This window comes from Novosphingobium sp. UBA6272, from assembly GCF_002440635.1.
Lineage (GTDB): Bacteria > Pseudomonadota > Alphaproteobacteria > Sphingomonadales > Sphingomonadaceae > Novosphingobium.
The window spans coordinates 563-56,718 of sequence record NZ_DJUW01000004.1; the positions used below are offsets into that span (position 1 = coordinate 563).

Here is a 56,156-nt window from a genome sequence, read left to right on the forward strand (position 1 = left end):
ATCATCCTCTCAGACCAGCTAAGGATCGTCGCCTTGGTAGGCCTTTACCCCACCAACTAGCTAATCCTACGCGGGCTCATCTTTTGCCGATAAATCTTTGGTCTTGCGACATTATCCGGTATTAGCAGTCATTTCTAACTGTTATTCCGAAGCAAAAGGCAGATTCCCACGTGTTACGCACCCGTGCGCCACTAACCCCGAAGGGTTCGTTCGACTTGCATGTGTTAGGCATGCCGCCAGCGTTCGTTCTGAGCCAGGATCAAACTCTCAAGTTTGTGTCCAATCTCACAACAGCACAGGCCGAAGCCTGCCATCTGACGTAAAATTAATTCAGGGGTCAATTACCCTGCACATATCTAAACGTATGGTTACGTTAGGACATATGTAATGGTAACGACTATTTTAAACTGCCACCCCGAGCCCTGAAGCCCCGGGAGCAGGCGCCGTCGCCCACATGTCCCTTCATCTAAAACCGACAATGTCAAAGAGCCGTCAACCTCGCCGCCGAAGCGACAAAATCAGGCGGACAACCATCGTACCCCGATTTTTATACCGGGGGACTGTTGTCCGTCTATGTTGGCGACCGGGGCGTTTCTGCCGTTTTTGAAGCGGCGTTCCCGTCCGGTGAACGGGCCTCTAAGCCTGACCTTTGATTCGGTCAACGCCTTTTTTGCAATTTTATTTCGCAGCTGCGGAAAGCCGCAGAAATCTGAGGATTTTGAGTTCGATCCTGTGCCTCGGAGGATCGAATCGTTCCCGAATCCAGCAATTTTCCTCCGAATCTCGCCGCGTAAGGCGATGATTAACGCCCCTTAGCTATACCGCGCGGCATGTCAGAGGTCGCCCTCCCCCCCGTGATTCCCGCCGCACCGCGCGTTGCGGTGATTGTTCCTGCCTATGGAGTCGCCCACCTGGTCGGCGAAGCGCTCGATTCGCTGCTCGCCCAATCCATGCCCGACTGGGAGTGCGTGGTGATCGACGATGGCGCGCCCGACGATGTCGCGGGTGCGGTCGCACCTTATCTGCACGATCCACGGATCCGCTTCCTCGCTACCGACAATCACGGCGTATCCGGAGCGCGCAACACCGCGATCGCGGCGACCAGTGCACCGTATATTGCATTGCTTGATGGCGATGACCGGTTCCGGCCGGATTATCTCGCCCGCACCACCGCCCGGCTCGACGCCGATCCCAGCCTGTGCCTGGTCACCGTGAATGCCCACATCTTCGGAGCGGTCCCGCGCGAACGGCTGTGCTTCGAAGGCAAGCAGGGGGCTGGAGACGGTCTGCATGGCACGCTGGCGGAAGTGCTCGACCGCAGCTTTGGCGTCTATATCGGCACAACCTTTCGTCGCAGCGAGTTCGAACGGACCAAAGGGTTCGATACCACCTTCACCCATTGCGAAGACTTCGACATGTGGGTCCAGTTAATGCAGCTCGGCGGCCTCGCCGGCTATATCGACGAGGTGCTGGGCGAATACCGGGTACGGGTCGATTCGGCCTCGGCCAGCCGCGAGAAGATGCTGCGCGGCAACCTGAGGGTCTATGACAAGGCGATCGCCACCCTGCCTTCGGACGCGCCCGAACTTGCCCTGGCCCGGCGCCTCGCCCACGATACCCAGCAGGCGATCGATTTCGAACACGCGATGGACCGGGTGATCGATGGCGATACCGCCGGCGGTCTGGCCGCTCTCCGTGCCGTCAAGGAGCAGGTCACCGGGCCGGTTTGGACACTCTCCTTCGCGCTTTGGACGCTGTTTCCTTCACTCGCCCGCCCGATGCTGGCCTGGCGTCGCCGCAAGCACAGTCGCGGCGGATCGGAAAGCGGGCTCAAGGCCGTGCTACAAAGCGCTGTATCATGACCACCGCCAGCGAGGCGCCTGCAGAAGGCGGCGCGCTGCGCAGCCAGGTTCGCAGCGCGGTGATCTGGCGTTCGGGCACGCAAATCTTCAGCCAGCTGGTCGCCTGGGTCTCAACCTTCCTGGTGATGCGGCTGCTGCCGCTGTCCGATTACGGCCTGTTCGCGATGACTTCGACCATGCTGGTCCTGCTCAGCCTGTTCAACGGTTCGGGCTTTTCCAGCGCGGCAATTCAGGATCGCGATTTCAACCGGCAGAATCTGCGCCAGTTGTTCGGCCTGCTGATCGCGATCAATGGCACACTGGCTCTGGCGCAGGTGCTGCTGGCTCCACTGGTCGCGAGTTATTTCGCCGAGCCGCGCGTGGCCGACCTACTGCGGGTCCAGGCACTGATCTATCTGACCAACCCGTTCCTCGGGGTCGGCTATGCAGTGCTGGCGCGCGAGATGGATTTCCGCCGGCAGGCCCAGGTCAATATGGGATCGGCGCTGCTGGGCGCGGTCGTAGCACTGATCGGAGCCTTTTCCGGCTGGGGGGTGTGGACGCTGGTTGCCGCGCCGCTGGCCACCTTTGTCAGCCGCGCGATCGGGATGATGGTCGCCGCAAAGGCCTGGATATTGCCGAGCTTCGACTTTCGCGGTGCGCGGGCGCTGGCCGACTATGGCGGGATCGTGATGGGCGGGCAGATCTTCTGGTTCCTGCAGACCCAGGCCGACATCGTCATCGCCGGCCGCCTGCTCGGCAAGGACGATCTGGGACTTTATACGATCAGCCTGTTCCTGGCCCACATCTTCGTGACCAAGGTGGTGCCGCCGCTCAACGAAGTGGCATTCAGCGCCTATGCGCGGATCCAGCACGACCTGCGCGAGGTTTCCGCCGGCTTCCTCAAGTCGGTCCGCACGATCATGTTGCTGGCGATGCCGTTCTGCCTTGGCATGGCCGCCACAGCCGAGCCGCTGGTGCGGACGATGCTGGGCGACGACAAGGCTGCCACCGCTCCGGTGGTCGCCCTGCTTGCGCTGGCCATGCCGTTCATGACGCTGCACGTCCTGTTCGCGCCGGCAACCAACGCCTGCGGCCGTCCGGGCATCGCCACCCGCACATCGATCCTCGGTGCGCTGCTGATGCCGCCGGCCTTTTACGTCGGCGTGCGCTATGGCGTAGTCGGGCTGGCTGTGGCCTGGGCGCTGACCTACCCTGTACTGACTGTGGTCTCGGCGATGCTGTCGCTGCCGGTGATCGGGGTCAGGCCGCGCGAATTGATCGCTGCGCTGCAGGCGCCGGTGCTGGCCGGGATCGCCATGGCTGCCAGCGTCGTCCTGCTGGATCGGGCACTGCCCGTAATGCCGCATCCGGCCAGGCTGGCGCTGTTGGTCAGCGTTGGCGGCGCGATCTACGGCGGCTGGCTACTGACCTTCGCCCGCGAACGGATCGACGAGATGCTGAAACTGGTGCTGAAGCGCTAGGCCGCAGCGCGGATCGCACCGAGCCCGGCCATCGCCTGCCGCGAAGCCCGGGCATAGGCCCCGCGATGATAGCGATAAGTCCCGACGAAGTGGACCAGCGCCGCATCATCGCCATAGGGCTCGTTCCAGAAGTTGAGATAGCGATCATAGGGCAGCAACACCGGCTCGCCCTCGTTGGCGACGATAACATTGCTCATAACCTGTTCGCTACCCCATTCCGACCAGACCTGCTTGCCGAGCAGCGCAATTGCCTCGCGGCTGAAGGCATCGGCAATCTCGCGGCCCATCCCGCCCGGAGCAAAGCCGGCAAAGCCTGCGCAACCCCGGACATAGTGCGAAAGCTGCGGCTGCCGCCTGGCGACTTCGGCCAGCAACGCCTCGATTTTGGGCTGTACATGGGCATCAGCCGGAACCGACGAAAGGTGAGCGGCGATCGCCTCGACTGGAACTAGTTCCGCGTCGATTCCGCCCAACAGCGTGAAACCGCGTCCCGCATCGATCGCGGCGAGCACTTCGGGCACCGGGCCAAGTGTAACCGTGTCCGAATCGAGCTGGATCACGTAATTGTCGCGGCGCAGCGCCAGGAGCGTCAGCAGGCGTTCCCAGCACCCGCCGCGCGGGCAATCGCCCAGTTCGACATCGCCGATCGCCAAGATCTCTGGCCGGTCGAGATGGGCGGCCAGGACGGCGCGGTCCTCAACGGTCAGCGTGCCATCATCGAGGATCACAAAACGCCCCTTGCCCAGCTGGGCGTGCAGGCTTTTCGCCGCGATCAGGTAAGGCAGCACGACCCGCGTGCCGATCATCGAGAACAGCACCACGCCATCGTCGGCCGCGCGAACGGGCGACGTCGCCAGAATGGCCCGCGCGTCGCGGTTGAATTGCAGCTCGCGCAGCTTGCGCAGCGCCCGGTCAGCCAGATCGATCATGCCATGGCCATAGCAGCAGCCCCTTAAGCTTTGGCAAATGCGCCAACCGCTTCGACCGGCGACATGGCGCAGTGTAGAGCAGCGTGGTATCCTGCCGTCATAAGAGAGAGGAGAACCGCCATGTCGGTTAGCCAATTCATTGCCCCATTCGTCTCACTGGTGCTGGCCATGCCGGTGATGGTCGGACAGAACGGCGCCCAGCAAGCCAGCGAAGTCGATGTTATCCAGACCCAGGATGACCGGCACGAGCGCCTGACCGTTCCGGTCCGGATCGGAACCCACGGGCCGTTCCAGTTCATGATCGATACCGGATCGCAGAACACCGTGGTCTCGACCGGGGTGGCCACCACGCTGGGTATTCCGATCGGGGCCAAGGCCAAGCTTACCGGGGTGGCCGGAAGCGAAATGGTCGATACGGTCGAAATCGACGAGATTGGCCTCGGCAAGCGCTCTTATTACAGCGTGCTCGCCCCGCTGCTCGAGCGGGCCGACATTGGCGCGGACGGGATCGTCGGGCTCGACAGCCTGCAGGGGCAGCGGGTCCAGATCGATTTCAAGCGCGGACTGATGGCGGTGGCCGATGCCCGCAGCCTGGGCGGAAACCGCGGTTACGAGATCGTGGTGACCGCTCGGCGCCGTTCGGGCCAGCTGATCATGGCCGATGCCGTGATCGACGGGATCAAGGTTCAGGTGGTGATCGATACCGGGTCGGACACCTCGATCGGCAACCGGGCATTGCAGTACAAGCTGTCCAAACGCGGGCTCAACGGCCAGGTCGAGCTCCGCTCGGTCACCGGGCAGACCATTATTGCTGACATCGGGCTCGGCCGGAACCTCAAGATCGATCAGGTCAACTTCGGCAACGTGATGATCGCTTACGCCGATTCGCCGCATTTCAAGGCCCTCGGCCTGGCTGACAAGCCGGCCTTGTTCCTGGGTATGCGCGACCTGCGCCAGCTGGACCGCGTCGCAATCGATTTCGCCACCCGCAAGATCTATTTCGACGTGCCGGACAGTTCGATGGATTATACCGGACGCTTTTCGGACCACGTGAACTCGCGGCTGAACTGATCTTTGGCCGCGGCGCGCGGCCCCTTCCCTTTCGCGGGCTTGCCCCTACATGGGGGCGATGCCCCCCGACGCCCCATCCTCCGATAGCGCCGCCCGCCATGACGGCTGGGGCAGCCTGCGCCGGTTCCTGCCCTATCTGTGGCCCAAGGATCGCCCGGCCCTGAAGCGCAAGATCGTGCTGGCCGTGCTGCTGGTACTGCTCAGCAAGGCGATCACGCTGGCCCTGCCCTATGCCTACAAGCGTGCGGTCGATGCGATGGGCACCAGTGGCAGCGCGGCGTTCCAGATCGCCTTCGCCTTCGTCCTGGCCTATGCGCTGGGGCGATTCACCGGGGTTCTGTTCGACAACCTGCGCAACATCGTATTCGAGCGGGTCGGCCAGGAGGCGACCCGGCAGCTGGCAGTCGATACCTTCAACCGCCTGCACCAGCTGTCGCTGCGTTTCCACCTCGCCCGCCGCACCGGCGAGGTAACCAAGACGATCGACCGCGGGACCAAGAGCATCGACGTGATGCTCTATTTCATGCTGTTCAACATCGCCCCGACCGTGATCGAGCTGACTGCGGTGGCGGTGATCTTCTACTTCAGCTTCGGCTGGGGGCTGGTCGCGGCAACGGCGCTGGCGGTGGTCGCCTATGGCGCGGTGACCCGCTGGATCACCGACTGGCGCAACGCCCTGCGCGAACAGATGAACCGGCTCGACGGGCAGGCGCTGGCCCGTTCGGTCGATTCGCTGCTCAACTACGAGACGGTGAAGTACTTCAACGCCGAAGTCCGCGAGGCGCAGCGCTATGAGGAATCGGCGCAGGCCTTTGCCAATGCGGCGGTCAAAAGCGAGAACAGCCTGGGCCTGCTCAACATAGCCCAGGCGCTGATCACCAACCTGCTGATGGCCGGGGCCATGGCCTACACCGTGTGGGAGTGGTCCAAAGGCCGCCACAGCGTGGGCGATCTGGTCTTCGTCCAGACCTATCTGACCCAGCTGTTCCGCCCGCTCGACCTGCTCGGCATGGTCTATCGCACGATCCGCCAGGGGCTGATCGACATGGCCCAGATGTTCGACCTGATCGACACGCCGGTCGAAGTGGCTGACGCGCCCGGTGCCCCGGCGCTGGTGGTCAGCCGCCCGACCCTGACCTTCGACAACGTGGTGTTCGGCTATGAACCCGACCGCACGATCCTGAAGGGATTGAGCTTCGAAGTGCCGGCCGGGCATCAGGTGGCTGTGGTCGGCCCATCGGGTGCTGGCAAGAGCACGATCGCGCGGCTGGTGTTCCGCTTCTACGATCCCTGGTCGGGCCGGATCCTGATCGACGGGCAGGATATCAAGGACGTTACGCAGGAATCGCTGCGCAAGGTGTTGGGCATCGTCCCGCAGGATTCGGTGCTGTTCAACGACACGATCGGCTACAACATTGCCTATGGCCGTGACGGTGCCGGCCTGCCCGAGGTTGAGGCGGCGGCGCGCGGCGCGGCGCTGATGGACCTGATCGGGCGGCTGCCGCAGGGTTTCGACACTGAAGTGGGCGAGCGCGGGCTCAAGCTCTCGGGCGGGGAGAAGCAGCGGGTGGCGATCGCCCGCACCCTGGTCAAGAACCCGCCGATCCTGCTGCTCGACGAGGCGACCTCGGCGCTCGACACCCGGACCGAGCAGGACATCCTGGCGACGCTGCACTCGGTCGCCGAAGGCCGCACCTCGCTGACCATCGCTCACCGGCTTTCGACGATTGCCGATGCCGATACGATTCTGGTGCTGAACGACGGCCTGCTGGCCGAACAGGGCACCCATGGCGAACTGCTGCGCCGCGGCGGACTCTATGCCGAAATGTGGGCGCGCCAGGCCGAAGCGATCGAGGAACTGGGCGAAGCGGCGGAGTAACCGCACTGGTTGACCCCGACAGGGGACAAACCTACGCTACATTTCATGGACTTGCTCGGCCCCGATTTCGCCAAGGCGCGCTATTGGACCGAATTCGACGAACAGGGCGAGCGGCTGGTCATGCCGATCCGGCGCAGCTGGAAAGTGGTCGGCGGCACCCTGGCCGGGTTCGGCTTCATGATCGTTAAGATGCACGCCCTGTTCGAACACGAACCTGGCTGGTTTGAATACACCGCCTTTGCCGGGCTGATCGGCGGCGCGCTCTATCTTGTGCTGATCATCCTCACCAGCCTGCTGACCCGCGAGACAATCCAGATCCGCAATGGCGAACTGGTCCATGGCTGGCGCCTGTTCGGCCTCAAGCGGGAAAAGCGTTATCGGCTGGCCGAAGTGTTCGATCTTGGCATCAGCAACGATGAACAGGCCGCGAGTCTCGAAAAGCTGGTTTCGCCGCTCAAGGACTTCGGCAAGGCCGGGGTGGTCAGTTTCGATTTCCGCGGCGAGACCGTGGGTATGGGCGCGGGACTTGACGAGGCGCATGGCCAGCAGGTGATCGAATGGATCGCCCGCCGGGCACCGCGCGGGGTTCTGACCCGCTAAACGGCTACTTCACCACGTCGGCTTCATGCCAGACCACGGCCTGCGCACACTTCATGCAGCCGCCCTCCTCATCCCAGGCGAGCGACGGCGAACCATAGAGCCGCCAGCCCTGCTCCAGCGCCTCGGACACCCGCTCGCAAAAGGCGTGGTCGTCCTTACCGGTGAGCAGGCGATAGATCGGACGGTCGTCAGGGGTTTGCATCGCGCGACTATAGCAGCAGCAGACTTCGCTGAAAGCCCCTCCCCGGCGGGGAGGGGTTGGGGTGGGGGTTCGACGCTGGCGTGGTCCTCCCACCCCGCTGCGACTAGGCAGCAAGCTGCCAAGTCTCGCTGCCCCTCCCCGGCGGGGAGGGGACCATGACTTGACCTAGTCTTCTGGCATGCCCGGATAGCGCTTGAATGCGGGAAGGTCATGCGCGTCCTTCATCCAGCCGATCCGCTCTGCCACCTGGATCTGCGCATCGGGCGGCAGTGCGTCAGGATCGTCGAGCGTCGCGATCTGAATGTCGACGATCCCCGGAAGGGTTTCGGCATTGCGGAAATAGAGACCGGTACCGCAGGTCGGGCAGAAGCTGCGCATCGAGGCACCGGATGAGTTGAACGTCGCAGCCTGGCCTTGCTCAACCGCAAAGTCGCTTTCGGCAAAGGCGGCCCAGCCGACCACCGGCGCGCCCGCACTCTTACGGCAATCCACGCAGTGGCACAGCGCCCTGTGCTGCGGTTCACCTGTTACGCGATAGCGCACCGCGCCGCACTGGCATCCGCCGGTCAGTTCCATGGCCTGTCTCCTTCAAGCTCGCGCAGGAACATTAAAGGAACATTGAAGCCGCTACAAGATATACTTCGACAAGTCCGTGTCCCGCGCCAGACCGGCCAGCCGCTCGGTCACATAGGCTTCATCCACGGTCACGCTCTCACCCTCGCGATCTTCGGCTTCGAAGCTCAGATCCTCTAGCAGCTTTTCCATCACGGTTTGGAGCCGCCGCGCACCGATGTTCTCGACCGCTTCGTTGACCTGGCATGCGATCCTGGCGACTTCGCGGACCGCACCGGGGGTGAAGTCGAGCGTGACCTTCTCGGTCCCCAGCAGCGCCTTGTACTGCTCGACCAGGTTGGCCCGGGTTTCGGAGAGAATCCGGACGAAATCGTCCTCGCTCAGCGCCGACAGCTCGACCCGGATCGGCAAGCGGCCCTGCAATTCGGGCAGCATGTCGCTGGGCTTGGCGACGTGGAACGCGCCAGAAGCGATGAACAGCACGTGGTCGGTCTTCATCGGCCCATACTTGGTGGCCACCGTGGTGCCTTCGATCAGCGGCAGCAGATCGCGCTGCACGCCTTCGCGGCTGACCGAGCCGCCGCGCACGTCGCTGACCGCAATCTTGTCAATCTCGTCGATGAAGACGATGCCGTTGGTTTCGGCATTGAGCAGCGCGACCCGGGCGACGTCGTCCTGATCCATCCGCTTTTCGGCTTCCTCGTCGACCAGCTTGGCCCAGGCATCGGGCACCTTGAGCTTGCGCCGTTTGAGGTTCTGCTTGCCCATCGCCTTGTTCATCATGTCGGACAGGTTGATCATGCCGATCCCGCCGGGCATGCCGGGGATCTCCATCCCGCCGGCCGGGCTGTCCTCCACTTCGATCTCAACCTCGACGTCGTCCATCGCCTTTTCGACGATCCGCTGGCGGAACGATTCGCGGGTCGCCTCAGAAGCGCCATCGCCGACCAGCGCTTTGAGCAGCCGGTCCATCGCGCCCTTTTCGGCCGCATCGCGCACCGCATCACGGCGGCGGTCCTTCTCGAGCCGGATCGCTTCCTCGACCAGGTCGCGGGCAATCTGTTCGACATCGCGGCCGACATAGCCGACCTCGGTGAACTTGGTCGCCTCGACCTTGACGAACGGCGCTTCGGCCAGCTTGGCCAGCCGCCGGCTGATCTCGGTCTTGCCGCAGCCCGTCGGGCCGATCATCAGGATGTTCTTGGGCGTCACCTCATCGCGCAGCTCGGGCCCGAGCCGCTGACGCCGCCAGCGGTTGCGCAGGGCAACGGCCACGGCCTTCTTGGCATCGGCCTGGCCGATAATGTGTTCGTCCAGCGCGCGGACAATGGCTTTGGGGGTGAGGTTTTCGATCATTCTCTTGCTCCCCCCTCCCGCTTGCGGGAGGGGTCAGGGGTGGGCCTGCGGGGAGTGAATGGGACCGGCCCACCCCTAACCCCTCCCGCAGGCGGCAGGGGGACTAGACGGTTTCCACCGTCACGCGGTCATTGGTGAAGACGCAGACCTCAGCGGCAACGGCCATGGCGCGGCGGGCGATCTTTTCGGGATCGTCCTCGTAATCGGTCAGCGCCTTGGCGGCGGAGAGCGCATAGTTGCCGCCCGATCCGATCGCGGCGATGCCTTCCTCGGGTTCGAGCACATCGCCATTTCCGGTAAGGATCAGCAGCACGTCCTTGTCGGCCACGATCATCAGCGCTTCCAGGTTGCGCAAGTACTTGTCGGTGCGCCAGTCCTTGGCCAGTTCCACCGCCGCGCGCATCAGCTGGCCGCGGTGCTGCTCAAGCTTCTTTTCCAGCCGTTCGAACAGCGTGAAGGCATCGGCGGTCGCCCCGGCGAACCCGGCGATCACGCTGCCGTCACCCAGCCGCCGGACCTTCTTGGCGTTGGGCTTTATCACGGTGTTGCCCATGGAAACTTGGCCATCGCCGGCGATGACGGTCTTGCCGCCCTTCTTGACGCCGATGATGGTGGTGCCGTGCCACTGGATCAGACCGTGGCTGTCGTTGGAATGGTTCATGCCTGCGGATATATGACTTATCCGGCGGGCTTCAACCTAGCTGCCGTTCGGACCGCCACCTGCGCCACCGCCGGTACCGGCGGCGCCGACCTGCCCAATGTTGCCGAACAGGTCTTCGAGGAAGGTCCGTTCGCGGCCCAGGGTCGGTGTCTTGTCACCATCCGGGTTGAACTGAACGACCTTCTCGATGCCCGAGCGTTCGACCCCGGCGACGTTGCCTTTCTCATCGAAGGTGATTTTGACCATCAACTGCTCTTTGGCCTTGGGCCGGGTGAAGGCGGCCTGGCGGGTGTTGGTCGAAATATAGTACCAGTCCTTGCGGCCGTATTGGCTGATGTAGCTGGGGCGGCCAAGCATGCGTTCGACCGACATCTGGTTGTCGATCCCCGGTTGAACCGAATCGAGCAGGGCATTGTCAACGAGGTAACCGCGACGGTCCTTGATCGAAGCGCAGGCCGAAAGCGCCAGTACCGCCACTGCCACGCCGAGGAAACGAACCTTGCCTTGCATCGTCAAATTGCTCCGTCCGGGCGGCCTTGCGGGATTGCCCGCTCCGCCCCATCTGATCTATCGCGGCCAGCCTTAGGCCGCCTTGCCCTTGCGCGCAATGCCGCCGCATGGGTCGTAACGGTTTAATGCCCGCTGAATGGAAGGAATACCCGCGATGTCGCTGCTCAAGCGCCTGTTTGCCTCTGGCGCGAAAGATCAGGCTCGGGTCCGCCGGTTGTGGCACCGCGTGGTCGAAATCGCGCGCGAGCCGGGTTGGTATACCAAGGGCGGGATTGCCGACACTGTCGAGGGCCGGTTCGATGCGATCACGTTGGTGCTGGTAGCGGCGATGCTGCGGATGGAGCGGACCGAACATCTGCGCGGCATGTCGGCCCGGCTGACCGAACTGTTCGTCGACGATATGGACGGCCAGCTGCGCCAGGCCGGGGTTGGCGATCTGGTGATGGGCAAGCGGATGGGCAAGCTGATGAGCGTGCTCGGCGGCCGGCTTGATGCCTTGCGTGCCGCGCTGGCCGAGTCCGATGACGCGGCTCTGATCGCGGCGATCGAACGCAATGTCACCCTGACCGACAAGGCCAGCCCTCCCGCCATCGCCGCTGAGCTGCGCGTGCTGGCCGCTACACTGGCCGCAATCGACGACGATTCGCTGCTCGACGGGAGGATTGCGCGATGAGCGAGCTGGAACGGATCTTCGACGCGGCCCGGTTGCCGGCCGATCCGCAGCGAATTACGGCGAACGAAGGCGAATGCCGCGCCCTCGCGCGGCGTTTTGGCTTGGTATCGGTAGGTTCGCTTGAAGCGACAATTACGCTGGTCGCCGATGGTCCCGCAGTCCGCGCCCATGGTCGGTTAGCGGCAGAGGTGGTGCAAAGCTGCGCAATATCGGGGGAGGATCTGGCGGTCCGCATCGACGAACCCGTCGCCCTGCGCTTCATCCCCGCAATCCCGCCCACCGCTGCCGACGAAGAAATCGAACTGACCGCCGACGATCTCGACGAAATCGAGATGGACGGCACTCGGTTTGACCTGGGTGAGGCCGTGGCGCAGACCATGGCGCTGGCAATCGATCCCTATCTCGAAGGGCCGAATGCCGAGGAATTCCGCCGCAAGGCCGGGATCCTCAGCGCCGGCGAAGGCGGGGCCTTTGCCGCGCTGAAGGGGTTGCTGAAGGAATAGCCCTCAGAACGGGATATCGTCGTCGAGATCGTCGGCGAAGCCGCCGCCAGCGCCGCCCGACTGACCGCCACCGAAGCCGCCGCCGCCAGAGCGCTGTCCGCCGCCGAAGTCTCCGCCGCCACTACGCTGGCCGCCACCATAGCTGCCGCCACCGCCGCCGGCTCCACCACCCTGGCCGCCGCCCGGGGCGCCATCGAGCATGGTCAGCACGCCGCCCATGCCGCCGACCGACACTTCGGTGCTGTAACGGTCATTGCCTTGGGCATCCTGCCACTTGCGGGTCCGCAGCTGGCCTTCGATGTAAACCTTGCTGCCCTTGCGCAGATAGCGCTCGGCCACGCCGACCAGGCCGTCCGAATTGAGCACCACGGTGTGCCATTCGGTCCGCTCCTTCTTCTCGCCGGTGTTCTTGTCTTTCCAGTTTTCGCTGGTGGCGATCCGCAGATTGGCGATCCGCCCGCCGTTCTGGAACGACTTCACCTCGGGATCGGCTCCAAGGTTGCCGATCAGAATAACCTTGTTGACGCTGCCTGCCATCGAATCGAGTCCCTTTGATTTGCTTGGCGATGGCCTAGCGCCTTGATGGGACGAGTTCCAGATTGGCGGCCCCGGATTTTCCCACAGGCACTCTCATGGACTCTCGCAAAGGCGCGAAGGCGCAAAGGACCGTCGAATTCGGCGTAGCCGTTTATCGATCCTAGGTTTGATCAAGGCTTTGCGTAGACGTCCAAAAACATGGCCTACGGCGCATTGTCTAACTCTTCGCGCCTTTGCGCCTTTGCGAGAGAAATCGCTATCCCAGCCCCAACCACACCGCCGTCCAATAGGTCAGACCGGCGAAAACATAGGCCAGCGCGAACAGGTAGATCAGCATGAAGATTGGCCAGCGCCACCCGTTCGTCTCGCGCCGCGTCACCGCGATCGTGCTCATGCATTGCGGGGCGAAGACGAACCAGGCGAGGAAGGCCAGTGCAGTTGGCAGCGACCAGCTGGCCTTGAGGCGGTCACCCAGCTGCTGGGCCTGGGCTGCCTCATCATCGCCGGCGCTGACGGCGTAGGAGGTGGCGAGCGAGCTGACCGCAACCTCGCGCGCGGCCATTGCCGGGATCAGCGACAAGGCGATGTCGCGGTTGAACCCGATCGGCTCGACCACCACTGCAAGGCCGTTGGCAAGGTGCCCGGCGATCGAGGCGTCGACCTGATCTTCGCCTGGGGCGGCACGCGGGAAGTTGAGCAGCAGCCACAGCACAACCGTGACCATGAAGATGATCGTCCCGGCACGGCGCAGAAAAATCCAGGCGCGCTGCCACAGTCCGATCAGGAGGTCCTTCGGGTGCGGCATCTGATACTTGGGCAGCTCCATGATGAAGCCCGATGCCGCGCCCTTGGTGACCGAGCGGCGCAGCACCAGCGCCACCACCATCGCCGCGATGATCCCGAAGACATAGAGCCCCAGCAGGACCAGCCCTTGCAGGCCGACCGGCCCGAGCACCGAGCGATTGGGAATGAAGGCCGCGATGATCACCGCATAGACCGGCAGCCGGGCCGAACAGGTCATCAGCGGGGCGATCAGGATCGTGGTCAGGCGGTCCTTCGGGTCGGTGATGCTGCGCGTCGCCATGATCCCGGGGATCGCGCAGGCAAAGCTGGAGAGCAGCGGGATGAAGCTGCGGCCCGACAGGCCCACACCCGCCATCATCCGGTCCATCAGGAAGGCGGCGCGGGCCATATAGCCCGAAGCTTCCATCGCCAGGATGAAGAAGAACAGGATCACGATCTGCGGCAGGAACACCACCACCGCACCGACCCCCGACAGCACACCATCGGTGATCAGATCGCGCAGCAGACTTTCAGGCATCAGCGCGCGGACCTGTGCGGTCAGCCAGCCAATTCCGCCTTCCAGCGCGTCGGCAAACGGGGTGGCCCAGGTGAACACCGCCTGGAACACGACGAACAGCAGCGCGAACAGGATCAGCGGCCCGGCCCAAGGGTGCAGGAACAACCGGTCAAGCTTCGCGTGAAGCCGGTGGCGCGCGGTTTCCGAAACGATCGCCGCCTCGGCAATGGCATGGGCGGTAACCCGCCGCTCGGTCAGCGTGGTATGAGGGCGGTGATGCTCGGCCGCGCGTTCTTCAGCGGCGGCAATTGCGGCGGCCAGTTCGGTCAGTCCGCGGCGGCGGACCGCGACGGTGGCGATCACCGGCACGCCCAGCGCCTCCTGCAACGCGGCGGGATCGATCGTCAGCCCGTCGCGCTCGGCGAGGTCCACCATGTTGAGCGCGATCACACAGGGCCGGCCCAGCGCGATCACCTCCTGCGCGAAGACCAGGTGCTGTTCGAGGTTGGAGGCGTCGAGAACGATGACCAGCACTTGCGGCGCCGGCTCACCCGGAAACTCGCCCATGATGACCTTGCGGGTCACTTCCTCGTCGGGACTGGTGGCGTGGAGGCCGTAGGAGCCGGGCAGATCGGTCAGCTCGATCGCTTCGCCGCCCGGGAGGACCAGCCGTCCGGCCTTCCGCTCAACGGTGACGCCAGGGTAGTTGGCGATCTTCTGGCGCGCGCCGGTCAGCGCGTTGAACAGCGCGCTTTTTCCGGCATTGGGATTGCCGACCAGGGCCGCACTGCGCAGGCTCACAGCCATTCCACCTCGATCGCTTCGGCATGGGCGCGGCGCAGGGCCACCGCCATCCGCCCGACCGAGAGCGCGATCGGATCGCGCCCGGAAAACACCCCGCGATGCGCGACGCTGACCTTCGCGCCGAGATCGATCCCCAGCGCCTGCAAGCGCTGCGCCTCTTCCGGCACCAGCCGTGCCCAGTCGACCGCGACGATGCGGGCGCTCATTCCAATAGGGAGATGGTCGATCGTCATGCCCGAACGCCGCTGCCACAGCGCGGCGCTAGTTGCAAGTCATTCGCAATAATATTGATCGAGGTCAAATTCCTCCCCCGCATGAGGAAGAACGAGCGGACCGGATACCATGGCCGCCCCAGCAACCGCAGCGACCATAGCGCGTTGGCCAATTTGGAGGCGGGTCGAGCGTTGCGCCGGCCCGGACTCCAAAAACCCTGGCTCATTGCATGTCATTCGAATTGGTCGCCGGATATCACTTTCCCGGTGCGTTAAAGGTGATGGCGTAGGCGGTGTTTGGGGCCAGCCCTGCTGGGACGTTGAACGTGAACCCGGCCGGAGTGGCCTCAACAAACCCGTTTCGCACCGCAGTCACGCTCGGCGCGTTGGCTGCCGCGATCACTGGATAGCTAGCCGTGGGATAGGGGTGAGCATAGGTCACAATTAGTTGACCTCCCCCTGCCGGAGCGTTGCCGGTGGTTAGGGTAATGATACCTGAATTGCCCTGTGCGTCGATGTACACGCTCGCTCCGGTGCCGGCTGCGGCCAGCGGCTTGACCGTCGGTGCAGCGGTGTCGTTCAGAACAAAGCTGCGCCTCACCCCGTCTGCCTTCGTAAAATAGGGCATGGCACCTGCGTCGACCTCGAATGCTCCCGGTTCGGGTACGGCAAGCAGTTGCGCGTTCGACGAGAGAAACTTGAGCGGACCGAACCCGGGCGAACTCGCGCCCGCAGAGATCACAACCCAGCCGCCAAAGTTCGAACCCGGGGGCGGCAGCGGGCCACCAAGTCCGCCGGGAAAAAGCACCTGTTGAAAGCTGTTCGCGGCGATTGCGGTGATTGGGCCGAACCGGTTGGGGTATTGCCGCGAAGCCTGGCTGTTATGAACGCCGGAGCCGGTGATCAGCAGCCAGCGCCCCGCAACTTCGCCGGCATTGGCCGGATTCTGGTCGATGATAACGCGAGTCCCGCCGACATGCCCAGTCTGGCTGCCGGTTCCAGCCTGCCACAAGTCGGAAACCACCCGGTCCCCTGCCCGAACTGCGTCGAAGGTGTTCATCTTCGTGCCACGGGTCTTGACCCACATGTTGATCACGCCCTTACCGTCGGCGCCGTATTTGAACCCGAGGTAGCCCGCGACGTTTGGATCTGTCGCGTTTACCTGAACCAACATGTTACCGACGCTCCCGGTGGGGTCTGCCGCGGCCGGTGTCCCGGGGATGTCGGTGACGACAATGGTGGCCTTGGTGATCTTCGGCGCATTTGCCGCGGCGAGTGCTTGCGCCGCTTCGGCGCGCGCGACCGGGTCGACCGCTTGCGCTTGGGAGAAAGCGGGTTCGGCGCAGCCTAATGCGGCAACCACAAGGGCTGTTCGAATAATACTGTTCATGGAAATCTCCCCCTCCTGGATCGCTCCAGTCGAACATCTGTCAACGCGCCAAGTAATGCCGCTCGTGCTCGAAGTCGCAAGGGAAATTCGCGCTCAACGCGCCGGGTACCGCAACCTTCCCAGCAGCCGTGCCGGGCTGAACATTTCCTCGCGCGGGCGCAACAACTGGGCCTTGGCCTTTTCGAATTTCATGATCCCTTCGATCCGGCGATCGAGGAAGGCCCGGGTCTCGGCATGGTCTTCGCTGGTGTCGTTCACATAGACCGCGAGCGTCGCAGCGTAAATCGAACCCAGTGTCATGCGCTTGGTGTAGTGGTTGTAATCGGTCGCCGTATCACCGGCGAGCCGCCACATCGCATCGGCGCTGCGCCAGCCGAGCCGCACGGTCCGCGCCACGTTCTGCGGCATGGCCATGATCGCCTGCGCGCGGCGCAGAGCTTCCTTCTGGCCGACAATCGCGTCGAGCCGGAACTGAACGAGGGTGCGGATCCGTTCGCGGATCTTGAGATTTCCGATCCGCTCGGCCGGCAGCGCCTGCGCCATCGCCGCGTCGACGCTGGAAACCCAGGCTTCGATCATCTGCATCGGCCCGCCGGAAAAGGCGAACAGCGCCGCAGCCGGATCGATCCCGGCCGACTGGGCCGCATCGCGCACCGCCGCTTCGCTCCAGCCATCGAACGCCGCAGCCTGGGCGATGCCGGGAGCCAGCGCGATTCGCAGTTCATCGAGGCTCTGCGCTTCGCCCATGGTCAGAACTTCGGGCCGAAGATCTGCGGACCCTGCCCCGGCTTGCCCTTGGGCTTGGCATCGCTGACGATCACACCTAGCAGCGCCGGATTGCCGGTCAGCTTGGCATAGTCGCGCGCGGTGCGGCCCGAATTGTCGGCCCGGTCTGGATCGGCCCCGGCCTTGAGCAGGACCCGCATCAAGGGAATGTTGCGATTGTGCGTGGCAGTGATCAGCGGGGTTTCGCCCGAATTGTTGCTTTCGTCGATCCGCGCGCCCTGCCCGACCAGCAATTCGACCCCTTCGAGGAAGTTGAGATTGCTGGCGATCACCAGCGGCGTCACGCCTTTGGCATCGCGGGCATTCACGTTGGCGCCCTTGCCGATCAGAAAGGACATCCAGGTCAGGTCACGGCGCTGGGTAACCAGGTGCAGCGCGGTTTCCCCGCTGGTCAGGTCCTTGGTGTTGATCAGGTTGGGATTGCCCTCGGCCAGCATTTCGGTGACCTTGTCACCTTCCTTCTTCTTGACCGCTTCAAGGAACTTGTAGCTTTCCGATAACTGGGCGGCTGCGGGCGCGGGCAAGGCCAGCACACCGAGCGGGGTAGCCAGGGCCAGAATCAGCGACAACTTGCGAAACTTCGGCACGGAAACAATTCCTCCTGTTGGCGCGGAGCGGGAATCACGACCCTGCCCCGAAAGCCTCCTTGCGCGGCGCGGTTTAGCAGAGCATGAACCGCCGCGCCATGACCAAGCCGATTTTCACGCTCGCCTTCGCCGCCCTCGCCCTTTCCGCCTGTTCGCAAGCCGAACGCAAGGAAGAACCCAAGGTGACCGGCGCCCTGATCGACGGCGCGGCGATCGGCGGGCCCTTCACGCTTACCGACAAGGACGGCAAGCGGGTCAGCTGGGATGATTTCAAGGGCAAGTACCGGATCGTCTACTTCGGCTATACCTTTTGCCCCGATGCCTGCCCGATGGACCTTTCGATACTGATCCGCGGCTTTACCGAGTTCGCCAAGGACCATCCGCAGCAAGCGGCAGAGGTCCAGCCGATCTTCATCACGATCGACCCGGCGCGCGACACCCCGACCCGCGTCGGCGAATTTACTGCCGCCTTCTCCCCCAGGCTGATCGGGCTGACCGGCTCGCAAGCTGAGGTCGACGTGGCGGTAAAGGCGTTCAAGGCGGTGGCCGCACGCGGTGCGGATACGCCCGGCGGATACCTGATGGATCACAGCCGGATGGCCTACCTGATGGGCAAGAACGGCGAGCCGATCGCTGCATTACCGGTCGACAAGGACCCGGCCACGGTCGCGGCGGACCTTGCCGCGCTGGTCAAGTGAGGGACCGCTTCTGGGAATTGCCGATTGCGGCCCTCGACAAGGCCGAATGGGAAGCGCTGTGCGACGGCTGCGGCCAGTGCTGCCTGCACAAGGCCGAGGATGAAGACACCGGCGACATCTATATGACCAACGTCGCCTGCCGCCTGCTCGATATCCCGTCGGCCCGCTGCAGCGACTACAAGCATCGCAAGGCCGAGGTCCCCGATTGCGTTCGCCTGACGCCAAAGCTGGCAGCGACCCTGCCGTGGCTGCCCGAAACTTGTGCCTATCGCTTGCGCGCTGACGGTGAGCCCTTGCCGGAGTGGCACTATCTGCGCTGCGGCGATCCGGAGGCGGTTCACCGCGCCGGGGCCTCGGTGCGTGGCAAGGCGATTCCCGAAGCGCTGGCTGGCCCGTTGGAACAGCATGTCATTCTTCCCCCGGGGGTGGAGCTGGCCGATGATTGACTGGCTTCGCAGGAACAGCAGGGAGGACCCCAAGGTCGAAGTGGCCGGGCAGCTGATCCCGGTCGTGCTGCGGCGCAGCGCCCAGGCCAAGCGGATGACGATGCGGCTGGCCCCCGATGGCAGCGAGGTGCGGATCACCCTGCCGCGCTGGGGCCGCAGCGAGGAAGCGCTCGATTTCGCGCGCAAGCGGGCCGGCTGGCTGGCCGGGCAACTGGCCGCCGTGCCGCCGAAGGTTGAACTGGGCGACGGGGCGATGCTCCCCTATCTGGGCCTTCCCCGCACGATAGTGCACGATCCCCGCGCGCCGCGCCGGATCGTGCTGAGTGACGAGGCGATTCAGCTTGGCGGGCCCGCCGAATCGCTCAGCACTCGTCTGACCCGCTGGTTGGAGGGCGAAGCCCTGCGGCTGCTGACGGAAGACCTGGCCCATTACTGCGAGGTCGCCGCGCAGCCGGTGCCCAAGCTGGGGCTCAGCCGGGCACGGCGGCGCTGGGGGTCCTGCGCCCATGACGGTACGATCCGGATCAATTGGCGGCTGGTGATGGCGCCGGGGTTCGTGCGCCGCTCGGTCGTCGCTCACGAGGTCGCGCATCTGGTCCATTTCGACCACAGCCCCGAATTTCACGCCTTCCTCGACCGGATTTTCGAGCACGATATCCGCGCCGCGAATCGCTGGCTGAAGCGCGAAGGACGGCAACTCTATGTCCCGCTTGGGTAATTTCCCGTAACCGCGAATTAACCATAGTCGGCCACTCTGCAAGCATGGCACGAAGCCTTGCCTTGCTGCTGACCGTGGCCCTGCTGATGCCGGTCCCGCCCGCCAAGGGGCAGGACAGCTGCCGGCTGTGCTATGCCGATCCATCGGCCAAGCCGGGCGAACGGCCACTCAGTATCGAAATCTGGGCTGACCTCAGCTTTGCCAAGCTGGCGCTGACCAGCCGCAGCGGCGGCAGCGCGGCAGTCGATGCCCAAACCGGCAGCAAGAGCACCCAGGGCGACATGATCGATCTGGGCGGCGCCCCGGTTAACGGGCGCGGCAAGATCACCGGTGCGCCCTTGCGCGAAGTCCGGGTCGACCTGCCGGCCCGGGTGCCGATGACCACGCCCGACGGGGCCAGCGCCGAATTGACCGACTTCACCAGCAACTTGCCGCCTCACCCCCGGCTCGATGCCAATGGCGAGCTGGAGTTTACCTTTGGGGCCCGGCTGGTGGTCAAGAGCGGACGCGGCGGCAACTATCGCGGCCGCATCCCGATTTCGGTCGATTACAACTGAACGCTGGCGCTGGGCGCGCCGCGCCCCTATCTTGCGCGCATGTCCTATTGGCAAAAGATCAATCCTACAGGAGCGGTCGGCGATTTCGTCGATGTATTCCGCAACGCCGGATCCAAACGCTGGCCGATCGCGCTGATCTCGCTGGCGATCACTACCGGCGTGTTCTCCTCGCTCGCGTGGGAAAGCTGGAAGAAGCCCCGCCCGCTGCCCGAGGTGACCTACATCAATTCCTGGCCGCTGGACCGGACCGAGGCTGAAACCCAGGAATTCATCAAGGCCAAGCAGAAGGAAAAGGAACAGCGCGAGGCCGCGATCGAAGCCTACGAAAAGGAAGGCCGCGATCTGTGGGCCACGGTCGGCAAGGCCTCGGGCATGGATGTCGACAAGATGAAGAAGCAGGCCGAAGCTGATCGCGCGCGCGAAAAGGCCGCCGAGAAAGCCAAGGCCGACGCGATCCTCAAACAGGCCGGGGTCGAACCGGTTGCCGAATAGCGAGGATGTCCGCTGGCTGGGTGCCGCCGCCCGGCTGGCGGCGCGCGGGCAGCCGCTGTCCCGCCCCAATCCATCGGTCGGCGCGATTCTGGTCAAGCATGGCAAGGTTGTTGCGCGCGGCTGGACCCAGCCCGGCGGGCGGCCGCATGCCGAAGCAGTGGCACTCGAAGCTGCGGGTGCTGCGGCCCAAGGCGCAACGCTCTACGTCTCGCTTGAACCCTGCGCCCACGCCAGTGCGCGCGGCCCGGACTGCGCCGGGCTGGTCGCCGCCAGCGGGGTCGCGCGGGTGGTGATTGGTTGTGCTGACCCCGACCTGCGCACTGCCGGAGCCGGCGCTGCCCGGATTCGCGCGGCAGGGATAGCGGTGACTGAGTTCGAGCATCCGGAATGCACCGCCAGCCTGGCCGGATATCTGACCCAGCGCCGCTTGGGCCGTCCGCACGTTACGTTGAAGCTGGCGCTGTCCGAAGACGGGTACCTCGCCCCGCCGCCGGGCGAAGGCCAGTGGCTGACCGGTGAAGTGGCCCGCGCCCATGTTCACGCCAGGCGCGCGCGGATGGACGCGATCCTGGTCGGGCGCGGCACGCTGGAGGCGGACCGGCCCCGGCTCGACGTGCGGCTGCCCGGAATCGAACAGCGCAGCCCGGCGCGCTGGCTGCTGACCAGCGGCGCGGCTCCCGCAGGCTGGCACGCCCTGTCCGAGCCGGCCCGGATTGCCGCCATGGCCGATGTCCAGAACCTGATGGTCGAAGGCGGCGCGGTCACCGCCCGTGCCTTGCTGGCGGCGGGGCTGGTCGACCGCCTGTTGCTCTACCGCGCCCCGCGCACCATCGGCGGCAGCGGCCCGTGCCTGCCCGAACTGACCGAGACCGCACTCGCCGCCGATCCGGCCTGGCGGCTGATCGATACGCGCGCGCTTGGCAACGACACGCTGCAAGTCTACGAGCAGAGCTGATGTTTACCGGGATCGTCACCGCCATTGGCACCATCCGCGAGATCCGCGACCAGGGCGACCTGCGCGCGGTGATTTCCTGCCCCTATGATCCTGCCGGGATCGCGATCGGGGCTTCGATTGCCTGTTCGGGGGTCTGCCTGACCGTGGTCGATCGTGGCGGTCAGCCGGGCGATGCCTGGTTCGCGGTCGATGTCTCGGGCGAAACGGTCAGCAAGACCGCGCAACAGCAATGGAGTGCCGGACGCCGGCTCAATCTGGAACAGGCGCTGAAATTGGGCGACGAGCTCGGCGGGCATATCGTCACCGGCCATGTCGATGCGGTCGGGCGGATCGCGCTGCGCGAGGAAGTCGGCGGATCGCTGCACCTGGCGGTTACCACCCCGACCGAAATCTCGCCGTTCATCGCCCCCAAGGGCTCGGTCACGGTCGACGGCGTCTCGCTTACGGTCAACGCGGTTGACGATCATGCCGACGGTACCTGCACCTTCCACCTCAACATCATCCCGCATACCGCGGAAGTCACCACGCTGGGGGGGCTGCAGGCGGGCGATGCGGTGAACCTGGAGATCGACGTGCTGGCACGCTATCTCCAGCGGATGGAAAAGCTGCGGCGGGATTGATCCGCCATGCTGGCGCTCAGGCAGCTGTCCGTGGCCGATGCGGAACTGACCGCGGCGCTGCACCGGGCCAGCGGCGCGTTGATCCCGGGCTATGACACCAGCCTGCACAGTCTGACCGAGGATCTGGACTTTCACCGCACCAAGGTGCTGGTCGAAAACGAAGTCTGGGGCGCTTTCGAGGGCAGTGAATTGCTGGGCTTCATCGCCTGGCAGCCGGGCTGGATCGATCACCTCTATGTCCGGCCCGACCGGCTGCGGCTGGGCATCGGCAGCGTGCTGATCACCCTGCCCCAGCAGTATCAGGATGAACTGCGGCTCTATACCTTCCAGTCGAATATGCGCGGCCGCGCCTTTTATGAGCGCCACGGTTTCGAAATCGAGGAAATGACCGACGGCGAGCGCAACGAAGAGAAGATGCCCGACATCACTTATCTGTGGTACGCCGACTAGCGCTGGCGCAACGGCCCTTCGGCAAAGCTCTGCCGGGTAATCTCGTAAATCACATGCCGGGCCGGACCACTGACGGTCTCGACAATTCCGCCTTCGCGGTCAGTCAACCGGCCGCCGATCTTCTCCATCGCCCGCCGCGAGCGCAGGTTGTGCTCGCCCACCCGGAAATCGACCCGCTCGACGAACCGCAGAGCGTGAGCCAGCATCAGCCGCTTCATCTCGCGATTGAATTGCCCGCCCCAGTGGCTGCGGGAAAGGAAGGTCCAGCCGATCTCGACCGAGCCACCGTTCGCCGGGTCATGCGCCTGCATCCGCGATGAGCCGACGATCGCGCCGCTGGCCCGGTCGATCACTGCCAGCGCGCCGCCTTGCGCCAGGGCATCGGCAAAATAGGCGCGGAATACCTCTTCCTTCCAGCGGTCGCTGGCGGGATGCAGTTCCCAGACCATGGGATCGCTGGCGACGGCATAGAGCGCTTGCCAATCGGATTCGCTCAGGGGACGCAGCAATAGCGTCGGACCTTCGAGGGTCGGTTGTCTGTCCATGTCCCGGCCTTAGCAGATGCACGGGGCACTTTCCTACATTGCGGAAACATGCCCTAAGCTGGTCAATGACCTGCCGCTCGAAACCAACTGCCCCCAGGCAACCCCTAAATTCAAACCTTGTGAAGCAGACAAATCGGAAGTTTACAGCCACAGCGAGCCCGGCACACGCCTGCGCATTGACTAAAACGTTTGTATATCAGCTATTTACCCAAACGTTTCAGCAATCCGAACCTGTTCCGGATCGCCAGGTTTCAACCGTGCCCGGCTGTGATGTTGGCTCAGCTGCTCACCGCGGCGACATCGGCGATGAACTTGTCGATGTTGCCCATGGTCAGGCCCGCCACGTTGATCCGGCCCGATCCGGCCATGTAGATACCGTGATCGGTCCGCAGCCGAAGGATCTGCTCGGGGCTGAGCGGCAGCATCGAAAACAGCCCGCTCTGCCCGCCCAGCACCTTGAAATCGACCGCGCCCTGCTGACCCGCTTCGGCCAGCCGCGCGCGAACCTGGTTCATCCGGGTCCGCATCGTTTCCAGCTCGTCGAGCCACATTGCGGTAAGATCGGGATCTTCCAGAATCAGCCGTACCGCTGCACCGCCGTGATCGGGCGGCATCGACCAGGCTGCACGGGCCAGCGCGTGGCCGTTCGACAGCACCCGGTTCAACACCTCGGCATCCTCGGCCATCACATAGACCGCGCCAACCCGGTCGCGGTACATTCCGAAGTTCTTGTCGCAGGAATAGGCGATCAGCGCCTCGGGCACCTCGGCCAGAACGCGGCGTACGCCATAGGCGTCTTCATCCATCCCCTTGCCAAGGCCCTGATAGGCGAGGTCGAGGATCGGCAACAGCTTCTTCTCGGCGAGCAGCGGGGCGATCTCGTCCCATTGTTCGTTACTGTAATCGATCCCGGTGGGATTGTGGCAGCAGCCGTGGAGCAGCACGGCATCGCCCGGCTGGGCCAGATTCAGCGCGGTGCGCAGCGCGTCCATATCGACCAGACCGGACTTGGTGGAATGCACGAAGGTCTTCAGCTCAACCCCCAGATCACCCAGGATCTGCGCGTGGTTGGGCCAGCTCGGCACACCCATCCAGATCCGCTGGACTCCGGCCTTCTTGGCCAGCGCCACGGCAAGGCGGACCGCACCGGTTCCACCAGGGGCCTGCATGCCATCGATTCGCCCGGACATGGTCGGGTCTTCGCTGCCGAAAATGTAGGGCATCAGCGCGTGAACGAAGCCCATGTCGCCTTCGGGGCCAAGGTAGGCCTTCGAATCCTGAGACTCGACCAGCTTGCGCTCGGCCGCCTTGACCGCACCAAAAACCGGAGTCGCACCCTGTCCGGTGCGATAGACCCCGACCCCGAGATCGATCTTGTCGGTCCGCGGATCGGCATTGTGGAGCTTGATCAGCGCGAGCAGCGCATCGGCGGGCTGTTGTTCAAGGTTGCTGAGCATGATGGCGCGGCCCTTAACCCTGCGGCACACGCCGGGGCAAGCAGAGAATGGCGGAAATTTGCGCTTGCCCTTGGCCGTGAGTGCGCTAGTGCAGGTTCGGGGAATGGCGCAATGCAACTGCGCCAAAGGTCTGTAAAAAGTGAACATTCAACCGGACTGGAAGGGTAATCTGGCCCTCGCCGCAGGTATATTCGTAACTGTGGCGATCATTGGACTGACGATCTGGCGTCTGCTGCTCTGATTCGATCAGGGCTTGAATGGCAAGCGTCATCGGCCCAAGTGGGAAATCATGCTGGCTCCGCTCACCCGTCCCGATTTGCCCACCAAGCTCACCGCCGCGATTCTGCGCGGGATCAAGGGCGAATGTCCGCGCTGCAGCAAGGGCAGGCTGTTCGGCAAATTCCTCAAGCCCGTCAGCCATTGCTCCGCCTGCCATCAGGACTGGAGCCTGCATCAGGCGGACGACTTTCCGCCCTATATCTCGATATTCCTGACCGGCCACCTGATTGCTCCTGTCCTGATCGCGATCGGGATGAGCAAGGCGCTTTCGATGGGCGCGATGATAGCCATTGCCATGACCCTCGCCGCTGTGGTGATGCTGGCTTTGCTGCAGCCCGCCAAAGGTGCAACGATTGCCCTGCAATGGTGGCTGGGCATGCACGGGTTCAAGCCCGGTGGCCGCAATGAAGCCCATGCCCCGCCAAAAGGAGTGCCGGGCAGTCCCTGGGGTTAAAACGGCAGCCAGTTCTGCTTCTTGGAAAACTTCATGTAACCGGCATTGACTCCCAGCCGCAGCCCTACACCCATCCGGATCGGGATCATCACCACATCGCCTTTGCGCAAGTAGGATACGTTGAATCCGCCGACCAGGTAGGCCTGGCCTTCACCTGCCGGAAAGCGCTTGTAGATGTCCTCGCTGTTGTAAAGGTTGTAGACCAGCACAAAGGTGCTGCCGGCATTGGCCCCGGCATCGAACCCGATCGACGGGCCGGTCCAGTAGACCGGACGTTGTCCTTCGACCTTGTGGTGCAAGGTGCCCGAACCATAGCGTACGCCGATAACCAGCGCCCCGCCGCCTTCGCGCCCGGTGATATACGCATTGGGCTCACCCTGCTTGCGCAGCAGATCCTCGATCAGTCCGGCGAGTCCCGCCGCACCCTTGCCGAACACGCCTTCGGCGGCGCCGATCAGGTCGTCCTTCTGGTAGGTTCCCGGATTGGCCGCAGGAACCGCTGCGGGCGCAGCGGGATCGACAGGGGCGGGACTGGCCGGAACGCCATCGACCGGCAGCGGCTCGGCAGGAATCCCCTGCTGGTTAGCCGGAGCGCCGGGCGTGGCCGGTGGTGTGCCTTTGGGCGCGGACAGATCGCCGTCGATCGCCCGGTCGGGATCGACCGGCTGGACCTGGGCCGGAGCCGCGACCGAGCCGATCAGGGCGACCGCACCCAGCACTGAAACCAGCGCCGCACGCGCCGAACGGTTCATGCCTTGGATCATTGCAGCCATCCTTCCAAACTTGTTGGCGCCTAGAGAATCCAAGGGGCCTTGCCCGGCAATGAACGGGCGGCGAGGCGAGTCGGTTTTGCGGCAGGGCGAGTCCCGCCTGGGCCAGGCGGTGGTTCAGAATCTTTGCCAGGTCCCCTTGCCGCCTCTCGAACCCCTCGCTATAGGCGCGCTTCGCCGCTGCGATCCGGAGACGTGGGTGAGTGGCTGAAACCAACGGTTTGCTAAACCGTCGTACTGGTAAATCCGGTACCGAGGGTTCGAATCCCTCCGTCTCCGCCATCTATATCATCCCAGGAAAGCCCGATTGGCCCCGAGAACCCCGGATTTCAGGGGATTTTCCGGCTGAGTTGCGCTTCTTTTGAGCTCGTCGAGTTTGTAGAGATCACTCCCGAACCGCGTCGGTGCGGGGAGAGCTGCGTGGAGCCAGCTTGCGCACATACAGAATCGAAAGCTTGATCGGCTCAGGGGTTACCAAGGTAGCGACGGGTTTCTCCTCTAGTTGGCGGCGCCAGGCGATGGCATTTGGTTCCTTCACGCTGCCGCCTGCCGGAGGCGGCGTGAAATTTGGCGACTATCCTGGCTAACAGCTACTCGGCGCATCGGCGCTGCCAGCCAGTTCGCGTGGCGACTTGCCGAAGCTTTGCCGGCAAGCACGGGAGAAAACCGGCTGCGAGGAAAAGCCTGCGGCCAGCGCGGCCTCATGCACCGGCATCCGGGCATTGCGCATCAATTCGAGCGCATGGCGGATCCGGACTTCACGGAAATAGCGGCCCGGTGTCGTGCCCAGCCGCGCGGTGAACAAGCGTTCTGCCTGGCGGCGGCTGATCCCCACTTCGGCCAGTATCGCCTCAAGCGTGCCTTGCAGCGCCACTGACCGCTCCATCGCCGCGATCACCCGCTGGACAACCGGCCCGGCGCTGCCCGCCTGCTCGGCCAGCGTCACCCGTTGCGGCGCTCCGGGCGGCCGGATGCGATCATGGATCAGTTGGTCGGAAACCGCAGTGGCCAGGGCCATGCCGTGGCTAAGCGCGATCCCGTCCAGCATCATGTCCATCGCCGCGGTTCCGCCAGCGCAAGTGAACAGTCGGGCATGACGCTCATAGAGTTCACCCGAGACCGGGATGCGCGGGTAACGGCGGCGGAACTGGTCGGCGGCTTCCCAGTGCAGCGTGATTGTCTCGCTGCCCAGGATCCCCGCCTCGGCCAGCACAAAGGCCCCGGTATCGACCGCACCGACCTGGTGTCCGGCCCGCCATAGCCGCCGAACCTGTCCGAGCAGCGCCTTGCTGGCATTGGCCAGCGGCTCAAACCCGGCGCAGACGATCAATGCATCCGAGCTATCTGGAACCGGGCCATCGGTCCTTAGTTGCATGGCATTGGACGCCTCCGCATGATCGCCGCGCGGTGCGTGGATCGTCCAGCGGTAAAGCTCCTTCCCGGACAGCCGGTTGGCGATCCGCAAAGGCTCCAGGGCGGCAAAGAACGCGATTGCCGAGAAGCCGGGCATGAGCAGGAAGGCGGGGCGTTGCATGAGCCACGGACCTTGCAGCGTCATGACGCATTTTGCAATCTAATGCCGGATATTGTGATTTTTTTCATTCGATTTCCGCCTAAGCTGCCGGGCGGGAGAGCGCCATGAACTTCGAACCATTCATCACTTGTGCCGTCACCGGATCGGGCAATACCCAGGGCATTCACCCTGATCTGCCGATCACCCCCGAACAGATCGCCAATGCCGCGATCGAAGCGGCCAAAGCCGGAGCCGCGATTGCCCACATCCACGTGCGCGATCCCGAAAGTGGCAAAGGTTGCCGCGACGTGGCGCTCTACCGCGAGGTAAAGGAACGGATCCGCGACAGCGACACCGACGTCATCATCAACTTCACCGCAGGGATGGGCGGCGACATCGTGTTCGGTCCGGGCGAAAGCCCCCTGCCCCTCGATCCTGCTGGAACCGATATGGTCGGGCCAATGGAGCGGCTGATCCACGTGCAGGAACTGCTCCCCGAAATCTGCACGCTCGATTGCGGGACGATGAATTTCGCCGAAGCCGACTATGTCATGACCAACACTCCGGGCATGCTGCGGACCATGGCCGCCGAAGTGCAGCGCCTGGGCGTGCGGCCCGAATTGGAAGTGTTCGACACCGGGCATCTAGTCTTCGTCAAAGAGATGATCCGCGATGGTCTGCTCAATGATCCGGTGATGATCCAGCTGTGCCTGGGCATCCCCTATGGCGCGCCCGACGATCCGCTGACCACTATGGCGATGGTCCACCAGTTGCCGCCGGGTTCAACCTTCAGCGGCTTTTCGATCAGCCGCAACCAGTTGCCCTTCGTGGCCATGGCGGCGCTGGCCGGCGGCAATGTGCGGGTCGGGCTGGAGGACAACCTCTACCTGGGCAAAGGCCAGTTCGCTTCGAATGGACAGCTGGTCGAACGTGCGGTGCAGATCCTGACCGGGATGGGCGCGAAGATCATGGGCCCCGATGCGGTCCGCGCGAAGCTCAAGCTGCAGAAGCGCTGACATGGGACGCGAGATCCGCAAGGTAGCGATTGTCGGCGGCGGGGTGATCGGCGCGGCCTGGGCGGCGCGGTTCCTGCTGAACGGGATCGACGTGGCCGTGTTCGACCTTGATCCCGAAGTTGAGCGCAAGACCTTGGAGGTAGTCGCCAATGCCCGCCGCGCACAGACCCGCCTGCACGGCGCAGCACTGCCCGCCGAGGGCAAGCTGACTTTCGCAGGCTCTGTCGCCGAAGCAGTCGCGGATGCGGACTTCATCCAGGAAAGCCTGCCCGAACGCGAAGACCTCAAGCAACGCGTGCTCGCCGAAGTCGATGCCGCAATGCCCGCCCATGCGGTGATCGGATCCTCCACGTCGGGGCTGCTCCCAACCAAACTGCAAAACGGAATGCAGCGGCCCGACCGGCTGGTCGTGGGCCACCCTTTCAACCCGGTGTACCTGCTCCCTCTGGTAGAGGTCTGCGGCGGCGATCAGACCAGTCTGGAAACCATCGACGTGGCCAGCGCGCTTTACACCCGCGTTGGCATGAAAGTGCTCCACGTCCGGCATGAGATTGACGGATTCATCGCCGACCGCTTGCTCGAAGCAGTCTGGCGCGAGGCGCTGTGGCTGATCAACGACGGGATCGCCACCGCCGCCGAAATCGACGATGCGATCCGGTTCGGCGCAGGTCTGCGCTGGTCGTTCATGGGCACTTTCCTGACCTATCGCCTGGCCGGCGGCGAAGCGGGCATGCGGCACTTCCTGCACCAGTTCGGCCCCTCGATGGAATGGCCCTGGACCAAGCTGGTCGGCCCCAAGTTGACCGACGAGCTGATCGATACCGTCGCCGCGCAAAGCGACGACCAGGCGGCAGGCATCGGCCTGCGCGAATACGAGGCGCTGCGCGACAGCTGCCTGGTCGACATCATGCACGCGCTGGAACGCAACGACTTCGCCTCGGGCGCGGTGGCCAAGGCCTATCGGACAAGCCTGCAGGGCAAGGAAGCGGTCACGCTAGGCAGCGACTGCGGTGACGGGCACCTGCTGACCCAGCACACCCCGGTCATGCCCGAATGGATCGACTACAACGATCACCTGACCGAATGGGCCTACCTCAAGCTGTTCGGCGATGCGACCGATGTGGTGCTGGCACGGATCGGTGCCGGGCCGGACTATGTCGCCACGGGCTTCAGTTTCTACACGGTTGAAACCCACATCCGCCACCTGGGCCAGGCCCGGCTCGGCCAGAAGGTCGAAGTGCGCACCCGGGTTCTGGGTAGCGACGGCAAGCGGCTGCACCTGTCCCACGAAATGACCAACCTCGATAGTGCCACGCTGATCGCCACGGCCGAGCATATGCTGGTCCATGTCGATGCCAAGGCCGAAAAGTCAGCCCCTGCCCCGCAGCATATCGCCCAGGCGATGCAAGGGCTTGCTGCGGCCCAGCAACATCTGGCACCACCCGATGGTGCCGGTCGCTCGATCAAGATGCCGGGATAGGCACAGCAGAACCAAACCAGGGGGAGAATTCCGGTGGCACTGATCGAACAGAGGTCAATCGACTACGTTCCCCTGAAGGAGCGCCACGGCAAGGTCTGGCACCTCTGGCCAATCTGGTTCACCGGCGATGCCCACATGGCCACGCTAGCGACTGGCGCGATCAGCGTCGCGGCCGGGCTCAGCCTGTTCTGGTCGGCGCTTGCGGTGATAGGCGGGTGCGTGCTGGGCACCGTCCTGATGGCATTTCACTGCACCCAGGGGCCGCACCTGGGGCTGCCGCAGATGATCCAGTCGCGACCGCAGTTCGGGTACCTTGGCGCGCTTCTGGTCTGGATCGTCGCGCTGTTCACCTACATCGGCTACAATGCCCTCAACCAGACGCTGGCGGCCGATACACTCAAGGAACTGGCTGGTTTTCCCCACGGGCCGACGGTGATCATCTTCTCGATCGCGGCCGTGGCTGTGGCGGTGATCGGCTATGACCTGATCCACAAGGCCCAGCGCCTGTTGGCCTATGCCATGCTGGCAGTGCTGGCGGTCTACACCCTTGGCGCTGCCCGCATCGTGGACTTTGGTACCTTGCTGGCGCCGGGCGAGTTCAAGCCCACCCCGTTCCTGGTCCAGTTCTTCGCGGCTGCAGCCTACCAGCTCAGCTGGTCGATCTATGTCTCGGACTATTCGCGCTACCTGCCCAAGGAAGTGGGTATCCGCGACGCCTTTTTCTGGACCTTCTGGGGCGCTTTCATCGGCGGGGCCTGGATGATGCTGGTCGGCACTTTTGCTGCCGCTGCTTTCGCCAGCCCGGACGGGATTGTCGCCGCGCTGCGCGACAGTTCGGACGCCATCTACCCCGGCTTCGGCGTGATCATGCTGGTCACCAGCTTCCTGGGGCTGATCACGATCACCTCGCTCAATTTCTATGGCGCTTCGCTGACCTTGCTCAGTGTGGTCGACAGCCTGACCAGCATCAAACTCGGCGTGAAATCGCGGATCGCATCACTGCTGACGGTATTCACCGTGGCCTTGGCGCTGTCGCTGATTGTCAGCGGTGACGTGCTGCACGGCTTCGAGGCGTTCCTGGGTGTGCTGGCCTATCTGTTCACCCCGTGGACTGCGATCAACCTGGTCGACTTCTTTATCGTCAGGAAGGGGCAATACTCGATCCGGGCGATGTTCATGGCTGACGGGCTCTACGGAAAGTGGAACTGGCGGGGCCTGATGTCCTACTTCATCGGCTTTGCCTCGATGATCCCGTTCTTCAAGACCTCGCTCTACACCGGGCCGGTGGCCGAAGCGCTGGGCAAGGCGGATGTATCGATGCTGGTGGGATTGCCGGTTTCGGCCGCAGCCTACTTGTTATTGTGCCGCAATCTGGACCTTGCCGCCGAGTTGAAGCAGATCGAAGTGCTCGATCGCAACCTGGAAACGGAGCCGGTACGATGAAGCGACTGATCGCATTGGCCGTGTTGGCCACCTTGGCTGCGCCGCTCCAGGCCAAGCCCACGCCAGCCCAGCCGATCGTGTTCCCGGACCAGTTTGATTCGATCGGTACGCCGGTCCAGAAACTGACCACCAAGGAAGGCCGCACCGTCCATTTCACCGATACCGGGGAGAAAGGCTGGCGGCCGATCCTGTTCATCGGCGGGGTCGGCACCAGCGGCCGCGCGCCGGAACTGGTCGCTTTCCTCGATACCATGCGCAAGCGGCTGAAACTGCGGATCGTGGCGGTGGAACGCAACGGACTGGGCGATACCGCGTTCGATCCTGCATGGACCTTTGCCGACTACAACAGCGAGGTCGCGCAAGTGCTGGGCCAGCTGGGGATCGACAAGTTCGCGCTGGTCGCGATTTCGGGCGGCGGGGCCTATGCCGGGCATGTGGTTCAGGCCATGCCGCAGCGGATCGCTTCGTGGCACATGCTGGCAGCCGTCTCGACTGCAGCCGGCAACGCCGAACGCTGCCAGCAGGATGAGGCCGCGTTCGCCGCAGCGCTTGGCCCGCAAGTGGCCGCACCGCGGGTCTGGTGGGAGATGCCCAAGGACGGCGTCTCCGCCCATGTTCGCGGCTTCACCGATCGCACAGCCGACGAAGGCGCGCGCGCGTTCTTCATTGCCGGGCAGAAAGGCGATCCGCGCGGAGTGGCGCGCGAGTACAAGCGGTTCTGCGGTCCGCCCGCCGATGTCTCGGCACTGACCGCCCCGGCGTTCTTCTATTATGGCGAGGCCGATCCGGCCGTACCGCCCAGCCATGGCCACTATTGGGCCAGCAAGGTCAAGGGCGCGGCCACTTTCCGCTCCTACCCCGGCGAAGGCCACGATGTGCAGTATCGCCATTGGGATCAGGTCATGCTCGATGTGGCGGGATACGGCGCCAGTACGCTGGTCTGCGACAACGGCAAGGCGCATCTGGTGAAAGGCAAGGTCGATCCTGGCAAGTTGCCCAAGGGCCGCACGCTTGGCGTCTGCGCCTGGCAGAAAGCTGGCTAAGCCCGCTCCCCCAGCGCCAGCTTGAGCGGGCCCAGCCAGGGCTCATAGGCCTTCCACACTTCGGTCCCGTCGCGGTTGATCGGGCGGCGCACCTGTTCGCTGCTCGGCGTGCGCACCGCACGTTCGGTCTTGTGAAAATCGAGGCAGCTCTGCTCAAACGGCAAGCCGCAATAGTCGAGGATCCGGCGGACCTGACCTTCCAGATCCTCGATCACATCCTCGTGCTGGACCTTGAGCACACGGCCCTCGGGCAGCACCGCATCCCAGTGCTCCATCAGGCGCAGATAGTCGACGTAATAGCGCCCGATATGGTCCAGATCGTAAGAGAAATCCTGCCCTTGGGCGAACAGCTGCTTGAACACCGAAAACCCGCAAGCCATCGGCTCGCGCCGGGCATCGATGATCCGGGCATTGGGCAGGATCAGGTGGATCAGCCCGATATGGCGGAAATTATTGGGCATCTTGTCGATGAAGCGGGGCTTGCCCTCGGTCCGGTGAACCCGGGTGGATTCAAGATAGCTTTGCCCCAGTTCGGCCAGCCGGTCGCGCGATAGCTCGCCAAGGTTAGCAGGATAGCGATCTTGCTCCTCCTGCCCCAGCCGCCCGTTGAGGCGCGAGGCAATCGCCATGATATCCGGCAGTTCGGTCGTCCCTTCGACCTGACTGTGCGAAGCAAGGACCTGCTCGAGCAAGGTCGAGCCCGCGCGCGGCAGGCCGACGATGAAGATCGGATCGTCTGCCGGGCACCCGGCCCCGGCGGCGGCGGAAAACAGTGCGGCGTTGCAATGTTCGATCTGACGGTCGAACTCGGCTGTGATGGCCTGGGGCCGGTACTTGACCACCCCCTGCCGCAGCTGGTTGCCGCGCTGATAGTACTCAAAACTGCGGGCATGGTCGCCTGCGTCTTCCAGCGCCTTGCCGAGCGCGAAGCAGAGGTGGATCCGGTCGTCCACGGCGATCCCCTCACCCGCTTCCTCAGCCACCATCGCCGCTATTTCGCGCTCGGTGAAACGGTAGGTCTTGAGGTTGGCCAGGCTCCAATAGGCATCGCCAAAGTCGCGCCGCACGCCATAGGCCTGGCGGTAGGCGGCCACCGCTTCATCGATCCGGCCCAGTGTTTTGAGGGCATGGCCGTAAGTCAGGCTGACGGTCGGGTTGTCCGGGCTGTCGCGGTGCAGCCGCGCATACTCATCGGCGGCGTCTTCGGTTCGCCCGACATTGAGCATCAGGTTTGCGCGCTGCATCAGGAACTGCGGATTGGCCGGTTCCAGCGCAACCAGTTCCTCAGCCTCGCGCAGCGCAGCGTCGTATTTGAAGCGCTTGCCCAGCACCTCGGCATAGTCGAACCGGGCGTGAAGGTAGTCGGGGTTGAACTCCTTGCACTTGGCCAGAACCAGCTCCGCGTCCTCATACTCACCCAGCCTGGTGCCTAATTCGGCCAGAAGCCGCATCGCCACCGGCTCGTCGGGGACCTTGAGCAGGAACGCACGAACCCGGCTCTCGGCCAGCGTGTAATCCTGATCGTAATAGGCCGCCAGCGCGCCCAGCACTTCGGGCGGGTGGCTTTCGACGTCCGCCAGCCGCCCCTGCAGTTCCGCAGCCCGCGCCGGATTGGCCTGCTGGTAATGCGCCACCAGCAGCTTGATCGATGCGGTCAGCAGCGGATTACATTCGATCGCTCTTTCGTATGCTGCGATTGCCGCATCGCGCTGGCCTTGCTGGCGATAGCAATGGCCACGTTCCTGGTGCGCGCGGCCCAATTCCGGCTGCAATCCGACCAGCTTGTCAAGCAGGCCGTGCGCCGCGCCCAGATCGCCGCGAGCCCGCGCAATCACGGCGGCAAAGTAGAGCACTTCGGGATCGTCGCCGCGCGTCGCCATCAGCCCGGCCAGCAGCCCCCTGGCCTGCGCCATATCGCCGCGCGCAAGCGCCATTTTGGCTTCAATCAGGGGATCGGTTTGCACGTTTTGAATGGTCCGGATTGTCAGTCAGCTTTGTAGCATGGCCGCAAGATCACAGCGCGACAAGGGCGCTGAAAACAAGATCCCGGCGGTTCGACATGTTCGACCCGCCGGGACCTGATTTATCACTTCAGAAGGATCCGGGACCAGCCCGGCCCTTTCATCAGTAGTTGTAGCCCAACCGCAGCCCGATCGTCCGCGGGCGGATCGTCGAGTTGAGATTGATGTTATCGCTGTTCGACGTGTAGGTGATCGCCCGCTTGTCGGTCAGGTTGCTGACGAACAATTCAGCGTTCCAGTTTTCACGCTTGAACCCAGCCGACGCATCGAACTGGGCATAGCCGGGCAGCCTGAAGTTCTGCGGTTTGATCGTCGATGTGTACGATGTGCCGACAAACTGCCCGCCCAGCTGGGCAAAGAAGGTCGTGTCCGAAGCGTTGGTGCGTTCATAACGCATCCGCATGCCGCCTTGCCAATTCGGCGCAAGCGCCAGCGGGCTGCCCAGTTCAACAAAGGTCAACGCCAGTGGCCCATCGCCCGGCTGCGGGCGGAAGCCCGCCGGGGTATTGGCGTAGTCATTTAGCTCTGAATCGTTCCAGGCGAGGTTTGCCGTGATCGTGAATTCCGGCGTGGCCCGCCAGACCAGATCGGTGGTCAGCCCCTTAATTCGCGCATTCGGCCCGTTGAGCACGAAAGTGGAGTTGCTGATCCTGGGTGCATAGATCGAAACCGGAATTCCGGTCCAATCGATCATGAAGGCCGAACCGTTCCAACGCACTGTGTTGTTGGCGAACTGCAGCTTCCAACCGAACTCATAGTTCTTCACGCTGTCTGACTGGTAGGTCTTGGGAATGAAGAATGTTGGATCGCGGGTGGCACCCCCGCGGCGGTTGAACCCGCCCGGACGGTAACCTTCCGAGAACGTGGCATAGAACAGCATATCGTCATTCGGCTTGTAGCTAAGCGTGACCTTGGGGGTCGTGCCCTTTTCATGCGCCGGGCTGAAACCGGCCAGCGAAACGGCATAGTTGCCGCTGCCGCATGGATTACCGTTGGGCAGAACGCCAGTCTTGGTGATCAGGCCACCGCAGTTGACCGATCCGCGCAGTGAGGTTTCCTGATTGTACCAACGAATGCCAGCAGTCAGCGTCAATTTATCGGTAATATCAACGCTGGCTTCGCCAAACAGTGCGAACTGGCTTTCACCGCGTTCAGCGTCGTTGAAATAGACCCCGCCATCCGGCCGGATATAATCGGTGATGATATCGCTGCCACCCGGCCGCTGCCCTCTAAAGCCCTGCACCGCAGCGCCTTCATAATACCAGACGCCATCGGCAAACACCTTCGCATCGTCATAGTAGACTCCGGCCTGCATCCGGAAGCGATTCTCCGCAGGGGTTGCGATTCGGAATTCCTGCGTGAAGCGATTGGACCGCGACTTGTCGAGATAAGTCATCCGCGGCGTAGCGCAGCTGGCGTAGCCCGGGTAAGAGCAGATGTAATACGGCGCGAACGGACCAACGGCGGCATAGCGCGTATAGTCGAATTTCTGATCGACTTTCCGGTTCAGGTAAGAGCCGGTGTAAACCAGATCGAGCCCGCCCAGCTTGCCTTCAACCGACCATTGCACCTGATTGAATTCATCGTGGTTGGTGTCGGGCGAGAAGCGCATGACCTTGAGATCACCCAGAGTCGGATCGTACTGGAACACGCCTTCGGCATCCAGCGTCTGGTACATGTCCTGGACGGTGATCGTCCAATCGTCCGCCGGCGACCAGCGCAGCGCAACCCGGCCGCCCGTGTAGGTCGCCGAGTTGAAGTCGTCGCGCGCATAGGCAGCATTGTTGATGACCGGGCGCGTTGATCCGACCGGCAGGCTGAAGGCCACTGTGCCATCGGCATTGCGGCCGATCAGCGGCATCTGGAACGTGCCATAGATATTGTCGATGTAGCCGCCCTGGCGATCAACGAATACGGTGGCACGAAGCGCCAGCTTGTCTTCAATGATCGGAATGTTGATGTAGCCGGTAGCTGCACCGCTGAAGGCATGGCCTGGGGTAGTCGCCCCGGTCAGCGTAAAGCCGGCCTGGAACTTCGAAAGGTTGGGCTTGTTGGTGATATAGCGGATCGCGCCGCCTTCGGCACTCGCCCCAAACAGCGTCCCTTGCGGGCCTTCCAGCACTTCCACGCGCTCAAGGTCGGTCACGTAAACGTCAAGGTTACGGCCCGGGACTGAAACCGAGGCATCGTCGAGGTACAGGGCAACGGTTGGACTGGCACCTGCCACCGCAGATGTCTGGATCGCAACCTGCGACAATGAAAGGCCGCGGATCGAGATTGTTTTCTGCCCCGGCCCACGCCCACCGGCGTGCACCTGAGGAAGCTCGGTCAACATCTGATCGAAGTTGGTGATCCCGCGTTCAGCAAGCTGTTCGCCGCCCAGGGCCTGAACCGTGACAGCAACATCCTGCATCTTTTCGGTGCGGCGCGACGCGGTTACGACGATATCGGCGATGCCGCCGGTATCTTCTTCCGCCGCGGGCGCCTCTTGCGCCATAGCCGGTGCCACCCAGGCGCTGGACATAACCAGTGCGGCGGCGGTGGTGGTAAATAGGTGACGTTTCAATTGCCCCTCCCTTGCAAGTGGCGGCCGGAGGGCTTCCGGCCTGGTACTATTTCGACTGAGGCCATACTGGCCCCGACTATTGCCTGAAAACAATTGCTTGCTTCATCAACAACAGGCGGACCTCATGCCAAGGCTGCACATCAAGCAGACCGTGGCACTTTGCGGGGTCAAGTCAATCGCGGCGGACCAGCATTAGCGGCGTTTATACCCCGCATAAGTTGCCCGGCAATCCTCCGGAAAGCTTGCCTTGGCAGCATCGCAATCGGAATGCATTTCGCCTTCGCAAGGGCTATCGAACGGTAAGCTGGAGGGGTGATCGACCATGGCTGCTAATGCCGGTCCCGAACACGGGCTACGCACCCCGCTGGAAGGCACCAAGGCCGTGCCCTGGGACGACACCGCCCCGATCCCGGCGCCGCTGAAGCTGATTACGCCGTCCGTCATCCAGGACTGGGTCGATTACAACGGCCATATGAGCGAGAGCTGCTATCTGCTGGTCTTCGGCGACCAGTCGGACGCTTTCTTCCGCCTGATCGGGATCGACGAAGATTACCGCGCCGCCGGCCATTCGCTGTTCACCGTCCAGACGATGATTTTCAATCTGGCCGAAGCGCATCTGGGCGATCCGCTGGACCTTTCACTTCACCTGATCGACGCCGACGAAAAGCGGCTGCAAATCTTTCATTCCATGCACCACCGAGACACCGGCGAGCTGCTGGCAACCGGCGAGCAGATGCTGGTCCACGTTGACATGAATGCGGGAAAAAGCTGCCCGATGCCTGTTGAACTTCGCCGCAAGGTTGAGGCGATCCGTCAGGCGCACGCCGCATTACCCGTGCCCGCGCAGGCCGGTCGCAACATCGCGATCCGGCGCAACTGATCTTGAGGTTTCCATGCACTTTGCCCTGACCCACGAACAGGAAATGCTGGTCGAAACGGTCCGCAAATTCGTCGAGACCGAACTCTATCCGCACGAGGACCTGGTTGAAAAGACCGACGATATCCCCCCGGATCTCGTTCTTGAAATTCGCCGCAAGTCGATCGCGCTGGGGCTCTATGCGGTCAACATGCCGACGGACCTCGGCGGCGGCGGTCTGGGCACCTTAGATACCACTCTGATGGAGCGCGAACTGGGCCGGGCGAGCTACGGCCTGCAAATGCTGGTCGCGCGGCCCAGCAATATCCTGCGCGGCTGCACCGGCGGCCAGATCGAGGAATACTTGCTGCCTTCGATCCGTGGCGAGCGGCACGACTGCCTGGCGATGACCGAACCCGATGCCGGATCAGACGTGCGCTCGATGCGTACCTTTGCGCGCCGTGACGGCGATGACTTCGTGATCAACGGCACCAAGCATTTCATCAGCCATGCCGACATGGCCGATTTCGTGATCCTCTGCGCCGCGACCGGCGACCTGCCCGGCGGCAAACGCTCGATCAGCTGTTTCCTGGTCGATTTCGACACTCCCGGCCTGACCCGCCGCCGCGGCCCGAAGTGCGTTTCGCATCGCGGCTATCACCAATGCGAGCTGGTGTTCGAGGACTGCCGGGTGCCGGTGCGAAATCTGCTGGGCGAACTCGACAAGGGTTTTGACCTGATGGGCCAATGGCTCGGTTCGACCCGGCTTCAGGTCGCCACCACCTCGGTCGGGCGCGGGCAGCGGGTGATCGAGATGGCAACGCAGTGGGCCGCGACCCGCAAGCAGTTTGGCCAGACGATCGGCAAGTTTCAGGGCACCGGGTTCAAACTGGCCGACATGAAGACCGAACTTGAAGCTGCCGAACTCCTCACCCTGCGCGCCGCCTGGAAGGACGATCAAGGCACCATGACCGATACCGACGCAGCGATGGCCAAGCTGTTCGCTTCGGAAGCCCTCGCCCGGATCACCGACAATGCCTTGCAGATTTTCGGCGGCATGGGGCTGATGGACGAATTGCCGATCGAACGCTTCTGGCGCGATGCCCGGGTTGAACGGATCTGGGATGGCACCAGCGAGATCCAGCGCCACATCATCAGCCGCGCGATGCTGCGCGCGCACGAGGCATGAGCGCAAAGTCGCTCGACCGGCTGCTGCGCCCGCGCTCGATCGCCTTCGTCGGCGGTCGGCATGCCGAGGAAGCCTTGCACCAGTGCCGCAAGCTGGGTTTTGCGGGCGAGGTCTGGCCGGTGAATCCCAAGCGCGCCGAGATGGACGGCGTGGCCTGCTTCCCGGACCTCGCCAGACTGCCCGCTGCGCCCGACGCGGTGTTTCTGGCCACGCCCGCCGAAGCCAGCATCGAGCTGGTCGGCCAATTGGCCGCGATGGGCGCCGGTGGGACAGTTTGCTATGCGTCCGACTTCTCAGAAGCCGGGGACCACGGCGCTGAACGCCAGGCCCGCCTGACTGCCGCAGCGGACAAAATGCCGCTGATCGGGCCCAATTGCTACGGTGTGCTCAACGCGTTCGACTGTGCCGGACTGTGGCCCGACCAGCATGGCTGTGCCCCGCTGTTGGGGCGCGGCGTGGCGATCGTTACCCAGAGTGGCAACCTGGGCCTCAATTTCACCATGCAACGCCGCGCCCTGCCGCTGGGCTACATGATCGCGATCGGCAATGCCGCCGATGTCGATGCCGCCGACCTGGTTGAAGCACTGGTGCAAGACGAAAGGGTCAGCGCGATCGGCCTGCATATCGAAGGGCTGAAATCGGTTGCCCGCTTCTCGCAGGCTTGCCTGGCCGCCCGGCGCGCCGAAGTGCCGCTGGTCGCACTAAAAACCGGAGCTTCCGAACGCGGCGCGAAGCTGACGATGTCGCACACCAGCTCGCTGGCCGGGCCCGATGCGCTCTACGATGCACTGTTCGATCGCTTTGGCTTGGCCCGGGCCGCCGATCCGGCGCAATTCATCGAGACGCTCAAGCTGCTTCACACCTGCGGGCCGCTGACCGGGCGCAGCGTGACCAGCGCCAGCTGCTCGGGCGGCGAGGCCAGCCTGATCGCCGACCTTGCCGAGCGGCGCGGGCTGGAAACGCCCGATTTCCCCGCGCCGGTACAAGACGAGCTGGAAGGGGTACTGGGACCATTAGTTTCCGTCTCGAACCCGCTCGATTACCATACCCACATCTGGGGCGATGGTCCGGCGCAGACCGCTTGCTTTGCCGGAATGCTCAAGGCCGGGTTCTCTGCGTCGCTGCTAGCGCTCGACTATCCGCGAGCGGATCGCTGCGATGATAGCGAATGGGGCACCACGCTCGACGCCTTCATTGCCGCACACCGACAGGTCCCGCCAGAACCGGGACAGGCCCGCATCGTGGTCAGCTCGCTGCCCGAGAACCTGCCCGAACATGTTGCGGTCAAGTTGCTTGATGCCGAGATCGTGCCGATGATGGGCTTTCCCGAGGCTCTCGGCGCGATTTCATCCGCTGCAATGCTGGCGGATTCGCTCAGCCGTCCCGAACCCGCTGAGCTGGCCGATCCCGCTCCGCTCGATCCCTCAAGCGTGGCTACCTGGGACGAAAAGGCCAGCAAGACTGCGCTTCACCAGGCCGGGCTGCGCGTACCGATGGGTGCCAAACTCTCCTTTGATGAGCTGGCTGCGCTGTGCCGCGATGACAGCGCCGCGCTGCCTGTCCCCTTCCCGCTGGTGCTCAAGGTCGTCAGCGCCGAAGTGGCCCACAAGAGCGATTTGGGCGGGGTCAGCCTGAACCTGAAAAGCAAAGCAGAAGTCCTTGTTGAAGCGACACGAATGCGTACCTTGGGTGAGACCTTCTTGCTCGAAGAGATGATCGGCGGTGCGCTCGCCGAACTGATCGTCGGCCTGTCTCGCGATCCGCAATTCGGGCTCTACCTGACCGTCGGCGCCGGTGGCGTACTGGTCGAGCTGCTGCGGCAGTCCGCGCAGGTCCTTCTGCCCGCCACGCGCGCGGACATTGGCCGCGCGCTGGAAGGATTGCCCTTCTACCCCTTGCTGACCGGCTATCGCGGCTCTGCCCCAGCTGACATTCCGGCCCTGATCGATGCAATCGAAGCGATTGCCCGGTTCGCCGCCGAGAACGAGGCCCACCTCTACGAACTCGACGTCAATCCGCTGCTGGCCTTGCCCAACGGCGCAGTGGCAGTCGATGCGCTGATCCGGATCAAGGAGCACTGACAATGAGCGCCGTAACCACCCGCCGCGAAGGCCAGGTCCTGATCGTCACACTCGATCGCCCCAAAGCCAACGCAATCGATGTCGCGACCAGCATGGAGCTCTTCGCGGCCTTTAGGGAGCTGGATGAAGATCCCGCGCTCAGGGTCGGGATCGTCACCGGTACCGGACGGTTCTTCTCTGCCGGATGGGACCTCAACGCCGCGAACGAGGGCGAAGCGGTCGATGCAGTGCACAGCCCGGGCGGCTTTGCGGGACTGACCGAATACTTCAGCCTGACCAAGCCAGTGATCGCCGCGGTCAACGGCCTTGCCGTGGGCGGCGGGTTCGAACTGGCGCTCGCCGCAGACCTGATAGTCGCGAGCGAAGCTGCACAGTTCTGGTTGCCCGAGGCCCAACTGGGCATTCTGCCTGATTCTGGCGGGCTGCTGCGTCTGCCCAAGTGCCTGCCCGAACGGCTCGCCGCCGAGATGATATATACGGGCCGCAGGCTCTCCGCCGCCGAAGCGCTTCACCACGGGCTAGCCAGCCGTCTCTGCCCGCCCGAGACCCTGTTGGATTCCGCACTGGAACTGGCGCGCGCAGTGGCCGCCAGCGCACCCCTGGCGATCACGGCCGCGCGCGACATCCTGCGCGCAACCGCCGGACTTGACGCCAAAGACGGCTACCGCCTGATGCGCAGCGGCGCCTTGCCCAGCTATCAGGCCATGCTGGAATCGGAGGACGCGCTGGAAGGCCCGCGGGCCTTCGGCGAAGGCCGTCCCCCGATCTGGCAGAACCGCTAGGCCGCCGCCCGCGCCAGCAACCTCAATCGCGAGGCGAACTCGCCGCGATCGACATAGCAACCGTGAAGGTGGCGAAAGCCGGTCGAGGGGTCAAAGGCCTCGCGACCATGCAGGATCCGGCGATTGTCGAAGACTACCATTTCGCCGGGGCCGAGTTTGAATTCCAGCCGGTAGCCGGGATCGCGAGTCTTGGCCATGTAGGTGCGGTAGGCGCGGTAATAGTCCGGCATGACCTCGGCCGGCATGTCGAAGATCGCAGCAATGTGGGCATTGTAGCGGATTTCGATCAGTTCGCTCCATGAGTCGAGGGCGATGACCGGCGCACGCACCAGGATATCCGCCGTATCATCGTGGAACCGGAACGGAATCGGCACTTCCGCCAGCAGCTTGAAGGCTGCTGGGTCTTCCTCCCGCAGGTCTTGCGCCAAAGCAAAGCCATCGGCGAAGACCGAACCGCCACCAGCCGCTTCGTTGGCAATGCAATGCAGAAATTGATAACCTGGCGGCATTTCCTGGTTGGGCAGGTCGGTATGCAGCGGAAGGGCAACAGAAGTGTAGGCCAGGTTGTTCGGATCGGGCATGCTGATCACTTCGAAGGTCGTGCCGAAATTGGTTTCGCGAAGAAAGCCAACGCGTTCGGCTACTTCGATACCGGCGCCATGCCGGTCATCGAGGCCGTCAACAATCGACAGTCCGTACCGCGCAGTTTGCAGCAGCCATTGCCGCAGCACCCCATCGTCGGCCAGCACCCGGGCCGCTTCAAACCGCGGAATGCCGCCCGGAGTAAGGTCAGCGCGCCACAACTCGGCGCTGACCTTCGCCGGATCCGGTGCGGGCCGGCCCGGATGGTGCGCGCTGAGCAGCATCAGCGGCATCAGGCTGACATGTCCGTCGCGATAGATCAGCTTGACCTGGTCTCCGACACATTCGGCGGAAAGCAGGTGCGGCGAGGCATCGAGCGTCAGCAGGTCGAGCAATCTTTCATGGGTTTGCGGATGCAGCCCCGAAGGGCAGTTGTCGCGCAGCCAAATGGTAGGAAACGGTGTCGAAGTGTTGTCCGTCCAGATCACGACAAGCGTGTCTGCACGGACCTCAAGTCCAGATACAGGCATGGGAAATCCAGTTCGATCCAGGAAATGCGATTTGCGGATGACAATCAGCGGCGCGGTGGCGGCCACCATTCCTGGGCCTTCCCATATGGCGCACCGCCATTGTGCCGGCCAAGCCCGAAAACCTTGTGATTCGGATCCATAGTGGGCAGGGTAAATGGGAAGCCATGTCGCGGCAAGTTGGCTGGCAAGGCCGACAAGGGGAGAGACAATCTGAATATCAGCGCCAGCCGGGTCGCCGCCCGCAAGCCAAGCCCGTTCGCGTTCACGCTGATCGGCATCGGGGCTGCCACTGCGGCGGCGCACATCGGCAACAATTTCACCACCTATCTTATCGGTGGCCTGATCGACCGGTTTGGCTTCTCGCCTTTCCAGATGGGCGCGTGGAACATGGCCGAAACGCTCAGCTATGCGGCAGCGATGTTTTTGGTGGCGCCGCGCGCGCGGACACTGGACGCGCGGATTCTGGCGATTTTCGCCACTCTGTTGGTTGCCGCAGCGCAGGCCGGATCGGCCTTTGTCAGCGACTATGCGCTGCTGTTCCTCGGCCGGATCGGCACCGGATTTGGGTTCGGGATCATGAACAGCGCGGTCAATCTGGCCGCCGGAAGGGCCGACCATCCGGCGCGCTGGATATCGCTGGGAATTGCATTTCAAACCGTGCTCTATGCGTTGATCGCAATCGCTGTCCCACAGATCGGAGCGGACCACGGCGTCGCTGGGATGTTCCTTGCACTGAGCGGGCTGGCCATGGTGCTGGGCCTGATGTCGCTGCTACTGCCAGGGGGCAAGGACGTGACGCTGGACATGCATGACACGCCAGCCAACCGCCCGATTGGCCCGGAAGGACTGCGGATCATCGCGGCGATGGCTTTGTTTGCATTCGGATCCCTGGCGATCTGGCCATTTATCGAACGTACTGCCAATGCCATCGGGATTCCGGCCACGCAGTTCGGAATCTACCAAAGCATGGCGGTGCTGGCGAGCGCGCTGGCCAATGCCGGTCTGGCCGTGATCATCAACCGGCTGCCGCGCTTTTGGCCGCTGGCCGCCGCATTGGGCACTTGCGGGCTGACCTGCGTCTTGCTGACCACGGTTGCTGGTGAGCTGGCGTTTGCCGCGTCGTTCGTGGCCTTCATGGTCAGCTGGTTCCTGACCTATCCGCTGCTGCTGGGCCTGAGCTATGCCCACGACCAGACCGGACGGCTGGCGGTGATGACCACCGGGTCCTGGCTGCTCGCGCAAAGCTTTGGCTCACTGGCGGCCGGGGGGATTGCCCAACTGTTCGGCGGATATACCCTGATCGGCCCGATCGGGGGCGCGATCTGCGTCCTGGCCGTTTTCGCGGCGATGCCGGTGGCGCGGCGACTTGATGGCAAATCACGGTGAGCCTCAAGGTATGGCAGTGGAACTGCTGCAAAGCCATTAGCATTGGCGCATTGTCCTGGGCCTGCGCGATCGGTCAGGCCCCGGACCGTAGTCACTTCTTTTGAAGGCGAAGCAGCCCTGCGCCAAACACAGGATCGGGTCCGGGAACGCCAAGATCGAGCGCGCGGGCGGCCACGCTGCGGCGCATTGCCGCAGGATCATGGGCTGCGGTGCATTCGCCCATCCGCATCAATGCGCCTGAAACTGCAGCGGTTGCAAAGGAAGTGCCGGAAACCCGGCGAAACCCTCCCGGCACCGTAGCCAGCAGATCAACGCCGATCCCGCTAACGCCGATCTGCGCTCCTCTGGCGGCATGGGCATAGCCCTTCATCCGTTCATCCACCGCGGTTACCGCAAGCGCAGCCGGGTGACGGGCGGGAAACAAGACCGGACTGTTTGGCCCTCCGTTTCCGGCGGCAGCCGCAATGCAAACCCCCTTGCGGCTCAGCGCGTCGAGCAGGCCCGAAAGCAGTCGATCCTCACGCCCGCCGAATGAGAGGTTCAATACATCGGGTCGCAGCTTCCAGGCCGCATCGAGCGCCTTGGCCAGAAAGCGGGTCTGCGAGATTCCGCTGGCCTTCGCCGAGGGATCGAAAGCGGCCAGGCTGACCAGGCGCGCACCTTGTGCCATGCCAGCGACTTCTCCCGTCCCTACCAGCAGCGAGGCTATTGCCGTGCCGTGAGCGGCTGGGGCAGAGCTGGCACCATGGATCGATTGCGCAAAGTGGGCACCCTTCAGCGCCGGACTGGCGATATCGACCGGAGTATCGATCATCGCGATCGTCCCGCTGACCTTCAACTGCTCAGCCCGCGTAATGCCGATCAAGGTGAAGCGCTTCGGCAGTTTCGCAGCCAATGGCTGGAACTGAATGTTGGGCTGGGCCCAATCGACCCCGCGCAGCTTTGCGGCACGCGCTATAACTGCTTCGACTGTGTCGGGTGCAGTCACGGATCCGACAAGCATCACCTTTCCCAGAGCCTCGATCGGACTGACTTCAATCACGGTCAATCGAGCGCTTCTGGCAATTCGGGTGCTTTCGCCCGGAGGGCCGTTGATGACCACAACAACCTGTCCGGCCACCGTGTCCGGGATGGCTTCATCGCGCATTTCCCATGGGGGTGCGGGCGGAGCCTTGGGCTTCTTGCCGCCCAGCTTAATCGAAATGCCAAGGCCCATCCCTCCAGACCCTCCGCTTTGGCTATCGGAACGGGGTTGCCTGGGCTGCGGATCGGGCACGCCAACTTGCGCATTCAAGGCGGTGCCGAGCAATATCAGCAGCAGGGCCGAAGTTGCCGCGCGTTTCATTTCAGTTCCCCGACAAAGGCGACAATCGGCGACCTGGCCAACCTCGCTTTCACTTGATCGGGCTTGGTCGAGGGTTCGTCGATCAGCAAGATCAGACGTCCTTCATCCGGGCCCGCAACGATCGCAACCTGGTGGTCCGAAAGCAGCGTCTCAACATCGGTCCAGGCAGCATCGTCTTTGAACCGGATCACCAGTCTGGCCGAACCCGATTTGCTCGCCTCGTCGCAGCCCGATGCGGTTTGATAGGCGTTATCGCCGGAATTGCGAATGCCCCCACCTGCGATCCAGCCGCCACCTGCTGCAATGGCGAGGGCCAGAGACAGCGAAATGGACGGGCTCCAACGCTGGGGGTTTATGAAGACCAGAGCCTGGGTCAACCTTTCGGATCGGGCTGCTGGCCGAGGTACAGCCGAAATGGCCGCGAGCCGAGCGTTCAGCGCGGCATGCCGCGCTGCAAGGCCGGCATCGCTTGCCGCCAGCTCTTGCTGCATTTTGTCATTAAGTTGCACGGAAAGCGCGCGCACTTCGGCAAGCGCGCGTTGCAGGGCAGGCGATCCCGGCAAAGCCGCATCGATTTGTGAACGGGCCGCGTCGTCGAGTGTTCCGTTCACATAGAATGGCAGCAACTGCTCAAATCGGGCAAGATCTTCGGGATCGGTCATGATGCAGCGTTCCTGATTGCCGCCGAGCGCAGCGCGGATTCGGTCAGCCAGCCCAGAGCCGAGCGGCTGGGCATGAAGAAGTAGCCGCCGCCCATTGTCTGAACGTGGTTTTTCAAGCCGCTGAGTTGCACCGGCCCTGCGGCAGTGGGAATGGTGAAGACGCGGCCGATCGGGCAGCCGCTGGCCGGGTCCAGCGGGTCGCTGCCGGCGATTGGATCCGGTTCACGCGCAAGCCCATGAAACGCGGGAGCGTTGGCCCAAAATTGCTGCACGAATTCGAACTGCCGCTCAATGTCGGCACAGATGCTGGCAAATAGCAGGCCCTTCTCGCCGGTTTCGGCACGGACATAGGTTCGCCCCCTGCGCAGCAGGCGGTGCCGGTTTGTGATCTCTTGTTCCTTGACGTCGCCGGGCTGACGGCTGTCACGCGGATTGGTGCGCCGAATGTGCGAACCAAATGGGCAAGCCAGGCCCTGCGGATCATCTTCGCCATAAACGAAATCGTTGCTGTGCTCGGCCTCACGCGTCGATGCTGACGAGGGAACGTTGACCGGGTTGCCAATCAACGGGCGACCATTGGGCCAACGTCCCATCAGTTTTGCCTTTATCCAATCCTTGTCAGCTGCCTGTCCGGTCAGCCGGTAAAGCTCGCACAGCGCGCCATTGTTCAGCTGATCGGCTGCTGCCTCGACAAAGGCTTCGAAGCCCGCAACATCCTGCTTCAGTTCGCGAAGCACCAGATAGGTGCCGTTCCGCCCCAGATCGCGCGGACCTTCGCTCAGTGATTTTTCCCCGAAATCGGGGAACCGTGATAGATTTGCCTCGATCGGAACAGGCAGCGCCCCGCTTACATCGGCTTCGCGCGGAAGCAGCGGTGAAGGCGGGAAATATCCGGCGGAGTCCTTGTAACCAAGAATGAATTCGCCCGGTTCGACTACGTCGCGCTCGGGCACGCTGCGGATCGAACGGCTGGTCCCGCGGATTACCGGCTGGGATATTCCATCGCGATAGCCGAAATGCTCGAACTCGATCTTTTCGGGTTCGAAAAAGGCCGGAGCGCAGTCGGTTGCCGAAAGCACAGTCCCGCCATGATTGAGCAGCAGCAATTCGTGGACCTGGCGCAACCGTGCCAATTCGGCCGGCGTCGAGGCGTAAAGCATCAGAACCGCTTCGGTACCATCTACGGTATATGGATCGTCCTGCCAGCGCCAATGCTCGGGTCCGCTAGCATGGATGTCGCCATTGATCCTGGCCCGCGCAGCCATGCCCATGCGGTAGGCAGAAGGAAACGCCTCTAGCAGGGTGCCCGGTGCCGTGTTTGGGGCATTGAAACGCGCCATGCCCGCGGCTGAGAGCCCCAGAAAAACAGCTTGCCGCATCGCCGCCTTGGCATCGCGGCGAGCAAGGCCGGAACGATCGTATTCGTCGGTGCTCAACTGCGCGACGCTGCCCATGGTGCTATCGCCGGTCAACGGCCTGTCGCCAAAGGCCACCGTCATTGCATGAGCCAAGGCATACTCGCCCGGCCGGCCCAACGACCGCGCTACCGGCAGCAGCACGCCTTCATCGACCAAGACCGCGAGCTGACCTGCATCGAGGCTCAGTTCGGCCTGCATCGCCTTGCCACGGATCCAGCAAAGCCATTCGCCCAAGGCCTCACCTCCCACGGGCAAGCGCACGGCAAGTGCCACCGAATAGGGCAAGCGCTTGAGTCCTCGGAACACCAATGCCTGCACTTCATCGGTCTCAATCCGGTTGGCGACGCGCGGCATGGAACCGAAACAGCGCAGCCACTCTTCACAATCGGTCGCGCTTTTGGCCAGAGCGACGCCCGAATGGATCAACGCATTGTTGCGGACATGCTCTGACGAGAGCGCCGGAAAACGGGAATACCAGAATGGCACCACCTGCTGCTGGATACGTTCCCAGCGTTTAAAAGCATCCCCATCGTCAGCCCCCATCTTGATCATGAACTTGGTCCGGGGAAAGCCCTGCCAGTTACTCCAAGATGCGGTCTGCCCACGATGAGCCCGCGAGATGAAATCTTCGAGATAGCTTTCCCAGCTGCCGTCAAAGTTCGAATAGAACGCGGCTACATCTGTTCCCGGTAACCGCCACCAGCGCGCGTAGTGGATGGTGCCCATACCGCGGACCAGGCCCGGACGGAACCGGTAAGCAATCAGGTTGCGAATTCCCCAGAGCGCGAAGGCATGGGTAAAGGCGCGGAATGGGCCAGGTTTGATCTTGCCCACCGCCATGATGTGATTCTGCGCGAACCCCGGCGGATTTTCCTTTTCCATGATCGCGCGAAGCTTGCTGAGCGGAGCCTCTGACGTATCGGGCACATCGGTCTTTTCAGCATGGCGCAGCCGCGCCAGAAACAGGCCCACCACCACGGCGATGACCAGCCCGGTGGCCAGAACCGCCTTGGCCAAGGTGGCCAGAACTTTCCAAACCAGCAGTCCCTTGGCCATGGGCCACATGCTCAAGCCAAACAGCACAAGCAAGGCCAGGACCGGCCAAAGCACGATTCGCCCATCGCGCGAAACAAGAAACTTGCCGAGCGCCTTGACGGTGGTTGTCTCGCGATAGGAGGTCAGCTTGAACCGGCCGCGCTCGGCCATCAGGTGAAAGACATCGTATCCCTGAGCCTTGGCCTCGTCGATCAGAGCCAATTGCGCCGGTGTTGCTTCGGCAACGAAGGCCGGATCGTGACGCAACACCCGCCGCAGGTGCGCCAGGGTAAGCATGGGATGGCTGCCGCGCGCGGTCTCGCTGGCGACATAGTCTCTCAGCACGCGCCCGGCAAAGTCGGCAAACCGGGCCTGCTTCTCGACCAGTTTCACCGAAAATTCGCTTAGCCCGTTGTAGTTGAGCCCGGTTGCGCCCCAGGGTTTGCCGTGCAATTCCACGATGTGGCGCTTGAGGAAATGGGCAAGGTCCTCGTCCGGACCCAGCCCGGCCAGAGCGAATGCCGGCCGCAACACATCGCCGGCATCGGCCGCGATTGTCTCAAGCGCACGTTCCGGCGTTCCGTCGACGCTCAGCTCGAACACCAAATGCAAGCCGACATCGGACTGGATTGTTGCCAGCGAGCAGAAATGGACAAGTCCGGTCGCATCCAGTGCTGCCTTGACCGCTGGCCCGGCCGGATTGCCAAAACCGGCGAGGGCCCGGTCAATCACGTCCTTGCTTTCGCTGTTGGCGATCGGGACGATCACCAGAAACATCGACTGCTGGCTGGCGGGCGTGTCCCAGACCATCTCGCGGCTGCGCGGGAACGAACCAATACTGCGCAACCTACCAGCCTTGCCGGGCGATACGCGCAGCCCGTCGCGGCGCAGCAAGGCGGTGAACAGCGCACTGATCTGCTCGATCGCCAGGTGCTTGCCGATGCAGACATGAGACCCGGCCCCAAACACCAAATCGGGGTCTTGCATCGACCCGTCGGGATTGGTTCGATCGATCCGAAAGGTGCCAGGATCGATAACCTCACGCGGATCACGCATCGCCGACATTGTTGAGACCAGCAGGGTGGTTCCGCCCTTGATCGCGCGGAGCCGCCCATCAACCGCCAGGTAAGTATCGCGGGGGGCGTGCCGCCATTGTCCGGGAGATAGCGCCGGCTTCATCCTGCCAGCCTCCAGCACAATCCGCCGCATGGTTTCGCGATCGTTGCTACGCGCAGCCTGGGTTGCCATGGCAAAGGCCTCCGGATGCTCGAGCAACACGGTCAGCATGTTCGATGCCGCCAGCGAATTCGTTGGGATAAATCCTGTCGCCATGCCCATCAGGATCGCGCGCAGTTCTATGTCACTCAGATCATGCTCGTCCTGAATCAGCACGAGGCGCTCGACCAGCGTTTCAGCCCGAACGGGATCGAGCAGGCCGCGGCGGTGATTGGTCTTGGTACGGGCAATCGCATCGTCGAGCACGATGCCAAGCCGTCGCTTGGCGTTCATCGCAAGCTTGCGTACCTCAGGCTTTCCGGTGGGGTCGCCGAACAGCAAGGCAGACAGGGCCACGGTCCAATCGGCAAAGGCATCGACTTCGTCGCAGCTCAGCCCGAAGTAACGCAAGCAGATTTCCGCCGGCACGCGTTTGATCAGATCGCCGACTACATCGATCCGGCCGGCATGGTTTTCGAGCAGGGACTCCGCGAAATCGAACGACCACGCGGCCATCCTTTCGGCATCTTCCCGCCTGACGATCGCACGCAGCACCTTGAGCATCCGGTCATGCGGGGGTCCATCAAGCCCGAGCAGAAATATCGCGCCGTCGCCAAGTTCGCCCATTTCCGGACCGAAAGGAACGTTAAAGTCATCTGGCCGGGAGAGCACCTCGCGGACCTGCTCCGCACGGGTGACGTGCAGCACGCCGCCAAATTTGAGCAACGGCTTGAAGCGCCGTGCAAACGGGTAGATCAGCAAGAGGAGGCGCCGCGCTGCGGCCTCTTTGAAACGAGCCATCCGTCCGCGAGTGGCGATGGCTTCGAAATCGAACGGGCTAAGCGTGCCCAGGCGCTCGTTCTTTTGCGCAGCCTGAGCGGCAGCAATTCCGGCAAAATACTTTATCTTTTTGGGCATGGTGCGTCTCGATCCTCGGCCTCAGTCGGGCCAGGCGGCCGCTTGGTTCAATCCGTCCTTCAGAAAGGTCCGTTTCCCGCCATCGAGGAACGGCATCCAATCGATGAATTCTTCCCGAAATCCGGTCTTGGCGGCGACCAGGTCCGCCAGCGCGGCAGCCGCTTCGGCGCGGCGTTCCAGCAAAACCAAGGCCTTGATCTTGATCACATGCGCCAACCAATAGGCCGCGCGCCGCGCCAGGGCTTGTTCGGCATAGTCCAGGGCAATCTCTGCTTCACCGCAAAACAGGTGAGCACCCGCCAGCTCACCCAGCGTGAAAAACAGATCGTGATCGTTGGGGCTGAGCCGCATCGCAAAGCGCAAGCGTTCGATGGCCTGGGCATGCTCCCCTTGCAGGTGGAGCGCACAGCCCAGCTGCGAATGGGCCATGACCAGACTTGGATTGAGCTCGATCGCCCGGGTTAGCAAGGCACGGGCGCGCAAGGGCTGGCGCAACCACATCTCGGCGATTCCCGCCAGCATATGACCACGCGCATCGTCATAATCGGCAACGATAGCCTGTTGGGCCATTTGCCGCACCTCACGCACGTCATCATCCCCGCCGCGGGTAGCCCAAAGGCTCCACAAGCGAACCCAGGTTGCCTGAATCAAGGCTTCGGACGAACTTGGATCCAGCGCCAATGCGCGATCAAAACAATCCCGCGCGCAAAGCGAGTCCGCCTTTGTCAGGCGATTGAGATGCCAACGCCCGCGCCAGATCAAGTCGCTGACTTCCAGACTGTCTGCGGGTTTGGCGGCCGCCCTGGCCTGCTCGCGCATATCGATCTTCAGGCCAAGGATGGCCGCGATCTGGGCGGGGAGGTCGCCAAGTTCGGGTGCCCAGCCTTCGTCATCCAGTGGCTTCGCAATGCGTTCGGACCACAAGACTTGCCCACTTTCGGTATCGGTCAGGGCAATGGTCAGCACCTGCCGCGGCCCTTCGCCGCGGATCGCTCCCTCAACAATATACCGCGCACCCAGATGCACCCCGACGGCTCTGGCATCGCCGCTTGCGGAAAAGCTCGAACTCCGCGCGATCACCGGAAGCCAGCGCAGTTTGGCCAGACGATTGGTCAAATCTTCGCTCAGGCCCTGGGCCATGACTTCGCGTTCGGAGCTGGTTGGCTGCCAGGTAAATGGAAGGACTGCAAGGGCCGGGCGCTGCGCGAATTCAGCAAGTGGCATGGTCGATGTCGGAGCCGCTGGCACTGGCGCCACTGCAGCATTTTGACGGTCAGCAATCCGCCGCCGTTCTTCACGCAGCCAGTCTTCGAACCCTTCCTCTCCAGCGATATCCAAGCCTTCAAGGAACTCGCCAACTGGTGCGCTGTCAAGCTCGCGCAAGTCAATCCGCACCTTGGTCAGATCGAGCCAGACCCGGTTATAGTCAGACAGTAGCAGATCACCGTTACTGCAAATTGCCTTGCGCAGGTTCGAGAGTTCGCGGCGCAGGCTGGCTTGGGCCTGTTCGGTTCCGCGCGAACCCCACAGCCGGTCCTGCAACCACGTTCGGGTTCGTTCACCCGATCCCGCGCTGGCCAGCATCGCCAGCAGGGCCTGACCGCGCTTGCTCGAAATCTCGACCCGTTGACCGTCGCAGTCCTCGAGGCGGAACGATCCCAGCAATTGCAAGGCAAAACCTGCCTGGAACTCCCCCATCTGCTCCGACCCCTCGTTAGACTGACGGAATAACCCGTTCATTCGAAAATTCACCTTCTTTTTCACGCTCTAAGGACGCTGGATGAACGCTTGGACGACGGCCTTGGCCTAGCTCGATTGCATGAACTTCCAATCCCTTCGTTCGCTTCAGCTCCTCGATCAGGTTGTTGGCCAGTTTGAGACCGGTCGCACCGCCGAGGCCGTCCTCCTGCTGGCCGGAATGCTGGACTCTGCGGTGACCGGTCCAGAAGCGGCCGAGGCCTGGCGCCGCCTGCTTGCAGGGCACCCGGTTAGCCGATTCCTCGGCTCGTCCGACCCCCGCTTGCTGGCCGACCCGGACCCGCAAGGTATTTCCGCCTGGGAGCGCCAACTTCACGCCGCCCAAAGCCAGTTGGGCTTTGTCCGTGGCCTAAGCACGCGGCGCGAACTTGGTGCCAAAGCCGTGGAGACGGCCTGGCAGAAGGGTCAACAAATTGCGCTGTTGGAATGCGGAGAGCTGGGCGAACTGGACCGCCTGCGCGGTCTTGCCGTTGACAACGTCACCCTTGTCCAGCGCGATCGTCGGCGCGGAGAAGCCATCGCAGCCAGGCACGCTCCCCCTTTGCGCGTGCTCAATCCTGCCGAAGCGCAAGGCCTGCAATTCGACCTGCTGCTTGCCACTGCAGATAGCCTGGCGGCGGCTGACCTTGCCAATCAACTGTCGGCCTATGCCGGCCTGCTAACGCCCGGCGCCAGCTTGCTGATCTCCGCGTTTGTGCCCGGCCACCTCGGCGCCGGCTGGCAGGCAGTCTGTTTGGGCCGCGAGCTCGAATGTCACGACGAAACAAGCCTGATTGCGGCAGCCCGGGCCGCCGGGCTGACGATCTCACCATACCGGGATTCAAGCGGCAGCATGATCTGGGCCGTGCTGCAAAGCGCGGCGTCATGCCGCCCAACCACAGGGGAATCGACATGGACATTGCGATAGCCATCCAGGCCATTGCGCGAGAGGATCGCCGCGCGTTCGATGAACTCTACCGTTCGCAGCAGCGGCCGTTGCTGGGGTATGCGCTGGGCCTGCTTGCAGGAGATCGCGAAGCCGCAGAAGATGTTGTCGACGAGGCATTTGTCGACATCTGGAGACAGGCGGCGACTTTCACCGCGTCCGGATCAGGTCAGGGCTGGATCCGCCGGATCGTGAGGAACAAGGCGGTCGATTGGCTGCGCCGCAATGGCAGTGCGCGCTGGGCGCAATTGTCCGACCAGCACGAGCAGCAAGCAGATCAGGATCCTGACCCTGAACACCGGGCTATCACCGCCAACAATGCCGAATGGCTGCGGCTCGCTCTTGCAAGAATCTCCGTCGATCAACGCGAGGCGGTGATTCTGGCCTATTTCGAACAGCGCTCGGTCGCTGAAATCGCCGAGATTCAGGCTTGCCCCGAAGGGACGGTCAAGACCCGGCTGTTCCACGCCAGGCTCAATATGCGCAACCTGCTGGCTGAGAGCTTGAGCTGTTAACGGGTAATCCGCCGCGTGCTAGCCGGGCCCGATACTATCCCCAATGCGCGCTATCTTAGGCGATCCAGCCAGCCGCCGCATCGAGCCGGGCCTTAACCCGGTTGCGCCCCATAACCTGCATGATCTCGTGCAGGTCGGGTGACTGGCGCCGACCGGTCAGAACCACGCGAACAGCTTCGGTCAGGTTACCGAAGTGGCCGATATAGGCCTGCGGATCTTGCTTGAAGACCTTCATGCTGGGGGCATAGCCAAAGCGGCCACCGATCGCGCGCAGCGCTTCAAGCCAGGTATCGCGCTCAACGTTCGGATCGACTTCGTCGGCAATCGCGCGCAGCAACTCGGCTGAGGGCGCTGGCGTGACCGCAGCAAGCGCTTCACGAACATTTGCTTCGTCAGCCGCATAGAGGTCGTCGAAGAAGAAGCTGACGTCGCCGGGCACGGTCGACCAATGGGCCAGGTCCTTGCGGGCCCGCTCATTACCGCGCTCGATGTTGAAAATCGCGGTGGCATAGGCCGGATCGGCCGCAATCCGTGCGCAAAAGTCCGGCGCGTGGATCTCGGCCCAGGCCAGGATCGCGGCATAGACCTCTGCAGCAGTCATCGCCGCAATCCGCTCGCGGCTGATGCTGTCCAGCTTGACGCTGTCGAACAGCGCCCCGCTGCGGCTCATCCGGGCCAGGTCGATTGCGAAGCCCTCGCGTCCTTCGGGATGCTCCGCGCGCCAATCCTCGAACCGGCCGTCGGCCAGGGTCAGTAGATATTCCAGCACCGCTTCCTGGGGATAGCCCTGCTCGACATAGAACGAGACCGAGGCTTCGGGGTCCTTGCGCTTGCTGAGCTTGCGGCGGGAGCTGCCTTCCATCTTCTCGATCGGGGAGATGTGAGCGAACAGCGGCGGCTCCCACCCGAACAGGCCGAACAACTGGGCATGCAGCGGGTAGGACGACAGCCATTCGTGGCCGCGGATCACGTGGGTGGTGCCCATCAACCGGTCGTCGACGACATGGGCGAGGTGATAGGTCGGGGTGCCATCGGCCTTGAGGAGAACCACGTCCTGCTCATTGGACGGGAAGTTCAGGTCGCCGCGGATCACATCGGGCAAGGTAACCTGCGCCGGGCGATCGGCCGGAGCCTTGAGCCGGATCGCGAAGGGCCGGCCTTCGGCCATTGCCTGTTCCACCTCGGCCTCGGGCCGGTCGCGCCACAGCGCCCACTTGCCGTAATAGCCGGGCGGGATCTTCGCCGCCTGCTGCTGGTCGCGGACCGCAGCCAGCTCCTCGGGGCTGGCGAAGCATGGATAGGCCAGGCCGCGTTCCAGCAGGTTGCGAACAAAGGCCTGGTAAATCGGGGTCCGCGCACTCTGGCGATAAGGGCCATAGCTGCCCACTTCATGGCCAACGGTCAGCTCGCCCTCGTCCGGCGACAGGCCGAAATGGCGCAGCGAATCGACGATCAGGTCGATCGCGCCTTCAACTTCCCGCTTCTTGTCGGTGTCCTCGATCCGCAGCATGAACAGGCCGCCGCTCTGGTGCGCAAGC

At 63.5% G+C, this 56,156-nt stretch carries 51 protein-coding genes, 1 tRNA gene and 1 rRNA gene (2 of these 53 running past the window's edge); 28 read left to right on the forward strand and 25 right to left on the reverse strand.

Annotated elements, in window-relative coordinates; translation table 11 throughout:
• Positions 1 to 275: ribosomal RNA gene (locus B2V17_RS03615) — 16S ribosomal RNA — on the reverse strand; its annotated part reaches 562 nt to the left of the window's first position; the annotation flags it as partial.
• A 555-nt stretch (positions 276 to 830) separates the two neighbouring features.
• Here B2V17_RS03615 and B2V17_RS03620 point away from each other — a divergent pair.
• Positions 831 to 1,862, forward strand: coding sequence for a glycosyltransferase family 2 protein (locus B2V17_RS03620; RefSeq protein WP_292995295.1), 1,032 nt, complete (start codon positions 831 to 833; stop codon positions 1,860 to 1,862).
• Positions 1,859 to 3,325 carry a lipopolysaccharide biosynthesis protein gene (locus B2V17_RS03625; RefSeq protein WP_292995297.1) on the forward strand — a complete coding sequence of 489 codons (1,467 nt, stop codon included), beginning with the start codon at positions 1,859 to 1,861 and terminating at the stop codon, positions 3,323 to 3,325. The genes B2V17_RS03620 and B2V17_RS03625 overlap by 4 nt, the downstream gene beginning before the upstream one ends.
• Here B2V17_RS03625 and B2V17_RS03630 read toward each other — a convergent pair.
• A complete protein-coding gene (locus tag B2V17_RS03630) occupies positions 3,322 to 4,254 on the reverse strand; it encodes a hypothetical protein (protein ID WP_292995299.1) in 933 nt (310 codons plus the stop codon). The two genes, B2V17_RS03625 and B2V17_RS03630, sit on opposite strands and share 4 nt — an antisense overlap.
• 120 nt (positions 4,255 to 4,374) lie before the next feature.
• Between B2V17_RS03630 and B2V17_RS03635 the strand changes: the two genes are divergently transcribed.
• Genes B2V17_RS03635 through B2V17_RS03645 form a run of 3 tightly spaced genes read left to right on the forward strand, consistent with a single transcriptional unit; the run spans position 4,375 to position 7,804 of the window.
• Entirely contained in the window at positions 4,375 to 5,325 is a 951-nt protein-coding gene (locus B2V17_RS03635; RefSeq protein ID WP_292995301.1) for a retropepsin-like aspartic protease, read from the forward strand.
• Positions 5,326 to 5,383: 58 nt separating this feature from the next.
• Complete coding sequence (locus tag B2V17_RS03640) at positions 5,384 to 7,204, forward strand: ABCB family ABC transporter ATP-binding protein/permease (RefSeq protein WP_292995303.1); 1,821 nt, start codon at positions 5,384 to 5,386, stop codon at positions 7,202 to 7,204.
• A gap of 45 nt (positions 7,205 to 7,249) precedes the next feature.
• Positions 7,250 to 7,804 (forward strand): hypothetical protein, encoded by a 555-nt coding sequence (locus B2V17_RS03645; protein ID WP_292995305.1) that lies wholly within the window; start codon positions 7,250 to 7,252, stop codon positions 7,802 to 7,804.
• A 4-nt stretch (positions 7,805 to 7,808) separates the two neighbouring features.
• Here the strand turns inward: B2V17_RS03645 and B2V17_RS03650 are convergent, their stop codons facing one another.
• The 5 genes from B2V17_RS03650 to B2V17_RS03670 all read right to left on the reverse strand — a co-directional run bounded on the left by B2V17_RS03650 (position 7,809) and on the right by B2V17_RS03670 (position 11,106).
• A complete protein-coding gene (locus B2V17_RS03650; protein ID WP_292995307.1) occupies positions 7,809 to 8,006 on the reverse strand; it encodes a DUF1737 domain-containing protein in 198 nt (65 codons plus the stop codon).
• Positions 8,007 to 8,171: 165 nt separating this feature from the next.
• Positions 8,172 to 8,582 (reverse strand): GFA family protein, encoded by a 411-nt coding sequence (locus B2V17_RS03655; protein ID WP_292995308.1) that lies wholly within the window; start codon positions 8,580 to 8,582, stop codon positions 8,172 to 8,174.
• A 51-nt stretch (positions 8,583 to 8,633) separates the two neighbouring features.
• On the reverse strand, positions 8,634 to 9,935 hold the full coding sequence (hslU, locus tag B2V17_RS03660) for an ATP-dependent protease ATPase subunit HslU (protein ID WP_292995310.1): 1,302 nt from the start codon (positions 9,933 to 9,935) through the stop codon (positions 8,634 to 8,636).
• A 103-nt stretch (positions 9,936 to 10,038) separates the two neighbouring features.
• On the reverse strand, positions 10,039 to 10,596 hold the full coding sequence (hslV, locus tag B2V17_RS03665; protein ID WP_292995312.1) for an ATP-dependent protease subunit HslV: 558 nt from the start codon (positions 10,594 to 10,596) through the stop codon (positions 10,039 to 10,041).
• Positions 10,597 to 10,632: 36 nt separating this feature from the next.
• Positions 10,633 to 11,106 (reverse strand): outer membrane protein assembly factor BamE, encoded by a 474-nt coding sequence (locus B2V17_RS03670; protein WP_292995314.1) that lies wholly within the window; start codon positions 11,104 to 11,106, stop codon positions 10,633 to 10,635.
• Positions 11,107 to 11,260: 154 nt separating this feature from the next.
• On the opposite strand from B2V17_RS03670, the gene B2V17_RS03675 reads away from it, so the two are divergent.
• Together B2V17_RS03675 and B2V17_RS03680 are read left to right on the forward strand one after the other, a co-directional pair.
• A complete protein-coding gene (locus tag B2V17_RS03675) occupies positions 11,261 to 11,779 on the forward strand; it encodes a ubiquinol-cytochrome C chaperone family protein (RefSeq protein WP_292995316.1) in 519 nt (172 codons plus the stop codon).
• Positions 11,776 to 12,282, forward strand: coding sequence for a YceD family protein (locus B2V17_RS03680; protein ID WP_292995318.1), 507 nt, complete (start codon positions 11,776 to 11,778; stop codon positions 12,280 to 12,282). Before B2V17_RS03675 ends, B2V17_RS03680 begins: the two co-directional genes overlap by 4 nt.
• Positions 12,283 to 12,285: 3 nt before the next feature.
• Here the strand turns inward: B2V17_RS03680 and ssb are convergent, their stop codons facing one another.
• From ssb to B2V17_RS03710, 6 genes are all read right to left on the reverse strand, one after another.
• Positions 12,286 to 12,819, reverse strand: a complete 534-nt coding sequence (gene ssb, locus B2V17_RS03685) for a single-stranded DNA-binding protein (RefSeq protein ID WP_292995320.1) — start codon at positions 12,817 to 12,819, stop codon at positions 12,286 to 12,288.
• Between the two features lie 256 nt (positions 12,820 to 13,075).
• On the reverse strand, positions 13,076 to 14,920 hold the full coding sequence (feoB, locus tag B2V17_RS03690; RefSeq protein ID WP_414690755.1) for a ferrous iron transporter B: 1,845 nt from the start codon (positions 14,918 to 14,920) through the stop codon (positions 13,076 to 13,078).
• Positions 14,917 to 15,156 (reverse strand): FeoA family protein, encoded by a 240-nt coding sequence (locus tag B2V17_RS03695; protein WP_292995324.1) that lies wholly within the window; start codon positions 15,154 to 15,156, stop codon positions 14,917 to 14,919. The genes feoB and B2V17_RS03695 overlap by 4 nt, the downstream gene beginning before the upstream one ends.
• Positions 15,157 to 15,391: 235 nt before the next feature.
• A complete protein-coding gene (locus tag B2V17_RS03700; protein ID WP_292995326.1) occupies positions 15,392 to 16,525 on the reverse strand; it encodes a hypothetical protein in 1,134 nt (377 codons plus the stop codon).
• Positions 16,526 to 16,618: 93 nt separating this feature from the next.
• Positions 16,619 to 17,272 carry a COQ9 family protein gene (locus B2V17_RS03705; protein ID WP_292995328.1) on the reverse strand — a complete coding sequence of 218 codons (654 nt, stop codon included), beginning with the start codon at positions 17,270 to 17,272 and terminating at the stop codon, positions 16,619 to 16,621.
• A 2-nt stretch (positions 17,273 to 17,274) separates the two neighbouring features.
• Positions 17,275 to 17,898 carry an ankyrin repeat domain-containing protein gene (locus tag B2V17_RS03710; RefSeq protein WP_292995330.1) on the reverse strand — a complete coding sequence of 208 codons (624 nt, stop codon included), beginning with the start codon at positions 17,896 to 17,898 and terminating at the stop codon, positions 17,275 to 17,277.
• A 98-nt stretch (positions 17,899 to 17,996) separates the two neighbouring features.
• On the opposite strand from B2V17_RS03710, the gene B2V17_RS03715 reads away from it, so the two are divergent.
• The 8 genes from B2V17_RS03715 to B2V17_RS03750 are packed head-to-tail and all read left to right on the forward strand — an operon-like array spanning position 17,997 to position 22,834.
• On the forward strand, positions 17,997 to 18,596 hold the full coding sequence (locus tag B2V17_RS03715) for an SCO family protein (RefSeq protein WP_292995332.1): 600 nt from the start codon (positions 17,997 to 17,999) through the stop codon (positions 18,594 to 18,596).
• Positions 18,593 to 19,042 (forward strand): YcgN family cysteine cluster protein, encoded by a 450-nt coding sequence (locus B2V17_RS03720; protein ID WP_292995334.1) that lies wholly within the window; start codon positions 18,593 to 18,595, stop codon positions 19,040 to 19,042. The genes B2V17_RS03715 and B2V17_RS03720 overlap by 4 nt, the downstream gene beginning before the upstream one ends.
• Positions 19,035 to 19,760, forward strand: a complete 726-nt coding sequence (locus B2V17_RS03725; RefSeq protein WP_292995336.1) for a M48 family metallopeptidase — start codon at positions 19,035 to 19,037, stop codon at positions 19,758 to 19,760. Before B2V17_RS03720 ends, B2V17_RS03725 begins: the two co-directional genes overlap by 8 nt.
• A 44-nt stretch (positions 19,761 to 19,804) precedes the next feature.
• Positions 19,805 to 20,317, forward strand: a complete 513-nt coding sequence (locus B2V17_RS03730; protein ID WP_292995338.1) for a DUF4402 domain-containing protein — start codon at positions 19,805 to 19,807, stop codon at positions 20,315 to 20,317.
• Between the two features lie 39 nt (positions 20,318 to 20,356).
• Positions 20,357 to 20,809: a hypothetical protein gene (locus B2V17_RS03735; protein WP_292995340.1), complete on the forward strand. Its 453-nt coding sequence runs from the start codon at positions 20,357 to 20,359 to the stop codon at positions 20,807 to 20,809.
• Positions 20,799 to 21,764 carry a bifunctional diaminohydroxyphosphoribosylaminopyrimidine deaminase/5-amino-6-(5-phosphoribosylamino)uracil reductase RibD gene (gene ribD / locus B2V17_RS03740; protein WP_292995342.1) on the forward strand — a complete coding sequence of 322 codons (966 nt, stop codon included), beginning with the start codon at positions 20,799 to 20,801 and terminating at the stop codon, positions 21,762 to 21,764. The genes B2V17_RS03735 and ribD overlap by 11 nt, the downstream gene beginning before the upstream one ends.
• Complete coding sequence (locus B2V17_RS03745; RefSeq protein ID WP_292995344.1) at positions 21,764 to 22,384, forward strand: riboflavin synthase; 621 nt, start codon at positions 21,764 to 21,766, stop codon at positions 22,382 to 22,384. Before ribD ends, B2V17_RS03745 begins: the two co-directional genes overlap by 1 nt.
• A 6-nt stretch (positions 22,385 to 22,390) precedes the next feature.
• Positions 22,391 to 22,834 carry a GNAT family N-acetyltransferase gene (locus B2V17_RS03750; RefSeq protein ID WP_292995346.1) on the forward strand — a complete coding sequence of 148 codons (444 nt, stop codon included), beginning with the start codon at positions 22,391 to 22,393 and terminating at the stop codon, positions 22,832 to 22,834.
• Here B2V17_RS03750 and B2V17_RS03755 read toward each other — a convergent pair.
• On the reverse strand, positions 22,831 to 23,379 hold the full coding sequence (locus B2V17_RS03755) for a GNAT family N-acetyltransferase (RefSeq protein ID WP_292995348.1): 549 nt from the start codon (positions 23,377 to 23,379) through the stop codon (positions 22,831 to 22,833). The two genes, B2V17_RS03750 and B2V17_RS03755, sit on opposite strands and share 4 nt — an antisense overlap.
• A gap of 278 nt (positions 23,380 to 23,657) precedes the next feature.
• Positions 23,658 to 24,836, reverse strand: a complete 1,179-nt coding sequence (locus B2V17_RS03760; RefSeq protein ID WP_292995350.1) for an aromatic amino acid transaminase — start codon at positions 24,834 to 24,836, stop codon at positions 23,658 to 23,660.
• Positions 24,837 to 25,125: 289 nt separating this feature from the next.
• On the opposite strand from B2V17_RS03760, the gene B2V17_RS03765 reads away from it, so the two are divergent.
• A complete protein-coding gene (locus B2V17_RS03765) occupies positions 25,126 to 25,569 on the forward strand; it encodes a DUF983 domain-containing protein (RefSeq protein WP_292995352.1) in 444 nt (147 codons plus the stop codon).
• Here B2V17_RS03765 and B2V17_RS03770 read toward each other — a convergent pair.
• The gene (locus B2V17_RS03770) at positions 25,566 to 26,321 is read right to left on the reverse strand and encodes a DUF1134 domain-containing protein (protein ID WP_292995354.1); all 756 of its coding nucleotides are present in this window, start codon (positions 26,319 to 26,321) and stop codon (positions 25,566 to 25,568) included. The two genes, B2V17_RS03765 and B2V17_RS03770, sit on opposite strands and share 4 nt — an antisense overlap.
• Positions 26,322 to 26,528: 207 nt before the next feature.
• On the opposite strand from B2V17_RS03770, the gene B2V17_RS03775 reads away from it, so the two are divergent.
• Positions 26,529 to 26,621: transfer RNA gene (locus B2V17_RS03775), tRNA-Ser, on the forward strand.
• A gap of 301 nt (positions 26,622 to 26,922) precedes the next feature.
• On the opposite strand, the gene B2V17_RS03780 is transcribed toward B2V17_RS03775, so the two are convergent.
• Positions 26,923 to 27,873, reverse strand: a complete 951-nt coding sequence (locus tag B2V17_RS03780) for a GlxA family transcriptional regulator (RefSeq protein WP_292995356.1) — start codon at positions 27,871 to 27,873, stop codon at positions 26,923 to 26,925.
• A gap of 104 nt (positions 27,874 to 27,977) precedes the next feature.
• On the opposite strand from B2V17_RS03780, the gene B2V17_RS03785 reads away from it, so the two are divergent.
• Genes B2V17_RS03785 through B2V17_RS03800 form a run of 4 tightly spaced genes read left to right on the forward strand, consistent with a single transcriptional unit; the run spans position 27,978 to position 32,834 of the window.
• Positions 27,978 to 28,868, forward strand: a complete 891-nt coding sequence (locus B2V17_RS03785; RefSeq protein ID WP_292995358.1) for a 3-keto-5-aminohexanoate cleavage protein — start codon at positions 27,978 to 27,980, stop codon at positions 28,866 to 28,868.
• 1 nt (position 28,869) lies between these two features.
• Positions 28,870 to 30,348, forward strand: a complete 1,479-nt coding sequence (locus tag B2V17_RS03790) for a carnitine 3-dehydrogenase (protein WP_292995360.1) — start codon at positions 28,870 to 28,872, stop codon at positions 30,346 to 30,348.
• 33 nt (positions 30,349 to 30,381) lie between these two features.
• Positions 30,382 to 31,791, forward strand: coding sequence for a purine-cytosine permease family protein (locus B2V17_RS03795; protein ID WP_292995362.1), 1,410 nt, complete (start codon positions 30,382 to 30,384; stop codon positions 31,789 to 31,791).
• Entirely contained in the window at positions 31,788 to 32,834 is a 1,047-nt protein-coding gene (locus tag B2V17_RS03800; protein ID WP_292995364.1) for an alpha/beta fold hydrolase, read from the forward strand. Before B2V17_RS03795 ends, B2V17_RS03800 begins: the two co-directional genes overlap by 4 nt.
• Here B2V17_RS03800 and B2V17_RS03805 read toward each other — a convergent pair.
• Both B2V17_RS03805 and B2V17_RS03810 read right to left on the reverse strand, forming a co-directional pair.
• Positions 32,831 to 34,768: a tetratricopeptide repeat-containing sulfotransferase family protein gene (locus B2V17_RS03805; RefSeq protein WP_292995366.1), complete on the reverse strand. Its 1,938-nt coding sequence runs from the start codon at positions 34,766 to 34,768 to the stop codon at positions 32,831 to 32,833. The genes B2V17_RS03800 and B2V17_RS03805 overlap by 4 nt on opposite strands.
• A 190-nt stretch (positions 34,769 to 34,958) precedes the next feature.
• On the reverse strand, positions 34,959 to 37,421 hold the full coding sequence (locus B2V17_RS03810; protein ID WP_292995368.1) for a TonB-dependent receptor: 2,463 nt from the start codon (positions 37,419 to 37,421) through the stop codon (positions 34,959 to 34,961).
• Between the two features lie 322 nt (positions 37,422 to 37,743).
• On the opposite strand from B2V17_RS03810, the gene B2V17_RS03815 reads away from it, so the two are divergent.
• Genes B2V17_RS03815 through B2V17_RS03830 form a run of 4 tightly spaced genes read left to right on the forward strand, consistent with a single transcriptional unit; the run spans position 37,744 to position 42,329 of the window.
• Positions 37,744 to 38,301, forward strand: coding sequence for a thioesterase family protein (locus B2V17_RS03815; protein ID WP_292995370.1), 558 nt, complete (start codon positions 37,744 to 37,746; stop codon positions 38,299 to 38,301).
• Between the two features lie 13 nt (positions 38,302 to 38,314).
• Positions 38,315 to 39,466, forward strand: a complete 1,152-nt coding sequence (locus B2V17_RS03820) for an acyl-CoA dehydrogenase family protein (protein ID WP_292995372.1) — start codon at positions 38,315 to 38,317, stop codon at positions 39,464 to 39,466.
• Entirely contained in the window at positions 39,463 to 41,547 is a 2,085-nt protein-coding gene (locus B2V17_RS03825) for an acetate--CoA ligase family protein (RefSeq protein WP_292995374.1), read from the forward strand. The genes B2V17_RS03820 and B2V17_RS03825 overlap by 4 nt, the downstream gene beginning before the upstream one ends.
• Positions 41,548 to 41,549: 2 nt before the next feature.
• Positions 41,550 to 42,329 (forward strand): enoyl-CoA hydratase-related protein, encoded by a 780-nt coding sequence (locus B2V17_RS03830; RefSeq protein ID WP_292995376.1) that lies wholly within the window; start codon positions 41,550 to 41,552, stop codon positions 42,327 to 42,329.
• Here the strand turns inward: B2V17_RS03830 and B2V17_RS03835 are convergent.
• Entirely contained in the window at positions 42,326 to 43,510 is a 1,185-nt protein-coding gene (locus B2V17_RS03835; protein WP_349679974.1) for a TauD/TfdA family dioxygenase, read from the reverse strand. The genes B2V17_RS03830 and B2V17_RS03835 overlap by 4 nt on opposite strands.
• Before the next feature lie 108 nt (positions 43,511 to 43,618).
• On the opposite strand from B2V17_RS03835, the gene B2V17_RS03840 reads away from it, so the two are divergent.
• Positions 43,619 to 44,827: an MFS transporter gene (locus tag B2V17_RS03840; protein WP_292995380.1), complete on the forward strand. Its 1,209-nt coding sequence runs from the start codon at positions 43,619 to 43,621 to the stop codon at positions 44,825 to 44,827.
• Between the two features lie 91 nt (positions 44,828 to 44,918).
• On the opposite strand, the gene B2V17_RS03845 is transcribed toward B2V17_RS03840, so the two are convergent.
• The 4 genes from B2V17_RS03845 to B2V17_RS03860 form a co-directional block, all read right to left on the reverse strand.
• Positions 44,919 to 46,043, reverse strand: coding sequence for a S8 family serine peptidase (locus B2V17_RS03845; protein WP_292995382.1), 1,125 nt, complete (start codon positions 46,041 to 46,043; stop codon positions 44,919 to 44,921).
• Positions 46,044 to 46,168: 125 nt separating this feature from the next.
• A complete protein-coding gene (locus B2V17_RS03850; protein WP_292995384.1) occupies positions 46,169 to 46,834 on the reverse strand; it encodes a hypothetical protein in 666 nt (221 codons plus the stop codon).
• Positions 46,831 to 51,420, reverse strand: coding sequence for a cytochrome P450 (locus tag B2V17_RS03855; RefSeq protein ID WP_292995386.1), 4,590 nt, complete (start codon positions 51,418 to 51,420; stop codon positions 46,831 to 46,833). The genes B2V17_RS03850 and B2V17_RS03855 overlap by 4 nt, the downstream gene beginning before the upstream one ends.
• A 21-nt stretch (positions 51,421 to 51,441) precedes the next feature.
• A complete protein-coding gene (locus B2V17_RS03860; RefSeq protein WP_292995388.1) occupies positions 51,442 to 53,160 on the reverse strand; it encodes a tetratricopeptide repeat protein in 1,719 nt (572 codons plus the stop codon).
• A gap of 79 nt (positions 53,161 to 53,239) precedes the next feature.
• On the opposite strand from B2V17_RS03860, the gene B2V17_RS03865 reads away from it, so the two are divergent.
• Positions 53,240 to 54,085, forward strand: coding sequence for a hypothetical protein (locus B2V17_RS03865; RefSeq protein ID WP_292995390.1), 846 nt, complete (start codon positions 53,240 to 53,242; stop codon positions 54,083 to 54,085).
• On the forward strand, positions 54,070 to 54,618 hold the full coding sequence (locus tag B2V17_RS03870; RefSeq protein WP_292995391.1) for an RNA polymerase sigma factor: 549 nt from the start codon (positions 54,070 to 54,072) through the stop codon (positions 54,616 to 54,618). Before B2V17_RS03865 ends, B2V17_RS03870 begins: the two co-directional genes overlap by 16 nt.
• 55 nt (positions 54,619 to 54,673) lie before the next feature.
• Here the strand turns inward: B2V17_RS03870 and B2V17_RS03875 are convergent, their stop codons facing one another.
• Positions 54,674 to 56,156: the 3' portion of a glutamate--tRNA ligase gene (locus tag B2V17_RS03875; RefSeq protein ID WP_292995393.1), read on the reverse strand. It continues 173 nt past the right edge of the window; only the last 1,483 of its 1,656 coding nucleotides appear in the window; its start codon lies off the right edge, out of view; its stop codon occupies positions 54,674 to 54,676.

Bases quoted from the DNA above. Each gene is read 5' to 3' on its own strand.
- B2V17_RS03705 (WP_292995328.1), bottom strand. From the start codon at position 17,272: ATGGGCGAAGCGCAGAGCCTCGATGAACTGCGAATCGCGCTGGCTCCC.
- B2V17_RS03830 (WP_292995376.1), top strand. From the start codon at position 41,550: ATGAGCGCCGTAACCACCCGCCGCGAAGGCCAGGTCCTGATCGTCACA.
- B2V17_RS03715 (WP_292995332.1), top strand. From the start codon at position 17,997: ATGACCAAGCCGATTTTCACGCTCGCCTTCGCCGCCCTCGCCCTTTCC.
- B2V17_RS03745 (WP_292995344.1), top strand. From the start codon at position 21,764: ATGTTTACCGGGATCGTCACCGCCATTGGCACCATCCGCGAGATCCGC.
- B2V17_RS03725 (WP_292995336.1), top strand. From the start codon at position 19,035: ATGATTGACTGGCTTCGCAGGAACAGCAGGGAGGACCCCAAGGTCGAA.
- B2V17_RS03730 (WP_292995338.1), top strand. From the start codon at position 19,805: ATGGCACGAAGCCTTGCCTTGCTGCTGACCGTGGCCCTGCTGATGCCG.
- B2V17_RS03670 (WP_292995314.1), bottom strand. From the start codon at position 11,106: ATGCAAGGCAAGGTTCGTTTCCTCGGCGTGGCAGTGGCGGTACTGGCG.
- B2V17_RS03680 (WP_292995318.1), top strand. From the start codon at position 11,776: ATGAGCGAGCTGGAACGGATCTTCGACGCGGCCCGGTTGCCGGCCGAT.
- B2V17_RS03855 (WP_292995386.1), bottom strand. From the start codon at position 51,420: ATGCCCAAAAAGATAAAGTATTTTGCCGGAATTGCTGCCGCTCAGGCT.
- B2V17_RS03820 (WP_292995372.1), top strand. From the start codon at position 38,315: ATGCACTTTGCCCTGACCCACGAACAGGAAATGCTGGTCGAAACGGTC.
- B2V17_RS03865 (WP_292995390.1), top strand. From the start codon at position 53,240: ATGAACTTCCAATCCCTTCGTTCGCTTCAGCTCCTCGATCAGGTTGTT.
- B2V17_RS03850 (WP_292995384.1), bottom strand. From the start codon at position 46,834: ATGACCGATCCCGAAGATCTTGCCCGATTTGAGCAGTTGCTGCCATTC.
- B2V17_RS03650 (WP_292995307.1), bottom strand. From the start codon at position 8,006: ATGCAAACCCCTGACGACCGTCCGATCTATCGCCTGCTCACCGGTAAG.
- B2V17_RS03640 (WP_292995303.1), top strand. From the start codon at position 5,384: ATGCCCCCCGACGCCCCATCCTCCGATAGCGCCGCCCGCCATGACGGC.
- B2V17_RS03825 (WP_292995374.1), top strand. From the start codon at position 39,463: ATGAGCGCAAAGTCGCTCGACCGGCTGCTGCGCCCGCGCTCGATCGCC.
- ssb (WP_292995320.1), bottom strand. From the start codon at position 12,819: ATGGCAGGCAGCGTCAACAAGGTTATTCTGATCGGCAACCTTGGAGCC.
- B2V17_RS03620 (WP_292995295.1), top strand. From the start codon at position 831: ATGTCAGAGGTCGCCCTCCCCCCCGTGATTCCCGCCGCACCGCGCGTT.
- B2V17_RS03750 (WP_292995346.1), top strand. From the start codon at position 22,391: ATGCTGGCGCTCAGGCAGCTGTCCGTGGCCGATGCGGAACTGACCGCG.
- B2V17_RS03645 (WP_292995305.1), top strand. From the start codon at position 7,250: ATGGACTTGCTCGGCCCCGATTTCGCCAAGGCGCGCTATTGGACCGAA.
- B2V17_RS03655 (WP_292995308.1), bottom strand. From the start codon at position 8,582: ATGGAACTGACCGGCGGATGCCAGTGCGGCGCGGTGCGCTATCGCGTA.
- B2V17_RS03835 (WP_349679974.1), bottom strand. From the start codon at position 43,510: ATGGTGGCCGCCACCGCGCCGCTGATTGTCATCCGCAAATCGCATTTC.
- B2V17_RS03695 (WP_292995324.1), bottom strand. From the start codon at position 15,156: ATGACGATCGACCATCTCCCTATTGGAATGAGCGCCCGCATCGTCGCG.
- B2V17_RS03815 (WP_292995370.1), top strand. From the start codon at position 37,744: ATGGCTGCTAATGCCGGTCCCGAACACGGGCTACGCACCCCGCTGGAA.
- B2V17_RS03860 (WP_292995388.1), bottom strand. From the start codon at position 53,160: ATGAACGGGTTATTCCGTCAGTCTAACGAGGGGTCGGAGCAGATGGGG.
- B2V17_RS03635 (WP_292995301.1), top strand. From the start codon at position 4,375: ATGTCGGTTAGCCAATTCATTGCCCCATTCGTCTCACTGGTGCTGGCC.
- B2V17_RS03675 (WP_292995316.1), top strand. From the start codon at position 11,261: ATGTCGCTGCTCAAGCGCCTGTTTGCCTCTGGCGCGAAAGATCAGGCT.
- B2V17_RS03805 (WP_292995366.1), bottom strand. From the start codon at position 34,768: ATGGCGCTTGCGCGCGGCGATATGGCGCAGGCCAGGGGGCTGCTGGCC.
- B2V17_RS03755 (WP_292995348.1), bottom strand. From the start codon at position 23,379: ATGGACAGACAACCGACCCTCGAAGGTCCGACGCTATTGCTGCGTCCC.
- B2V17_RS03760 (WP_292995350.1), bottom strand. From the start codon at position 24,836: ATGCTCAGCAACCTTGAACAACAGCCCGCCGATGCGCTGCTCGCGCTG.
- B2V17_RS03845 (WP_292995382.1), bottom strand. From the start codon at position 46,043: ATGGGCCTTGGCATTTCGATTAAGCTGGGCGGCAAGAAGCCCAAGGCT.
- B2V17_RS03790 (WP_292995360.1), top strand. From the start codon at position 28,870: ATGGGACGCGAGATCCGCAAGGTAGCGATTGTCGGCGGCGGGGTGATC.
- B2V17_RS03780 (WP_292995356.1), bottom strand. From the start codon at position 27,873: ATGCAACGCCCCGCCTTCCTGCTCATGCCCGGCTTCTCGGCAATCGCG.
- B2V17_RS03625 (WP_292995297.1), top strand. From the start codon at position 1,859: ATGACCACCGCCAGCGAGGCGCCTGCAGAAGGCGGCGCGCTGCGCAGC.
- B2V17_RS03800 (WP_292995364.1), top strand. From the start codon at position 31,788: ATGAAGCGACTGATCGCATTGGCCGTGTTGGCCACCTTGGCTGCGCCG.
- B2V17_RS03700 (WP_292995326.1), bottom strand. From the start codon at position 16,525: ATGAACAGTATTATTCGAACAGCCCTTGTGGTTGCCGCATTAGGCTGC.
- B2V17_RS03735 (WP_292995340.1), top strand. From the start codon at position 20,357: ATGTCCTATTGGCAAAAGATCAATCCTACAGGAGCGGTCGGCGATTTC.
- B2V17_RS03630 (WP_292995299.1), bottom strand. From the start codon at position 4,254: ATGATCGATCTGGCTGACCGGGCGCTGCGCAAGCTGCGCGAGCTGCAA.
- B2V17_RS03765 (WP_292995352.1), top strand. From the start codon at position 25,126: ATGCTGGCTCCGCTCACCCGTCCCGATTTGCCCACCAAGCTCACCGCC.
- B2V17_RS03770 (WP_292995354.1), bottom strand. From the start codon at position 26,321: ATGAACCGTTCGGCGCGTGCGGCGCTGGTTTCAGTGCTGGGTGCGGTC.
- hslV (WP_292995312.1), bottom strand. From the start codon at position 10,596: ATGAACCATTCCAACGACAGCCACGGTCTGATCCAGTGGCACGGCACC.
- B2V17_RS03870 (WP_292995391.1), top strand. From the start codon at position 54,070: ATGGACATTGCGATAGCCATCCAGGCCATTGCGCGAGAGGATCGCCGC.
- B2V17_RS03785 (WP_292995358.1), top strand. From the start codon at position 27,978: ATGAACTTCGAACCATTCATCACTTGTGCCGTCACCGGATCGGGCAAT.
- hslU (WP_292995310.1), bottom strand. From the start codon at position 9,935: ATGATCGAAAACCTCACCCCCAAAGCCATTGTCCGCGCGCTGGACGAA.